The 57,671-nt window shown below is 70.0% G+C and carries 50 protein-coding genes, 1 tRNA gene and 1 pseudogene (1 of these 52 running past the window's edge); 18 read left to right on the plus strand and 34 right to left on the minus strand.

The genetic code is table 11. From position 1 onward, the window contains the following. The 3 genes and pseudogenes from ABD951_RS00325 to ABD951_RS00335 form a co-directional block, all read right to left on the minus strand. Positions 1 to 121, minus strand: a pseudogene (locus ABD951_RS00325) (NAD(P)(+) transhydrogenase (Re/Si-specific) subunit alpha); the annotation flags it as partial. 144 nt (positions 122 to 265) lie between these two features. Next, positions 266 to 1,270, minus strand: coding sequence for an NADP-dependent oxidoreductase (locus ABD951_RS00330; protein WP_345340897.1), 1,005 nt, complete (start codon positions 1,268 to 1,270; stop codon positions 266 to 268). Then, positions 1,267 to 2,199 carry an amidohydrolase family protein gene (locus tag ABD951_RS00335; protein WP_345340899.1) on the minus strand — a complete coding sequence of 311 codons (933 nt, stop codon included), beginning with the start codon at positions 2,197 to 2,199 and terminating at the stop codon, positions 1,267 to 1,269. The genes ABD951_RS00330 and ABD951_RS00335 overlap by 4 nt, the downstream gene beginning before the upstream one ends. Before the next feature lie 116 nt (positions 2,200 to 2,315). Between ABD951_RS00335 and ABD951_RS00340 the strand changes: the two genes are divergently transcribed. The 5 genes from ABD951_RS00340 to trhA all read left to right on the plus strand — a co-directional run bounded on the left by ABD951_RS00340 (position 2,316) and on the right by trhA (position 6,617). Next, entirely contained in the window at positions 2,316 to 3,311 is a 996-nt protein-coding gene (locus ABD951_RS00340; protein WP_345340902.1) for an NAD(P)H-quinone oxidoreductase, read from the plus strand. Next, complete coding sequence (locus ABD951_RS00345) at positions 3,308 to 3,778, plus strand: hypothetical protein (protein WP_345340904.1); 471 nt, start codon at positions 3,308 to 3,310, stop codon at positions 3,776 to 3,778. Before ABD951_RS00340 ends, ABD951_RS00345 begins: the two co-directional genes overlap by 4 nt. Then, positions 3,775 to 4,164 carry a hypothetical protein gene (locus ABD951_RS00350; protein ID WP_345340906.1) on the plus strand — a complete coding sequence of 130 codons (390 nt, stop codon included), beginning with the start codon at positions 3,775 to 3,777 and terminating at the stop codon, positions 4,162 to 4,164. Before ABD951_RS00345 ends, ABD951_RS00350 begins: the two co-directional genes overlap by 4 nt. Continuing rightward, the gene (locus ABD951_RS00355; RefSeq protein ID WP_345340908.1) at positions 4,161 to 5,813 is read left to right on the plus strand and encodes a 3-(methylthio)propionyl-CoA ligase; all 1,653 of its coding nucleotides are present in this window, start codon (positions 4,161 to 4,163) and stop codon (positions 5,811 to 5,813) included. Before ABD951_RS00350 ends, ABD951_RS00355 begins: the two co-directional genes overlap by 4 nt. Before the next feature lie 138 nt (positions 5,814 to 5,951). Next, on the plus strand, positions 5,952 to 6,617 hold the full coding sequence (gene trhA / locus ABD951_RS00360) for a PAQR family membrane homeostasis protein TrhA (RefSeq protein WP_345340910.1): 666 nt from the start codon (positions 5,952 to 5,954) through the stop codon (positions 6,615 to 6,617). Here the strand turns inward: trhA and ABD951_RS00365 are convergent. The 5 genes from ABD951_RS00365 to mca all read right to left on the minus strand — a co-directional run bounded on the left by ABD951_RS00365 (position 6,584) and on the right by mca (position 12,248). Next, entirely contained in the window at positions 6,584 to 7,348 is a 765-nt protein-coding gene (locus ABD951_RS00365; protein ID WP_345340912.1) for an ESX secretion-associated protein EspG, read from the minus strand. The genes trhA and ABD951_RS00365 overlap by 34 nt on opposite strands. Positions 7,349 to 7,423: 75 nt before the next feature. Further along, complete coding sequence (locus tag ABD951_RS00370) at positions 7,424 to 8,950, minus strand: phospholipase C (RefSeq protein ID WP_345340915.1); 1,527 nt, start codon at positions 8,948 to 8,950, stop codon at positions 7,424 to 7,426. Positions 8,951 to 8,998: 48 nt separating this feature from the next. Next, entirely contained in the window at positions 8,999 to 11,044 is a 2,046-nt protein-coding gene (locus ABD951_RS00375) for a thioredoxin domain-containing protein (protein WP_425569747.1), read from the minus strand. Between the two features lie 2 nt (positions 11,045 to 11,046). Then, positions 11,047 to 11,349, minus strand: coding sequence for a hypothetical protein (locus ABD951_RS00380; RefSeq protein WP_345340917.1), 303 nt, complete (start codon positions 11,347 to 11,349; stop codon positions 11,047 to 11,049). Continuing rightward, positions 11,346 to 12,248 (minus strand): mycothiol conjugate amidase Mca, encoded by a 903-nt coding sequence (mca, locus tag ABD951_RS00385; RefSeq protein ID WP_345340919.1) that lies wholly within the window; start codon positions 12,246 to 12,248, stop codon positions 11,346 to 11,348. The genes ABD951_RS00380 and mca overlap by 4 nt, the downstream gene beginning before the upstream one ends. A 241-nt stretch (positions 12,249 to 12,489) precedes the next feature. Here mca and ABD951_RS00390 point away from each other — a divergent pair, with 241 nt between their 5' ends. Continuing rightward, positions 12,490 to 12,915 (plus strand): DUF4307 domain-containing protein, encoded by a 426-nt coding sequence (locus tag ABD951_RS00390; RefSeq protein WP_345340921.1) that lies wholly within the window; start codon positions 12,490 to 12,492, stop codon positions 12,913 to 12,915. Between the two features lie 321 nt (positions 12,916 to 13,236). Further along, complete coding sequence (gene greA / locus ABD951_RS00395; RefSeq protein ID WP_345340923.1) at positions 13,237 to 13,731, plus strand: transcription elongation factor GreA; 495 nt, start codon at positions 13,237 to 13,239, stop codon at positions 13,729 to 13,731. A gap of 241 nt (positions 13,732 to 13,972) precedes the next feature. Here greA and ABD951_RS00400 read toward each other — a convergent pair whose 3' ends face one another. The 5 genes from ABD951_RS00400 to ABD951_RS00420 form a co-directional block, all read right to left on the minus strand. Beyond that, positions 13,973 to 16,012 carry an SEC-C metal-binding domain-containing protein gene (locus ABD951_RS00400; RefSeq protein WP_345340925.1) on the minus strand — a complete coding sequence of 680 codons (2,040 nt, stop codon included), beginning with the start codon at positions 16,010 to 16,012 and terminating at the stop codon, positions 13,973 to 13,975. A gap of 304 nt (positions 16,013 to 16,316) precedes the next feature. Beyond that, on the minus strand, positions 16,317 to 18,203 hold the full coding sequence (locus ABD951_RS00405) for an SEC-C metal-binding domain-containing protein (RefSeq protein WP_345340927.1): 1,887 nt from the start codon (positions 18,201 to 18,203) through the stop codon (positions 16,317 to 16,319). An 81-nt stretch (positions 18,204 to 18,284) separates the two neighbouring features. Further along, the gene (locus ABD951_RS00410) at positions 18,285 to 19,604 is read right to left on the minus strand and encodes a C40 family peptidase (RefSeq protein WP_345340929.1); all 1,320 of its coding nucleotides are present in this window, start codon (positions 19,602 to 19,604) and stop codon (positions 18,285 to 18,287) included. 247 nt (positions 19,605 to 19,851) lie between these two features. After that, on the minus strand, positions 19,852 to 20,994 hold the full coding sequence (locus ABD951_RS00415) for a cystathionine gamma-synthase (protein ID WP_345340931.1): 1,143 nt from the start codon (positions 20,992 to 20,994) through the stop codon (positions 19,852 to 19,854). Positions 20,995 to 21,018: 24 nt separating this feature from the next. Further along, on the minus strand, positions 21,019 to 22,404 hold the full coding sequence (locus tag ABD951_RS00420) for a cystathionine beta-synthase (protein WP_345340933.1): 1,386 nt from the start codon (positions 22,402 to 22,404) through the stop codon (positions 21,019 to 21,021). 113 nt (positions 22,405 to 22,517) lie between these two features. Here ABD951_RS00420 and ABD951_RS00425 point away from each other — a divergent pair, with 113 nt between their 5' ends. Both ABD951_RS00425 and ABD951_RS00430 read left to right on the plus strand, forming a co-directional pair. Beyond that, positions 22,518 to 23,483 (plus strand): SGNH/GDSL hydrolase family protein, encoded by a 966-nt coding sequence (locus tag ABD951_RS00425; protein ID WP_345340935.1) that lies wholly within the window; start codon positions 22,518 to 22,520, stop codon positions 23,481 to 23,483. A 50-nt stretch (positions 23,484 to 23,533) separates the two neighbouring features. Next, positions 23,534 to 24,751, plus strand: coding sequence for an acetyl-CoA C-acetyltransferase (locus ABD951_RS00430; RefSeq protein WP_345340937.1), 1,218 nt, complete (start codon positions 23,534 to 23,536; stop codon positions 24,749 to 24,751). 48 nt (positions 24,752 to 24,799) lie between these two features. Here the strand turns inward: ABD951_RS00430 and lhgO are convergent, their stop codons facing one another. The 13 genes from lhgO to ABD951_RS00495 form a co-directional block, all read right to left on the minus strand. After that, positions 24,800 to 25,987, minus strand: a complete 1,188-nt coding sequence (gene lhgO, locus ABD951_RS00435; RefSeq protein ID WP_345340939.1) for an L-2-hydroxyglutarate oxidase — start codon at positions 25,985 to 25,987, stop codon at positions 24,800 to 24,802. 249 nt (positions 25,988 to 26,236) lie between these two features. Further along, entirely contained in the window at positions 26,237 to 27,082 is an 846-nt protein-coding gene (locus ABD951_RS00440) for a Bax inhibitor-1/YccA family protein (protein WP_345340941.1), read from the minus strand. A gap of 160 nt (positions 27,083 to 27,242) precedes the next feature. Beyond that, positions 27,243 to 28,376 carry a class I SAM-dependent methyltransferase gene (locus ABD951_RS00445; protein ID WP_345340943.1) on the minus strand — a complete coding sequence of 378 codons (1,134 nt, stop codon included), beginning with the start codon at positions 28,374 to 28,376 and terminating at the stop codon, positions 27,243 to 27,245. Between the two features lie 29 nt (positions 28,377 to 28,405). Beyond that, positions 28,406 to 29,089, minus strand: coding sequence for a nitroreductase (locus tag ABD951_RS00450; RefSeq protein WP_345340945.1), 684 nt, complete (start codon positions 29,087 to 29,089; stop codon positions 28,406 to 28,408). 49 nt (positions 29,090 to 29,138) lie between these two features. After that, entirely contained in the window at positions 29,139 to 29,915 is a 777-nt protein-coding gene (locus tag ABD951_RS00455) for a M23 family metallopeptidase (protein ID WP_425569748.1), read from the minus strand. 149 nt (positions 29,916 to 30,064) lie between these two features. Continuing rightward, the gene (locus ABD951_RS00460) at positions 30,065 to 30,736 is read right to left on the minus strand and encodes a M23 family metallopeptidase (RefSeq protein WP_345340947.1); all 672 of its coding nucleotides are present in this window, start codon (positions 30,734 to 30,736) and stop codon (positions 30,065 to 30,067) included. Positions 30,737 to 31,333: 597 nt separating this feature from the next. After that, on the minus strand, positions 31,334 to 31,462 hold the full coding sequence (locus ABD951_RS00465; RefSeq protein ID WP_345340949.1) for a hypothetical protein: 129 nt from the start codon (positions 31,460 to 31,462) through the stop codon (positions 31,334 to 31,336). A 201-nt stretch (positions 31,463 to 31,663) separates the two neighbouring features. After that, positions 31,664 to 31,737 (minus strand) — tRNA-Leu (locus ABD951_RS00470). Positions 31,738 to 31,778: 41 nt separating this feature from the next. Further along, the gene (locus ABD951_RS00475) at positions 31,779 to 32,723 is read right to left on the minus strand and encodes a Ppx/GppA phosphatase family protein (protein ID WP_345340951.1); all 945 of its coding nucleotides are present in this window, start codon (positions 32,721 to 32,723) and stop codon (positions 31,779 to 31,781) included. Continuing rightward, positions 32,720 to 33,271, minus strand: a complete 552-nt coding sequence (locus ABD951_RS00480; RefSeq protein WP_345340953.1) for a DUF501 domain-containing protein — start codon at positions 33,269 to 33,271, stop codon at positions 32,720 to 32,722. The genes ABD951_RS00475 and ABD951_RS00480 overlap by 4 nt, the downstream gene beginning before the upstream one ends. Then, positions 33,268 to 33,714: an FtsB family cell division protein gene (locus tag ABD951_RS00485; RefSeq protein WP_345340955.1), complete on the minus strand. Its 447-nt coding sequence runs from the start codon at positions 33,712 to 33,714 to the stop codon at positions 33,268 to 33,270. Before ABD951_RS00485 ends, ABD951_RS00480 begins: the two co-directional genes overlap by 4 nt. 328 nt (positions 33,715 to 34,042) lie before the next feature. After that, complete coding sequence (gene eno / locus ABD951_RS00490) at positions 34,043 to 35,332, minus strand: phosphopyruvate hydratase (protein ID WP_345340957.1); 1,290 nt, start codon at positions 35,330 to 35,332, stop codon at positions 34,043 to 34,045. Between the two features lie 154 nt (positions 35,333 to 35,486). After that, complete coding sequence (locus ABD951_RS00495) at positions 35,487 to 36,227, minus strand: lytic transglycosylase domain-containing protein (protein ID WP_345341205.1); 741 nt, start codon at positions 36,225 to 36,227, stop codon at positions 35,487 to 35,489. Between the two features lie 160 nt (positions 36,228 to 36,387). Between ABD951_RS00495 and efeU the strand changes: the two genes are divergently transcribed. Genes efeU through efeB form a run of 3 tightly spaced genes read left to right on the plus strand, consistent with a single transcriptional unit; the run spans position 36,388 to position 39,743 of the window. Next, a complete protein-coding gene (efeU, locus tag ABD951_RS00500; RefSeq protein ID WP_345340959.1) occupies positions 36,388 to 37,290 on the plus strand; it encodes an iron uptake transporter permease EfeU in 903 nt (300 codons plus the stop codon). A gap of 16 nt (positions 37,291 to 37,306) precedes the next feature. After that, positions 37,307 to 38,443, plus strand: a complete 1,137-nt coding sequence (gene efeO / locus ABD951_RS00505) for an iron uptake system protein EfeO (RefSeq protein ID WP_345340961.1) — start codon at positions 37,307 to 37,309, stop codon at positions 38,441 to 38,443. Then, entirely contained in the window at positions 38,421 to 39,743 is a 1,323-nt protein-coding gene (gene efeB, locus ABD951_RS00510; protein ID WP_345340963.1) for an iron uptake transporter deferrochelatase/peroxidase subunit, read from the plus strand. The genes efeO and efeB overlap by 23 nt, the downstream gene beginning before the upstream one ends. A 4-nt stretch (positions 39,744 to 39,747) precedes the next feature. Here efeB and ABD951_RS00515 read toward each other — a convergent pair whose 3' ends face one another. The 6 genes from ABD951_RS00515 to ABD951_RS00540 form a co-directional block, all read right to left on the minus strand. Next, positions 39,748 to 41,127: a sugar transferase gene (locus ABD951_RS00515; RefSeq protein ID WP_345340965.1), complete on the minus strand. Its 1,380-nt coding sequence runs from the start codon at positions 41,125 to 41,127 to the stop codon at positions 39,748 to 39,750. 320 nt (positions 41,128 to 41,447) lie between these two features. Then, entirely contained in the window at positions 41,448 to 43,304 is a 1,857-nt protein-coding gene (locus tag ABD951_RS00520) for a putative bifunctional diguanylate cyclase/phosphodiesterase (protein WP_345340967.1), read from the minus strand. 5 nt (positions 43,305 to 43,309) lie between these two features. Continuing rightward, complete coding sequence (locus tag ABD951_RS00525; protein ID WP_345340969.1) at positions 43,310 to 45,457, minus strand: Rv1355c family protein; 2,148 nt, start codon at positions 45,455 to 45,457, stop codon at positions 43,310 to 43,312. Beyond that, positions 45,454 to 46,212 carry a hypothetical protein gene (locus tag ABD951_RS00530; RefSeq protein ID WP_345340971.1) on the minus strand — a complete coding sequence of 253 codons (759 nt, stop codon included), beginning with the start codon at positions 46,210 to 46,212 and terminating at the stop codon, positions 45,454 to 45,456. The genes ABD951_RS00525 and ABD951_RS00530 overlap by 4 nt, the downstream gene beginning before the upstream one ends. 72 nt (positions 46,213 to 46,284) lie before the next feature. Continuing rightward, on the minus strand, positions 46,285 to 46,710 hold the full coding sequence (locus ABD951_RS00535) for a hypothetical protein (protein ID WP_345340973.1): 426 nt from the start codon (positions 46,708 to 46,710) through the stop codon (positions 46,285 to 46,287). After that, positions 46,700 to 47,176, minus strand: a complete 477-nt coding sequence (locus tag ABD951_RS00540; RefSeq protein WP_345340975.1) for an effector binding domain-containing protein — start codon at positions 47,174 to 47,176, stop codon at positions 46,700 to 46,702. Before ABD951_RS00540 ends, ABD951_RS00535 begins: the two co-directional genes overlap by 11 nt. Positions 47,177 to 47,459: 283 nt before the next feature. On the opposite strand from ABD951_RS00540, the gene ABD951_RS00545 reads away from it, so the two are divergent. The 4 genes from ABD951_RS00545 to ABD951_RS00560 are packed head-to-tail and all read left to right on the plus strand — an operon-like array spanning position 47,460 to position 51,207. Next, positions 47,460 to 48,686, plus strand: a complete 1,227-nt coding sequence (locus ABD951_RS00545) for a methyltransferase domain-containing protein (RefSeq protein WP_345340977.1) — start codon at positions 47,460 to 47,462, stop codon at positions 48,684 to 48,686. A gap of 37 nt (positions 48,687 to 48,723) precedes the next feature. Further along, positions 48,724 to 49,518: a glycosyltransferase family protein gene (locus tag ABD951_RS00550; protein ID WP_345340979.1), complete on the plus strand. Its 795-nt coding sequence runs from the start codon at positions 48,724 to 48,726 to the stop codon at positions 49,516 to 49,518. After that, entirely contained in the window at positions 49,515 to 50,165 is a 651-nt protein-coding gene (locus tag ABD951_RS00555) for a PIG-L deacetylase family protein (protein ID WP_345340981.1), read from the plus strand. Before ABD951_RS00550 ends, ABD951_RS00555 begins: the two co-directional genes overlap by 4 nt. 1 nt (position 50,166) lies before the next feature. After that, complete coding sequence (locus ABD951_RS00560; RefSeq protein ID WP_345340983.1) at positions 50,167 to 51,207, plus strand: NAD-dependent epimerase/dehydratase family protein; 1,041 nt, start codon at positions 50,167 to 50,169, stop codon at positions 51,205 to 51,207. Positions 51,208 to 51,217: 10 nt separating this feature from the next. Here ABD951_RS00560 and rfbC read toward each other — a convergent pair whose 3' ends face one another. Beyond that, entirely contained in the window at positions 51,218 to 51,760 is a 543-nt protein-coding gene (gene rfbC, locus ABD951_RS00565; RefSeq protein ID WP_345340985.1) for a dTDP-4-dehydrorhamnose 3,5-epimerase, read from the minus strand. Positions 51,761 to 51,822: 62 nt separating this feature from the next. On the opposite strand from rfbC, the gene ABD951_RS28600 reads away from it, so the two are divergent. Continuing rightward, positions 51,823 to 55,584: a WecB/TagA/CpsF family glycosyltransferase gene (locus ABD951_RS28600; RefSeq protein WP_425569749.1), complete on the plus strand. Its 3,762-nt coding sequence runs from the start codon at positions 51,823 to 51,825 to the stop codon at positions 55,582 to 55,584. 98 nt (positions 55,585 to 55,682) lie between these two features. After that, positions 55,683 to 56,726 (plus strand): acyltransferase family protein, encoded by a 1,044-nt coding sequence (locus tag ABD951_RS00580; protein WP_345340987.1) that lies wholly within the window; start codon positions 55,683 to 55,685, stop codon positions 56,724 to 56,726. A 58-nt stretch (positions 56,727 to 56,784) separates the two neighbouring features. Here the strand turns inward: ABD951_RS00580 and ABD951_RS00585 are convergent, their stop codons facing one another. Continuing rightward, positions 56,785 to 57,671: the 3' end of a DUF4082 domain-containing protein gene (locus ABD951_RS00585; protein ID WP_345340989.1), read on the minus strand. Its footprint extends 904 nt past the window's final position; only the last 887 of its 1,791 coding nucleotides appear in the window; the start codon falls outside the window, past its right edge — the gene reads right to left on this strand; it ends in the stop codon at positions 56,785 to 56,787.

Consider the following 57,671-nt stretch of genomic DNA (forward strand, 5'->3'; position numbering starts at 1 on the left):
CCTTGCCGATCAGGGTGGTCACGACCTTCGGGACCAGCGCCACCCGCCGCTCGCCGTCGTTCGTCTCCCCGACAACACCGATCGTCGGCGCAGACGCCGACCCGCCGTGTGCTCTGTCCATGTGATTCCTGTCGTCGTCGAGTGGTCAGCCGTGCACGACGGCCAGATCGGAACATCCGATTCCGCGCACCCCCTGTGGGCGCGAAATCGGTCGAAGAATGCCCTCCTGCGCGGCCCCCACCGGGACGCGCAGGAGGGCGTGGCATCAGGCCCCGACGTTGACCAGTTGCTTGCCGAAGTTGCCACCGGCCAGCATGCTCCGGAACGCCTTCGGCGCGTTGTGAATACCGTCGGCGATGTCTTCCCGGTATGCGATCTTGCCCTCGCCGAGCCAGTCGGCGAGTTCCGCGATCGCGCCGGGCCAGTACTCCCGATGTTCGGCGATCACGAACGAGTACACCGTCACCCGCTGCATCAGCAGATGCCGCAGACCCTTGATCCCGTACGGTTCCTCGGCGTTGTACTGGCTGATGTTGCCGCACAGCGCGATACGCGCATGATCGTTGATTCGTGTGAGCACCGCGTCGAGGACGGGGCCACCGACGTTCTCGAACAGGACGTCGACGTAGTCCGGCGTCGCGGCGGCGAGGTCCTGCTCGAAGGTGTCCGACTTGTAGTCGATGCAGGCGTCGAAGCCCAGCTCGTCCACCACGTAGCGGCACTTCGCGGGTCCGCCGGCGATGCCGACGACCCGGCAACCCTTGATCTTGGCGATCTGTCCGACGACACCGCCCACCGCGCCGGACGCCGCCGTCACGACGACCGTGTCCCCGGGCTTGGGCTTCGCCAGTTCCAGCAGCCCGTAATGGGCGGTGGCACCGGTCATTCCGAGGACGCTGAGCGCGGCCGGGAGCGGCCCGGCGGAGGGGTCGACGATGCGGCACGTGTCCTTCGTGACGAGGCCGTGTGTCTGCCAGCCCATCGAGCACACCACGACGCTGCCCACCGGCAGTTCGGGGTCGGTCGTCTCGATGACCTCGGCGACGGTGGTCCCGGGCATCAGGTCACCGGGCTTCAGCGGCTCGATGTAGGAACGGAGCGGATCCATCATGGGCCGCATGTACGGGTCCAGGGAGAGGTAGAGCACCTTCACCAGGGCCTGGCCGGCCGCGGGCACGGGCAGAGCCGTTTCCTCGACGACGAAGTCGTCGTCGGTGAGGTCGCCGACCGGGTGGCGACGCATCTTCACCTGGGTGTTCACGTCGGTCATCGTGCACCAGCCCCCTTCAGCAGCGCCTCGGCGTTGCGGTACATGTACGCGTCCAGGGCCTCGTCGGTGATGTCGAGCTTCAGCGTCTCGTGCACGGATTCCTCGATGCCGCAGAACGAGTAGGCCGAGGCGTAGACGAAGCGCTCCGGCAGCCAGTTGACGGCCTTGGCGTACGCCTCGCCGCCCGGCGCGAACGCGTAGACGTCGGGCGAGATGAACACGTTGTGCACACCGGTCGCCTCGCTCTTGAACGCGAGGGCGATCGCCTCGTTGACGTACGGGAAGCAGCCGTGGCCGAGGACGACCGGCATCCCCGGGTGCCGCCTGGCGACCCGGTCGAAGCGGACCGGGTCGGTGTGGCTGATGTCCGGGCCGGCGAGCGGACCGGTCATGAAGAGCAGCGGAATCCCCAGGTCGGCGATCTTCTCGTAGATCGGGAAGATCCGCTCGTCGTCGGCGTACATGGGTTCGCGGGCGAGGCCCGGCTCCATGCACACACCCACCAGGCCGTGCTCCTTCACCGCGGTGTCGAGACCGGCGATGATCTCCTCGGTCGACTTGTCGAAGTCGATGCCCGCGATGCCGAGCACGCGGTTGTCGGTGCGCGCCGTCAGCTCGGCGAGGTCCGCGTCCTCGATGTGGACGGGAACCGGGCGGTTCACCGAGTGCCGACCGTTCATCACGCCGAGCCGGACACCGGCGCTGTCCATCTCGTTGATCATGGCCGCGAGCGCGCGATCCTCGGCGTTCGGGAAGGGGTCCGTGCTGATGGTGTACGACCGCGGAACGGGGTTCCCGAGGATCCGGTTGACAGCGCCGACGACGGTGGGGGTGAAGAAGTTGCGGTACGGGCCGGTCGGGGGGCGCAGACGGAAGTCGATGATCTTGCCCTCGAGGCGGGCGAGACGCTCAGCAGGCGAAACACTCATGGCTGTCTCCTGAAGTCGGATGCGGGAAGCGGGTCTGAAGGTGCCCGTCCCTCTAGCAGAATACGCATTTTCTGATTAATGTCGACAGTAATTCTCAACGAATCGAGGAGGACCACATGCGAGCAGCGCGAACAATCCCCCATCCCGACGGTGGCCGTGTCACGGTCGTCGAGATCCCCACGCCCACACCCGGACCCGGCGAGGTACTGGTGAAGGTGAAGGCCTCCGGACTCAACCGCGGGGAGATCCTGCAGGCCGGCCGGGTGCGGACCGGTGAGCCCCAGCCGATCGGTGTCGAGTTCGCCGGGGTGGTGGCCGCGGTCGGCTCCGACGTCGCCGACTGGCGGGAGGGCGACCGGGTGATGGGCCACGGCGGCGGCGGGCAGGCCGAGTACACGCTGGCATCCCCGCTCGCGCTGATGCGCGTACCGGACACCCTGTCCTGGGTGGAGGCCGCGGCGTTCCCGAACGTGTTCATCACCGCCCACGACGCGCTGATCACCAACGGCCAGTTGCGTTGCGGTGAGACGGTCCTCGTCAACGCCGCCTCCAGCGGCATCGGGCTCGCCGCGATCGAGATCGCGCGGGCGATGGGCGCGGGAAGCGTGATCGCGACCTCCCGCTCACCCGAAAAGGTTCGGCGCCTGAGGGAACTGGGTGTGGACTGCGCCGTCGACCTGTCCACCACGAGCCAGGTCGAGGCCGTCGCGACGTGCACCGGGGGGCGGGGAGTCGACGTCGTGATCGACTCCGTCGGGGGCACGGTGTTCGAGGCCAACCTCGAATCGCTGGCCGTGCAGGGTCGGCTGGTCAACATCGGACGGCTCGGATCGAGTACCGCGACAATCGATCTCACCGCGCTGTGGCGAAAGCGACTCAGGCTCATCGGCGTCACCTTCCAGACCCGCACCGAGGAGGAGCGGATCGCCTGCATCCAGGCCTGCGGCCGCGACCTGCTCGAACCGCTCGCCGCGGGCCGGGTGCGCCCGATCGTCGACCGGACGTTCGGCCTCGACGAGATCGCCGCGGCCCACGCCTACATGTCGACCGACCGGCACTTCGGCAAGATCGTGCTGCGCGTCGACGACCGGCTCGAGGAGGACGCCGCATGAGGACCGCATCGCATCTGGACAAGTTCGGCCGACTCTGCGACCTGCGCAGTCGGCTGGACCCGATCGACGACTTCGAGCTCTGGTACTGGACCACGCTCACCGCGAGCACCAACGCCTACAACGCCAGCCTGCACCTGGCCGGGCTCACCCGCGACGACCCGGTGTTCTCGACCATTCCGGGGGTCCACGTGGTGCCGCAACCCGACGGCGGTTACGCGCGTGAGCTGCGCGGCCTCGGTGACGTGAGCCACCTCGGGTGGCCTCCGGTCGACGGAGAGATTCCCGACGACATCCAGGATCTGGAGATCGCACTCGAGGTGATCGAGGAGCACCGGGATCCGTGCCTGCGGGGCGAGCGTCGCCCCACTCGACACATCGTCGACGAATGCGAGCGTCAATTCGCCCGCATCGCTTCGGTTCTCGCGACGAGGAGCGAGGGCCACCGAACCGAGGGGACGGTGTCGTGAAGGCCGATCGCCACCGCCACCTCGCCGAACGGATCACCCGCTCGGTCGCCCGCTGCGGCGACGGCGACTGGGAGATGACGATCGAGGCCGCGATGCTCGCAGGCACGCACTGGGCGAACCACGCCCTGCACTGCCGAGCGGTCAGCGACCCGGACGAGGACATCGTGCACACGTCGATGCTCGTGGTGAACACGCTGCGCAAGTACTCGATCGTCGAACCCGAACTCCTCCGCGCCCTCGGCGAGATCGAGGAACTGCGCCCGCTGTACGTCCGCGGCGACGTCGAGGGCGGGCCCGCGGCCGCGGAGCGGGCCCTGGCGCTGCTCGCGGAGATCGCCGCCCACGCCCGACAGGCCGAAACGTCGACCACCAGGAGGATCTCGTGAACGGACTGATGATGCAGCGCCAGCTGCTGATCTCCGACCTGCTGACCCACGCCGAACGCCATCACGGCGCACAGGAGATCGTCTCCCGCCGCACCGAAGGCGACATCCACCGCTACACGTTCCGCGACCTCGCGGCGCGCTCGCGACGGCTCGCCGCGGCGCTCGCGGAACTCGGCGTCGAACCCGGCACCCGCGTCGCGACGCTCGCCTGGAACGGGTACCGCCATCTCGAGCTGTACTACGCCGTCTCCGGATCCGGCGCCGTCCTGCACACCCTCAACCCCCGGCTCCACGCGGATCAACTCGAATGGATCGTCGCGGACGCCGACGACCGGGTCCTCTTCTTCGATCTGACGTTCCTGCCGCTGATCGAGGAACTGGCACCGCGCCTGCGCGGCGTGCGGCACCTGGTGCTGATGGCCGACCGCGAACACCTCCCGGATCGGCCGGGCCGGCTGCTGGCATACGAGGACCTCGTCGCCGCACACGACGACGGCCACCGGTGGCCCGAGTTCGACGAGTCGACCGCGTCGTCGCTGTGCTACACGAGCGGCACCACCGGCAACCCGAAGGGCGTCCTCTACAGCCACCGGTCCACGGTCCTGCACACCTATGCGGTCGCGCTGCCCGACTCGGTCGGACTGTCCGCACGCGACACCGTCCTGCCCATCGTGCCGATGTTCCACGTCAACGCCTGGGGGCTGCCCTATGCGGCGTGCATGGTCGGGGCGAAGGTGGTGTTCCCCGGTCCGGATCTCGACGGACGATCTCTGCACGAACTCCAGGAGGCGGAGGGCGTCACCGTGTCGGCCAGCGTGCCGACCGTGTGGCAGGGCCAACTCGAACACATGCGAGAGCACGGACTGACCTTCACCACGCTCGAGCGCGCCGTCATCGGCGGCGCGGCGTGCCCCCCGGCGATGCTCCGCGAGCTGGAAGAGACACACGGCGTCACCGTCGTGCACGGCTGGGGCATGACCGAGACGAGCCCGTTCGGCACCGCCTCGACCCTGAAGGGCAAGCATCTCGACGCGACCCCCGACGAACGTCACACGGTGCAGGGCAAGCAGGGCAGGTGCGTCTTCGGCATGGACCTCGAGATCGTCGACGACTCCGGGCGCGCGCTGCCCTGGGACGGCCGGACCGCCGGTCACCTGATGGCGCGGGGTCCGTGGGTCGTGTCGCGCTACTTCGGGCGCACCGACGAGGATCCGCTGCGCGACGGCTGGTTCCCGACCGGCGACATCGCGACCATCGACGCCGACGGCTACATGCAGATCACCGACCGCAGCAAGGACGTGATCAAGTCCGGGGGCGAGTGGATCAGCTCGATCGACCTCGAGAACATCGCGATGGGCCATCCCGACGTCTCGATGGCGGCCTGCATCGGCGCCCGGCATCCGAAGTGGGACGAACGCCCGCTGCTGATCGTGGTGCCCCGCCCCGGCGCCACGATGAGCCCGGCGGACCTGCTCGCCCTGTTCGACGGCAAGGTCGCCAAGTGGTGGACGCCGGACGACGTGGTGTTCGTGGACGCGATACCGATGGGTGCCACCGGGAAGATGTTGAAGGCCCCGCTGCGGGAGCGGTTCGGGGACCATCTGACCGAGGCCCGTACCACCCCCGCCCCGCCCCGCCCCGGTCCGTAGCCACCACCCGACGCCGGGCGGCGGCGCCCGGCGTCGGTGTGGCCGACCTCACCGACCGTCCGGCGGTCCACCTGCCTAGGCTGAACCGAACACCAACCTACGCAACCGTAGGTTGGTCGACGACAGCCTGGAGGCGACATGACGGTCCTGGAACACCCACCCGCACCGGTCAAACCCCGGCTGCGCGGCTGGATCCACCTGTGGGCGTTCGGTGTCGCCGTCGTCGCCGGCGCGGTGCTGGTCGCGTGTTCGGCCACGGTGTCCACCCAGGCGGCCGTGGCGACCGCGATCTACTCGGCGACGGTGTGCGGCGTCTTCGGCGTCAGCGCCGCCTACCACCGCGTGCACTGGCCGACGGCACGGGCGCGCACGTGGATGAAGCGGGCCGACCACTCGATGATCTTCCTGTTCATCGCCGGCAGCTATACCCCGTTCGCGCTGCTCGCGATGCCGGCGGGCACCGGCCGCCGCCTGCTCGCCGTCGTGTGGGCCGGGGCGCTGGCGGGGGTCGCGTTGAAGATGCTGTGGCCCACCGCTCCCCGCTGGGTGGGGGTACCGCTGTACCTGCTGCTGGGCTGGGCGATCGTGCCGGTCGCGGGCGACCTCGTGCAGCAGGTCGGGTGGGCGCCGCTGGTGCTGCTCGCGGTCGGCGGCGTGCTCTACAGCGTCGGCGGGGTCTTGTATGCGGCACGGTGGCCGGACCCGTGGCCCGCGACGTTCGGGCACCACGAGTTCTTCCACGCCGGGACCGTGGTCGCGGCGCTGTGCCACTACGTCGCGGTGTGGCTGGTCGTCTGGTCCTGACCGGCGGCGCCGATCCGGTCGATCAGCGTCCCGATCTCCGCCGCGAGTTCCTCCCGCGACACCGGAACCACCCCGGCGTCGTCGCCACGAACGAGGTACCGGCCGTCCGCGAAGTCCATCCAATGCGCCCCGACGCCGTCGCCGGCGGGCCGCCAGTCCGCCGACGGTCCACCGACGACGCCGATCTCGCCGATCCCGGTGCGCGGACGGGCGAAGAACGCCCGCGAGTCCTTCACCAGGTCCCGCCCGGCCGCCGGGTGCAGCACCGATCCGGTTCGGTGCCCGGGTGTCCGCGGACCCGGGCCGCGACCGGTGGCACGGGCGACGACGGGGAGCGCGTCGACGATCGACACGGCCACCCCGCTGCGCGGTGCCGTGCTGATCAGCACGTCGCCGCCGCGGTCGAGGTCGGCTCCGGGCAGTTGCCGCGCGACGGCGCCGCGTCCGGCCACGATCCCCGCGTGCACCCGGACCGGGGTGGACAGACCCGCGCCGTGGAATCCGCACACCTCGACCCGCACGGTCGGTGTGTGCAGCACCGACAGGGCGGCGTGCAGGTGGTCGTCGAGCAGCGGCGCGATCCGCCGGGCCGCGGCGCGGCGCGCCGCCCTGTGCTCGGCGGCGGTGGCCGCGTCACCACGGCACTGCAGCGGGTACGGCAACCGGTCCCGGCCGAGCAGCCGCCACAGCACGTCGAATTCCAGTGCACTGACACACCACTCGCGGCGCACCCGACTCCCCCACCTCGACGACCGGTTCCCTCACCGTGGTCAGACGCAGCGGCGGGCCGATCGGTTCCCGCCCGGTCAGATGCCGGACGGTGCGGCCCGGACGCCGGGCTCCTGCGTCGGCATCGCGTTGGGAGGCACCGGGAACGGGGCGCCGCGATTGAGGAATCCGGCGGCGGCGTTGACCTGGCACTGCGCGAGCGCGGCCTGCAGCGGCGGGCCGGGGTCGGGTACCGGCGGGCGCGCGGGATTCGGGGCCGCGGCGAGGTTCAGCGCCGACGTCATGTCACCGACCGTGGCGCGCCGCCACGGCGTCAGATTCGGCACCTCGACCCCGAACCGGCGTTCGAGCAGACGGAGCTGGGAGGTGTGGTCGAAGGTCTCGGACGCGACGAGTCCGCCGCGGCTGTACGGCGAGATCACCAGGCACGGCACCCGGAACCCCAGCCCGATCGGCCCGGCGATGCCGTCGGATTCGGCCACCCCACCGAGCGGCACTGTGAGGTACTCACCGGGGGTGCCGGGCGGCGGCACCGGGGGCGGGACGTGGTCGAAGAACCCGCCGTTCTCGTCGTAGCTGACGATCAAGGCCGTCTTCTCCCAGACGGCGGGGTTCGAGGTGAGGATGTCGAGCACCTCGACGATGCCGACCGCACCGGCCGCGGGCGGCAGGGCCGGGTGCTCGCAGGTGAACACCGACGGCACCACCCACGACACCGCAGGCAACGTCCCCGCGGCGACGTCGGCCCGGAAGTCGTTGGGGTACACCGGATCGATCCCTCGACGTGCGAGCACGGACTGCGGGTTCGAGGCCTGGGTGAAGCACCCGAGCATGCCGTCGAGCAGCACCCCCGACACCGCCCCGATGTCCTTGTTCTGGTAGATCTTCCAGCTCACCCCGGCCTCTTCGAGGTTCTCGGGGTAGGTGCGCCAGGAGTAGACGTTCTCCGGCAGCAGCGTCGGGGTCTCGACCAGCGGACCACCCGCCCGGCCGTCCGGGTCGATGGTGCCGCTGACCCAGTACAGCCGGTTCGGATCGGTGGGACCGAGCACCGAGCAGAAGTAGTGGTCGCACACCGTGAATGCGTCGGCGAGGGCGTAGTGGACGGGGATGTCGGCGCGGGTGTAGTAGCCCATCGTGGCGGGCCCGTTGCCCGGACCCTCGTGGGCGAGGTGCACGTCCACCCACCGGTCCATCGCGCCGCCGTTCCACGCCTCGTGCTGCGGACCCCAGCTGTGGGTCGGGTCGTTGACGCACTGCCCGTCGAGGCTCGGCCCGCGCGTCGAGTCCAACCGGAACGGATTCAGGTAGCCGGACGGCGTGGGCCCGACGCCGGGCTCGAACCCGTACTGGCGCCACGCCGGGGACGGGTCGTCGAATCCGCGGACACCGGACAGCGTCCCGAAGTAGTGGTCGAAGGAACGGTTCTCCTGCATCAGCAGGACGAAGTGCTCGATGTCGTTCAACGACCCGCCGCCGCCGGGATCCACGGCGTGCGCGCGGTCGATGATCGGACCGGCCCAGGATCCGAGCATCGCGACACCGCCCAGTGCGGCGGCGCGACCCAGGAAACCCCGGCGGGAATAGCTCGAGCTGTCGTCCATCGTGGCCCCGTCCCGTCGGCGACATGACCGTCCGATCGTAGGACGCCGCTACCGGGTCAGCGACTCGAGCAGATCCTGCACGGTGGTGACGGGCAGGTCGCAGACCGAGCCCCGGCACACGTACGCGGCGTCGTGTCCGTCGATGCGTGGCCGATCCGCGAGCAGCGGAACCGAATCCGGCCTGCCCCCGACCACGGCCACACCGCCGGGCGCGTGCCGGCGGGCCGCGTCGAGCAGCGCCGACCCGCCACCGTCGGTGGCGACCGCCACCTGGACGGGGCCGCGGACGGCGGACTCCGCGACCGCGAGCCAGTGCCCGGCCGAACGGATCGCCCGCTGCAGCAGGGGCACGCCGCGGTCGAGGGTGGCGGATGCGGCGGCGCCGTACCGCTGCGCCCGGTCCGGCGCCGAGAGCGCGGCCGCGAGCTGCAGCGCCTCCGCCATCGACGACGCGCCGGACGGGGTCGCACCGTCGAACGGGTCCCGCGGCCGGGTGATCAGGGTTTCGGCGTCGTCGGCGGTGTCGAACCAGCAGCCGGGTTCGTCCGGGTCGGCGAAGTGGTCGAGCGCGAGGTCGACGAGATGGTGCGCCCGGACCAGCCAGGCGGGGTCGCCGGTCGCCTGGTGCAGGGTCAGCAGTCCGGTCGCCAGCGCGGCGTGGTCGTCGAGGACCGCGGCCGCGTCCCCGACCACACCGCCGAGGGAGGCTCGGCGCAGCCGGCCGTCGACGAGGTGCCGGTCGAGCAGCTCCCGGGCACAGTCCGCCGCGGCCTCCACCCAGTCCGCGCGGCCGTGGCCGACCCCGGCCTCGGCGAGGGCGGTGATCGCGAGACCGTTCCAGGCCGTGACCACCTTGTCGTCGCGGGCCGGCTGCGGACGCCGCGATCGGGCCTGGAAGAGCTTGTGACGCACGGACTCCCAGCGCGGCTGGTCGTCGGGGTCGGCCGGCAGCTGCAGCACCGACGTGCCCGCCTCGAAGGTGCCTGCCGAACTCACCGCGAGCAGTCCGGCCGCCCACACGCCGTCCTCGAACCCGAGCGCGTCGATCAGCTGCTCGGGCGTCCACGCGTACGTCAACCCCTCGACGCCGTCGGTGTCGGCGTCCAGCGCGGACGCGAAACAGCCACTGTCGGTGCGCAGGTCGCGGAGCAGGAACTCGGCGGTCTGCTCCGCGACCCGCAGCGCGAGCGCGGACCCGCTGTGGCGAGCGAGGTGCGCGTACACCCGCAGCAACTGGGCGTTGTCGTAGAGCATCTTCTCGAAGTGCGGCACCACCCAGTCGGCGTCGACGGCGTAGCGGGCGAATCCGCCGGCGAGCTGGTCGTGGATGCCGCCGCGGGCCATCGCCTCCGCGGTGCGCGTGACCGATTCGAGCACCGTCGCCGAGCCGGTGCGCTCGACGGTGCGCAGCATCCCCTCGAGCAGCGCGGACGGCGGGAACTTCGGCGCCCCACCGAATCCGCCGCGGTCGACGTCCTCGTCGACCCGGGCCGCGGCGACCGCCCGGTCCAGCAGCGTGGCGTCGAGCGGCGCCGCGCCGGACGGCAGTGCCCCGCCCGCGGTACGCAGCTGCTCCGTGATCGACCCGGAGGCCCGCAGCACGTCGTCCCGGCGGGTACGCCAGGTGTCGGTGATCGCCTCGAGCAGCTGCGTGAACGACGGCATGCCGCCGCGCGCGGTGCGCGGGTAGTAGGTGCCGCAGTAGAAGGGCTCCGCGTCCGGGGTCAGGAAGCACGTCATCGGCCAGCCGCCCTGCCCCGTCGTCGCGACGGTCGCGTTCATGTAGACCGCGTCCAGGTCGGGCCGTTCCTCGCGGTCGACCTTGATGCACACGAAGTGCTCGTTCATCAGCGCGGCGGTGGCGGCGTCCTCGAAGGACTCGTGCGCCATCACGTGGCACCAGTGACACGCCGCGTACCCGATCGACAGCAGCACCGGCACGTCCCGTTCGCGCGCCCAGGCGAGGGCCTCGGGTCCCCACTGCTGCCAGTGCACCGGGTTGTCGGCGTGCTGACGCAGGTACGGGCTCGTCGCACCACCGAGGGTGTTGCGGCCCCGTGCCGCACCACCCTCGCCGGGAATCGGATCGGTCACGCTCAGCCCGGGGACTGGGTCGGCGGCTCGGCCTTCTTCTCCGCCGTCTTCTCGGCCGCAGGCGGGATGGCGGCGCCGCGGTCGGTGCCGTCGTCGGCCGCCTGGTCCGCCTCCGGGTGCTCCGGCTCGAACGTGTCGGGCAGCCGGCGCAACTGCTTGTTCATCGACCGGATGAGCAGCACGGTGCCGACCAGCAGCGCGATGATGATGACCAGCCCGAGCGGCGACGCCTTGCCGAACTCGGGACCGGTCGGGGTCCCGGGGGTCTGCGCCAGCCACACGACCGTCGAGCTTGCCAGGTTCACTTCTTCTCCTCGTGCCGTCCCGGCGCCACGCCCACGTGATCGATCCCGGCGAACAGGTCGGTCTCCGGAATCGCGGTGCGGACCCGGGTCTTGGCCAACTCGAACTCCTCGGTCGGCCAGATCTTCTGCTGGATCTCGAGTGGCACGGCGAAGAACGACCCGTTCGGGTCGATCTGGGTCGCGTGTGCCCGCAGGGCGTCGTCACGCTGCGGGAAGTAGTCACCGCAGGTGATCTGCGTGGTGACCCGGCCCATGATGTCGCCCTGCTCGGTCCGCCACTTCTTGAGCCACTCCGCCATCGGGAACTCCTCGCCCCGACGCTCGTACTCCTCCTGGAACAGCTCCAGCCGCCGCCGGATGAACCCGTGCGAGTAGTACACCTTCTGCACCTCCCACGGCTGACCGGCATCCGGGAACCGGTCGGGATCACCGGCCGCCTCGTAGGCGGCCATCGAGACCTCGTGGCAGCGGATGTGGTCTGGGTGCGGGTAGCCGCCGTTCTCGTCGTAGGTGGTCATCACGTGCGGGCGGAACTCGCGCACCACCCGCACCAGCGCCTCGGTGGACTCCTCGAGCGGCACCAGCGCGAACGATCCGTCCGGCAACGGCGGCTTCGGGTCGCCCTCCGGCAGGCCGGAGTCGACGAAGCCGAGCCAGGTCTGCTGGACGCCGAGGATGCGGGCGGCCTCCGCCATCTCCTCCTTGCGGACGTCGCTGATCCGGTCCCGGACACCGGGGACGTCCATCGCCGGGTTGAGGATGTCCCCGCGCTCGCCACCGGTGAGGGTCACCACCAGCACTTCGACGCCTTCGGCGGCGTAGCGTGCCGTCGTCGCGGCACCCTTGCTGGACTCGTCGTCGGGATGGGCGTGCACGGCCATGAGGCGCAATCCGCTCACAGTTCTTCCTTCACCTCAGCTTCGCCTGGAACCTACCGTGTGGTAGCCGTCCGCGTCGGCGCGGGCGGCCTGCTCGGCACGGGCTGCCGTCGACGCCGACCGCGCGGGCGGCGGCCCGTTGTCCTTCCCCTATAGTTCCACCCGACACCTCCAGCGTCACCGTGACCCTGTCCGGATCGTGACGCGGGGGCGCCCAGCCGGGCGGGGCAACCACCCGGACCGCTGCACGAGAGCCGAGCACATGACCGACACGATCCCGTCCGACCGCTACCCCACGCCGCAGGGCAGTGTGCGGGGTTCCCGGATCACCGCGATCGTGCTGACCATCGGTGTCGTCCTGCTCGGGGTGGCGCTCGCCTGGTTCGCGTACAACAAGTTCGCGTCCAAGGACATCGAGGCCGAGACGCTGCGGTACACGATCGTCGACGACTCGCAGGTCGACATCAGCTTCAAGGTCACCCGGGAGGACCCGTCCGAACCGGCGCTGTGCATCGTGCGATCCCGGTCGCGGGACGGCTCCGAGACCGGCCGCCGCGAGGTCGTGGTGCAGCCGTCCGAGCACGGCACCGTCGAGGTCGCCACCGAGATCACGACGTCGCAGCCGCCCGCGGTCGCCGACGTCTACGGCTGCGGCTCGGACATTCCCGCCTACCTGACCACGAACTGACTCCGCGCGCCGCACGGCGGCACCTGCGCCGAACTTGATCGTCGTGGGAAAATCCCAGCTCGTGCTAAAATACGGCAATACACGGTTCCACGTCGGAGCCGTGTATTGCTGCATTTGCATCCGGATGTGCCTGCCCGTGCGCACCCGGACGCGGAAGCTGCCAGCTGTACAGGCGGCAGGCACGCGCTCACCTGACCCGTGAGCCGATCGGGGGATGAGTTTCGTCGTCCGGGGGAACGTGCAGGGCCGCCGCCGACCACCGGATTTCGGTGGTCTGTCCAGGGGACCCGCCAGGGTTCCGACTACGAGGAGTGATCGAGCATGACCGAGACCCAGGTGACCTGGCTGACCCAGGAGTCACACGACCGGCTCAAGAGCGAACTCGACCAGCTCATTGCCAACCGTCCGGTCATCGCGGCCGAGATCAACGAGCGGCGCGAGGAGGGCGACCTCAAGGAGAACGGTGGCTACCACGCGGCCCGCGAGGAGCAGGGTCAGCAGGAAGCCCGGATCCGTCAGCTGCAGGAGCTGCTGAACAGCGCCAAGGTCGGCGAGGCCCCCACCCAGTCCGGTGTCGCCCTTCCCGGATCGGTCGTGAAGGTGTACTACGACGGTGACGAGACCGACACCGAGACCTTCCTGATCGCGACCCGCGAAGAGGGTGCCCGCAACGAGAAGCTCGAGGTCTACTCCCCGAACTCCCCCCTCGGTGGCGCGCTCCTGAACGCGGCCGTCGGCGACACCCGCGAGTACACGCTGCCGAACGGCAAGACCATGAAGGTCACGCTGCTCAGCGCCGAGCCGTACCACGCCTGAGTCGCCCCCCGGACAACGAACACCGGGCACGCCGAACCCCGGACCGCGCAACCACGCGGCCGGGGTTCGTTCGTTTCCGGTGGGGCAGTCTCCCCCGACAGGGCTGCCCCACCGGACGTGGAGCCGTGTCGAGGACCGGGTCTTCCCCCCGGCTCGGCGTGCTTCGGCTCACACCAGATCAGACGCGGCGAACCACCGATCGGTTCCGCACGGGCGTCACCGGAATCATCCGACGCCGGAGTCAGGGCGCCATGAACGCGAGGCCGAGCACGTCCACCAGCTCGTCCGGCTCGGTCTCCGCGGACCCGCACAACTCCACCAGCTCGCCCCGGTACCGCGGGTCGATCGGTTCGATGCCGCCGAACGCGCGGATCGATTCACCGGTCGGTAGCAGCCGGGCGCAGACCAGCGACCCGACGGCGAAGTTGTGGCCCGCCACGGCGTCGACCACCTCCACCGTCTCGGCGCCGGTCACCTCGCGGAGGGTCAGCGACCGGCCGGGCGCCACCGCCGTCACCTCGTACACGCCCCGCCTGCCGGCCAGCCACTGCCGCCCGAGTTCGAGTTCCGCCGCGGGCAGCACCTGGGCGCGGCGGGCCAGGAACTGTTCGAGAACGCCGCCCTCGAACAGCGCGGCATCGATGACGAGGCCGCCCTCGAGCGCGGTGATGGTGGCGTCCTCACCGACGTCGGCGTGCGCGGCCCGGATCTCGGCGAGCTCGTAAACCTGATCGAACAGTTCGGGTGTCCGCGCGAACATCAGCGCCTTCGTGTACAGCCAGGATGCGCGCGCGTCGGCGCCGAGATCGGACCGGCCGAGGTGGCAGGTCTTGTACTTGCGTCCGGACCCGCACCAGCAGCGGTCGTTGCGGCCCAGCCCGGGGCGTTCGGCCGGCTGGTAACGCACCAGCACCTCCTGCAGGGTCTCCGCGTCCCCGCCCTCGATGCGGGCGAGCAACGACTGTGCGCGGGTCACGTCGCCGGCGTCGGCAGCGAGCAACGCCAGGTCGAAGACGGCGAGCATCCAGTCCGGATCCCGGTCCAGGGCACATTCGTAGTGCGTGACGGCGACGAGGACCTCCCCGAGCTGGTCGGCGGCCTTCCCCGCCAGCCAGTGCGCGGCCGGCTTCACCCGGCGCGGCGCATGCTCGATCAGCGCTGCCGCGGTGGCATGGAGTGCCTCGGCGCGGTCGCCGCCGGTGGTGGCGAGGTCGAGCGCGACCGCCGCGGCCGACGGGTCCTCGAGCCCGGCGAAGGCACCCGGGTCGGCGGCCACACGGGCGGCGGCGACGGCGCCCGGCTCCTCGCCCCGCGCGGCCGCCCCGCCGACCTCGTGGACGAGGTCGGTGAAGTCGACGACGGCGCCGGCCTCGGCCACGCGCAGCCGGTTCTCACGTGCAATCGACTCGACGAGTGTGGCGCGGTGAAACGCATCGAAGTCGAAGCCGCGCGGTGCCAGATAGTTGCGTTCGCAGACATACCCGGCGTCGTCGAGCAGCTCCGCCAGTGGCAGTGTCGGCGCGGTGAACACGTCACGGCGGTCGGCGACGAGCTGCCACACGACGGGGTCGGTGTGCTCGGCGGTGCCGTCGGCGATGATCCCGCGCACCGACTCGGCGAGATCCGGGGCCGCGACGGTGCGGTCGACGCGGACCAACCGCAGTTTCCCGCCCGCGAGGCCGAGACCGATCATGTCCCCCGCCGTGTAGCCGAGGAGCGTGTCGGGATCGAGCAGCAGCCGCTCGATCTCCGGGGCGGCGATCCCGGTGCGGCCGCGTTCGGCCAGAACCCCCGCGTCCGAGGCGGGAAAGAGGACGTCGACCTCGCATTCGCCGCCGAGGGCGCGGGACCCGACCAGGACCGTCAGCGCGGACAGGTCCGGATCGATGTCGACCACACCCGAGGCGATCTCCTCCGCGGAGAGCCGATGCGTGAACACCCGACCCTCGAGCAGGCTGTCGATGGCGGCGATGCGGCCGTCGGCGAGCACGCCGAGCGCGGGGTCCTCGAAAGTGCGCACCAACGCGGCCATCTCGGCCGAGGTGCCGAGCCCCCGCTCGACCAGCGCAGCGACCCAGTCGTCGGCGGTGAGCGGCCCGCGTCGACGCAGCACCGCGATCGCCGTCTCGGCGACGTCGGCCGTGTCGAGATCGGGGTCGGGCACGGCATCGGGGTCGGGCACGGCATCGGGATCGGGCCGGGGATCGGCGTGAAGCGCGGCGTCGCCGCGACCCACGATCTCGAGGTGCCGGCCACCGCGGGATTCGGTCGGGGCGATCACCCTGTGATCGTAGGCGACCGGCGTCGGGCCGCCGCCAGCCGCTCGGAGTCACCGGAGCCGAACCGTTGGAATCGCCTCCACCCCAACGCCGGAGTCCGCCGGTGTCCGCCGATTCCGGTGGGGCAGTCTCCCCCTGCACGACTGCCCCACCGGAGGTGGAACCGTCCGAAGGCCGGTCCTCCCCCGGCCCGGCCTTCTTCGGCTCACATCAAGTCAGACGCGACACCGGACCGATCGGTTCCCCGGAAGTTCCGGGGAATTTCCCACCGGGCCGCGGCGGGCACCGGAGCGCGGCGCCGTGTCGTCAGACGAACCGATCGCTCAACAGCTCGACCAGGTCCTCCGGCTCCACCTCGTCGTCGGAGAGCAGGTCGACGAGCTCGTCCCGCCGCTCGGCGGGCACGGGTTCGACACCGCCGAGGATCTGCATCCGGGTGCCGGTCGACACGACCCGCGCGCAGATCAGTGCCCCGACAGCGGGCGCCTCGTCGATCACGACCTCGGCCTGCTCGCCGGTGCGCACGTCGCGCAGCGTCACCACCCCGCCCTCGCCCGCGACGACCTCGTGTACCGACCGCCGCGCGAGCAGCCAGCGGCCGGCGAGTTCGAGTTCGTCGGCGGGCAGCAGGACGCCGCGGCGGGCGACGAACAGTTCGAACAGCCGGCCCTCGAACAGGGCGACGTCCATCACCAGCGGTTCGTCGAACGCCCGCGCGACGGCGTCCTCGTCGTCCCAGCGCCGGGCCCGCACCTGCGCCAACCCCAGCACCAGGTCGAACAGGGACGTCGACTGCGCGTACAGCGTGGCCTTCTCGTACAGCCAGTGCGCGCGATCGTCGAGGGTGGCGTCGGACTTGCCGAGGTGGCAGACCTTGAACTTGCGTCCCGACCCGCACCAGCACTTGTCGTTGCGCCCGAGCTCGGGATGCTCGGCGGGCGCGAAGCGCTGCAGCACGCCGTGCAGGCGTTCGTCCTCACCGCCGTCGATGCGGCTGAGCAGCGCCAGCCCCCGCGGGGCGTCACCGCGGTCCGACGCGATCTGCGCCAGCTCGAACAGCGCAGGCGTCCACGACTCGTCCATCGCCGCGGCATCCTCGAAATGGCGTTCCGCCTCCTGGACGTCGCCGAGCGAGTCGGCCGCCATCCCGGACAACCAGTGGGCGGACGCCTTCACCCGGCGCGGTCCCCGGTCCACGACCGCCAGCGCCGCCGTGTACAGCGCGGGCATGTGATCGTCCTCGACCCCGGACACCACGTCCAACGCCGCCGCGGCGGCGGCCGGATCCTCCAGCCCGGCAAACACACTCGCGCCAGCATCGACCCGCTCGCGGGCGGCGTCGACGTCGAGTTCCTCCTCGGACACGGCCGCGACCAGCTGGACGAACGAGATCACCCCCTCGACCTCGTCGGGGTGCAGGTCGTGCTCCCGCGCGACCATCGCGATGTGCGTCGCGAGATGGTGTGCGGCGAAATCGAATCCGCGCGCCGCGATGTAGTCGCCTTCGCGGTCGTATCCGGCGGACTCGATGAGCGCCCCGAGCGGCGCGGTCGGAGCGGTGAACAGGCCCGCGTCGTCCGCGAGCAGTTGCCAGGCAACGGTTTCCAGGTTGTCGGCGTTGTCCGCACCGATCACGCGGTCGAACTCGGCGGACAGGTCCGGCGCCGCGGCGAGCTCGCCGTCCACCGGACGCAACTGCACGTCGCCGCCGCGGACCGCGACCGCCACCAGGTCGCCTTCCGAGAACCCTTGCAGTGCATCGGTTCCGAACAGCAGCGCGGAGCCCTCCGGGAAGTCCTCGTCCGCGAGCCCGAGCGCCTCGATCTCGTCGGCGTCGTAGTCGGCGAACAGCGCACGTACCGGCCGGGTGTCGTCCGCCATCACCAGCAGGACCAGCGGAGCCAGGTCCGGTTCGGCGTCGATCAGCCCCGACGTCACCTCGGACGCGGTCAGGCGGTGGGTGAACACCCGGCCCTCGAGCAGGGTGTCGAGTGCGGCGCTGCGTCCGTCCGCCAGATACGCGACGAGTGGATGGTCCAGCAGCTCCACGAGTTCGGTCATCGCGTCGGAGGTTCCGTGACCGGCGTCGACGAGCAGGCGGGTCCATTCCTCGGCGGTCAGGGGTCCGCGCTCACGCAGCACTGCCAGCGCTGCGTCGACGATCGGGTCACTGGGCTCGGTCTGCACGCTCACTCTGTGATCGTAGGCGCCCGCACGCCGCGATGGCGCCACCGACGGACGGGCGTTCCGGGCCCGCCCGCCGGCGGCCGGCGCTCACAGGATCCGGCGCACCTTCATGCCGTCGAAGACCTTGCTGACCTTGACGACGTCACCGGTCTGCGGTGCGTGCACCATCTGGCCGTTGCCGATGTAGATCGCGACGTGACCCGGACCGCCGGACTGCCAGTTGCCGAACAGCAGGTCGCCGGGCCGGGCCTCCGACATCGGGATCTCGGTGCCGATGTTCCACTGCGTCTCCGAGGTCCGCGGCAGGGCGAGGGTGTCGCCGGTCGCGGAGTACACCGCGTACGACGTCAGGCCGGAGCAGTCGAAGCCGCCGTTCGAGGGGCCGTTGATGTTGCCGCCGCCCCAGACGTACGGCAGTCCGAGGTACCGCAGGGCCGCCTCGACGACCCTGCCGCCGACACTGCCGTCCGTGCCGCTCAGCGGCGCCAGGATCGCCGCGAACACCGGCTCCGACTCCCGGATCCGCTTCACGTACGGCTTGGTCTGGTGCTCGTAGTCCGGCGCCCCGTTCGGCATGCCGCCTGCCCGCCGCACGGCCTCGACGCCGGCGTTGTACCCGGCCAGGGTGAGATCGAGGGTGTCACCCTTGACAACCCCCTGCTTCTTCCACTCGTCGATCTGCGCGTACATGTCGCACAGCAGGTGCCCGGAGGCCATCACCGGGTCCGCGACACCGAGGATGTCGGCCTTGCCGTCGCCGTCGGCGTCCTTGCCGTACTTGGCCCACGTCCCGGGCATGAACTGGCCGGGACCGCGCGCGCCGTCGCGGGACACCGGCGCGGTCGGGCCGTACCGGAAGCCGTTCTCGGCGTTGTAGAGCGCCGCGATGATCGGCGCCTTGATGCCGTCGCACAGCGCACCGGCCTTGTTGAACCACGGCACGAACACCGCGATCGAGCCGATCGGAGCGAGGTTGGCGCCGGGGAAGGCCGCGTCCAGGGAGGACACGGTCCGCGAGAGGTCCCCGACGAACGGCACGTCGGCGATGTCCCGCCCCTCGGTGGCCGTGCGGGCGACCGGTGGCGCCGCGACGGGTGGTGGCGGCGGGGTCTCGACCGGCGTCGGCGCCGGCGCGGGCGGCGGAGGCGGTGGCAGATACGGGTCCACGGCGCTCTGCACGGCGTTCGCGGCGTCCTGGACGACCTGCCGGGCGGGTGACTGCATCTGCTGCGGCAGCATCCCGATGACGCTGTCGACCTGCTGGTTCGCCGCGGGCGACGTCGCCTGGAACGAGTGGATGGCTTGTGTTGCTTGGTCTTTGACCTGAGCGGGTAGGTCTGCCCCCTGAACCAGACCGCCGAGTGCCGTGGCAACGGCAACAACGACCGCGGACGGGTCAACTGCCATTCGCATCCTCCCTACGTCGGCCGAGGTACATCAGCATCCTCGGCCGCCCCCTAGTGTGACTCGCATCACCGTATGCCGCAGGACTTACGAACCGAGGGATTTCCAGCGAACTCTTAAGGTGCCTTCAGGATCGACGACCCGTGCCCCGTATCGGGCTCCGCGACGGCCGTGTTCGCCGAGCGAACACAGCAGGGGCCGGGGTTCGGTGACACCCGAACCCCGGCCCCGCAAACATCCAGCGTCCGGGCTACCCGAGGGCCTGCTCGATGTCGGCCAGCAGATCGGCCGCGTCCTCGATGCCGACGGACAGCCGCACCAGGTCCTCGGGCACCTCCAGCTCGGAGCCGGCGGTCGAGGCGTGGGTCATCGCACCCGGGTGCTCGATCAGGGACTCGACGCCGCCCAGCGACTCCGCGAGGGTGAAGATCCTTGTGCGCGAGCAGAAGTCGAGCGCCGCCTGCTTGCCGCCCTTGAGCCGCACCGACACCATGCCGCCGAACCGCCGCATCTGGCGGGCCGCGACCGCATGTCCCGGGTGCGACGCCAGGCCGGGGTAGATCACCCGTTCGACCGCGGGGTGGCCGGTGAGCAGGTCCACGACCTTCTCCGCGTTGTCGCTGTGCCGCTCCATCCGCAGCGCGAGGGTCTTGATGCCGCGCATCGTCAGGTAGGCGTCGAACGGTCCGGGCACCGCGCCGGCACCGTTCTGCAGGAACGCGAACGCGGTGTCGAGCTCCTCGTCGTTCGTGACCAGCGCGCCGCCGACGACGTCGGAGTGTCCGCCGAGGTACTTGGTGGTCGAGTGCAGCACGACGTCGGCACCGAGGGACAGCGGCTGCTGCAGGTACGGCGAGGCGAACGTGTTGTCCACGACGATCCGCGCGCCGGACTCGTGCGCCATCGCCGACAGGGCCTCGATGTCGCCGATGTTCAGCAGCGGGTTGGTCGGGGTTTCGACCCACACCAGCCTGGTGTTCGGACGGATCGCCGCCCGGACCGCGGCGACGTCGCCCATCGGTGCCGGCGTGTGCTCGATGCCCCACTGCGTGAACACCTTGTCGATCAGCCGGAAGGTGCCGCCGTAGGCGTCGTTCGGGATCACCAGGTGGTCGCCGGGCCGCAGCACCGACCGCAGGAGGCAGTCGGTCGCGGCCATGCCCGACGAGAACGCGCGACCGAACGTCCCGCCCTCGATCGCGGCGAGGTTCGCCTCGAGCGGCCGGCGCGTCGGATTGCCGGTGCGTGCGTACTCGAAACCGCCCCGCATGCCCCCGACACCGTCCTGCGCGAACGTCGAGCTCGCGTAGATCGGCACGTTCACCGCACCCGTCTGCGGATCGGGTTCGTATCCGGCGTGAATGGCTCTGGTCGAGAATCCCTGCTCGCTCATGCGGTCAGCCTAGCGAGCCGGAGCTCACGCGCCCGCGCTGAGGAACCCGAGCAGGTCCTGTCGGGTGAGCACGCCGACCGGCTTGCCGTCCTCGACGACCATCAGCGCGTCGGTGTCGCCGAGCGCCTTCGTCGCGGCGCTGACCGGTTCGCCGGAACCGATCAGCGGGAACGCCGGGCTCATGTGCTTGGACACCGGGTCCGCCAGATGGGCACGGCCCTCGAACACCGCCGACAGCAGTTCACGTTCGGTGACACTGCCCGCCACCTCGCCGGCCATGACCGGCGGCTCGGCGCCGACGACCGGCATCTGCGACACCCCGTACTCGCGGAGGATCTCGATCGCGTCGCGCAGCGTCTCGGTCGGGTGGGTGTGCACCAGGTCCGGCAACGCCCCCGACTTGCCGCGCAGCACGTCGCCGACCGTCGGCTCGGCGGGCCTGCTGCCGTCGAGCGGGGTCCGCAGGAAGCCGTACGAGGCCATCCACTTGTCGTTGAAGATCTTGGACAGGTAGCCGCGGCCGCCGTCGGGCAGCAGCACCACGACCACCGCGTCGGGGTCGCGCTCGGCGACCCGGAGCGCCGCGACCACGGCCATCCCGCAGGAACCGCCGACCAGCAGACCCTCCTCGCGGGCGAGGCGGCGGGTCATGTCGAAGGAGTCGGCGTCCGAGACCGCGATGATCTCGTCCGGGATCGTCGGGTCGTAGGCGGTGGGCCAGAAGTCCTCGCCGACACCCTCGACCAGGTACGGCCGGCCCGTGCCACCCGAGTACACCGAGCCCTCGGGGTCCGCGCCGACGACCTTCACCCGGCCGCCGGAGACCTCCTTGAGGTAACGGCCGGTGCCGGTGATCGTGCCGCCGGTGCCGACACCGGCGACGAAGTGCGTGACCTTGCCGTCGGTGTCGCGCCAGATCTCGGGGCCGGTGGTCTCGTAGTGGCTGGCCGGGCCGCCCGGGTTGGAGTACTGGTCCGGCTTCCAGGCGCCGGGGATCTCCTTGACCAGCCGGTCGGAGACGTTGTAGTAGCTGTCCGGGTGCTCCGGCGGCACCGCGGTCGGGCACACCACGACCTCCGCGCCGTACGCCTTGAGCACGTTGCGCTTGTCCTCGCTGACCTTGTCCGGGCAGACGAACACGCACTTGTAGCCGCGCTGCTGGGCCACCAGGGCCAGGCCGATTCCGGTGTTGCCGGACGTCGGCTCGACGATCGTCCCGCCCGGCTTCAGCGCCCCGGACTCCTCCGCCGCGTCGACCATCTTGACGGCGATCCGGTCCTTGGAGCTGCCACCGGGGTTGAGGTACTCGATCTTGGCCGCCACGAGCCCCGACCCGGGCGGGACCACCGAATTCAGCCTGACCAGCGGGGTGTTTCCGATGAGGTCCACGACGTGATCCGCGATGCGCATACCCCCATCGTCCCAGAGCCCGCGGCCACGGCAACACGAGGACCGGCGGGGCACCCCGGCAGGCGTTAGATTCGGGTGGTGTCAGCGGCCACCTCGACCGGAAGGCGCGTGCGGTGCCCACGAACGGATGGCGAACTGCGGCGAAGGCGGGAGCGGCGGCGGCGATCGCCGGGTCCTCGGCAGGCACCGCGTCGTGGGCGCTCTACAACTACCTGATGGGCCAGGCCGGCGCCGCCCGCGGCGTGATCGGGCGCAACGTCGCCAAACCACCCGAGGCGGACGGCGTCTACACCGCCGGTGGCGCCGCCCCGACCCGCTGGCACCCGGGGGTCCCGTTCGACCTGCACCTGATGATCTTCGGGGACTCGACGGCCGCCGGCGTCGGATGCTCCGTCGCCGACGAGGTCCCCGGGGTCCGCCTCGCCCGCGGTCTCGCCGAGGAGACCGGCAAGCGAATCCGGCTGAGCACCAAGGCGATCGCCGGCGCCACGTCGAAGGGCCTCTCGGGTCAGGTGGACGCGATGTTCGTCGCCGGCCCACCACCCGATGCCGCGGTCATCCTGATCGGCGCCAACGACGTCACCGCCAAGAACGGCGTGTACGCGTCCGCGCACCGCCTCGGTTCCGCGGTCGCCCGCCTCCGCGCCGGCGGCAGCGTCGTCGTCGTCGGCACCTGCCCCGACCTGGGTGTCGTCACCGCGATCCCCCAGCCGCTGCGGACCGTGGTGCGCCGGTGGGGTCAGCTGTTGGCGCGGTTGCAGACGTCGGCGGTGCTCGAGGCCGGCGGGCATCCGGTCCCGCTCGCGGACCTGCTCGCACCGGAGTTCCTCGCCGCCCCGGACACGATGTTCTCCGCCGACCGCTTCCACCCGTCCGCCGCAGGCTACGAGCTCGCCGCCCGCCAGTTGCTGCCGGTCCTCGCCGCCGCCCTCGGCGAGTGGGACGGCGGCCCGCTGCCCGCGTTGCCGACGGTGTCCGAGGCCGCCGAGTCGCGCCGGCTCGGCGCCCGGATCGTCGCCGCGTCCCACTCGATGGCCGACTACGTGACCAGTGCCCGACACCAACAACGTAAGTTCTGAGGAACAGACCCGAATCGGATTCATCCTCGAACGACAAACAAGGAGTACTCATGCCCGAGGCAGTCATTGTCTCCGCCGTGCGCTCGCCGATCGGCCGCGCCGGCAAGGGATCGCTGAAGGACGTCCGTCCCGACGATCTCGCCGCCCAGATGGTCGCCGCCGCGCTGGCGAAGGTCCCGGAGCTCGATCCCACCGAGGTCGACGACCTGATCATGGGCTGTGGCCAGCCCGGCGGTCAGTCCGGCTTCAACATCGCGAAGGTCGTCGCCACCACCCTCGGCTACGACTTCATGCCGGGTGTCACCGTCAACCGCTACTGCTCGTCGTCGCTGCAGACCACCCGGATGGCGATGCACGCGATCCGCGCCGGTGAGGGCGACGTCTACATCTCCGCCGGCGTCGAGTCGGTGTCCAGCTTCGCGACCGGCAACGCCGACGGCTGGCCGAACACGAAGAACGCCCGGTACGCCGACGCCCAGGCCCGCACCGCCAAGCTCGCCGAGGGCGGCACCCCGTGGTCCGACCCGCGCGAAGAGGGCCTGCTGCCCGACATCTACGTCGCGATGGGCCAGACCGCCGAGAACGTCGCGTCGCTGACCGGCATCACCCGCGAGGAGCAGGACCGCTGGGGCGTCCGCTCGCAGAACCGCGCCGAGGAGGCCATCAAGCGCGGCTTCTTCGCCAACGAGATCACCCCGGTCACGCTGGCCGACGGCACCGTCGTCTCCACCGACGACGGCCCGCGCCCCGGCACCACCCTCGAGGGCATCTCCGGCCTGAAGCCGGTCTTCCGCCCGGACGGCACCGTGACCGCCGGTAACGCCTGCCCGCTCAACGACGGCGCGGCCGCCCTGGTCATCATGTCCGACACCAAGGCCAAGGCCCTCGGCCTGACCCCGCTCGCGCGCATCGTCGCCACCGCCGCGACCGGCCTGTCCCCCGAGATCATGGGCCTGGGCCCGATCGAGGCCGTCAAGAAGGCCCTCGGCTACGCGAAGATGTCCACCTCGGACATCGACCTGTACGAGATCAACGAGGCCTTCGCGGTGCAGGTGCTGGGTTCGGCCCGCGCCCTGGAGCTCGACGAGGACAAGATCAACGTCTCCGGCGGTGCCATCGCGATCGGCCACCCGTTCGGCATGACCGGTGCCCGCATCACCAACACCCTGCTCAACAACCTGCGTGAGCAGGACAAGACCTTCGGCGTCGAGACCATGTGCGTCGGCGGCGGCCAGGGCATGGCGATGGTGCTCGAGCGCCTGAGCTGATCGTCTCCCCCGAACGGGCGGTTACCGGGCGGGCCACACGGCCGACGCTCAGGTGACCGCCCGTTCGGCTATCAACTCCCCGATCGGCAGCGCCGACGTCGCGGCGGGCGAGGGCGCGTTGACGACGTGCACCATCCGGTCCGTGGAGCGGATCAGAAAGTCGTGCACGAACGTGCCGTCGGCGAGGACGGCCTGCGCCCTGATCCCGGCATGCCGGTCCCGCAGGTCGTCGAGTTCGAGTGAGGGGCAGTACTTCCGGCACTCGGCGAGGTAGCCGCGCTTGAAGACCGCGTTGCGCAGCTCCCGGATTCCGGTACGCACGTTGGCGGCCGCGACCCGTCGCAGTCCGGGGAAGCGCAGCAACTCGACGGCGTCGCGGCGGTCGACGCCGAACGGCCGGTACTTCTCCCGAGCGAAGCCGAGGACCGCGTTGGGTCCGACGGTGATGTCGCCACCGATGGTCGGGCTCAGGTGCACACCCAGGAACGGCAGGTCGGGGTCGGGGATCGGATAGATCAGGTGCCGCACGATCGACGACTTCTCCGGCCGCAGCCGGTAGTACTCGCCGCGGAACGGCATGATCTGGAAGTCCGTGTGCAGGCCCGCCAGCCGGGCCACCCGGTCGGCCTGCAACCCGGCGCAGGCGATCAGGTGCCGGGCGGTCACCGTGCCGTCGGCGGTGGAGACGGTCACGGCGTCGGATCGCTCGGCGATCTCGACGACGGCGTGTCCGGTCCGGACCTCCCCGCCCGCGGCCAGGACCTCGTCCACGAGCGCCCGGCAGATCCGGCGGAAGTCGATGACACCGGTGGCCTTGACGAGCAGCGCCCCGATGCCGGACACCAGCGGTTCGCGCTCACGCAGCTCGTCGGCGCCGAGGCGCTCGTGGTCGATGCCGTTGATCCGGGCGCGCTCGACCAGCTTCTCCATGCGCACGAGCTCGGTCGTGTCGGTCGCGACCAGAAGCTTCCCGGTGACCCGGTACTCGATGCCGTGGTCGTCGGCGAACCGTTTCGTCGCTGCCGCACCCCGCTTGCACAGGTCGGCCTTCAGACTGCCCGGCTCGTAGTAGATGCCTGCGTGGATGACGCCGCTGTTGTGCCCGGTCTGGTGGGCCGCGACCTCGGGCTCCTTCTCGAGCACGAGCACCGACGCGCCCGGCTTCCGCTGCAGAACCGCCCGCGCGGTCGCCAGCCCGACGATGCCGGCACCGATGATGCAGTAGTCGAAGGTCACCGAACGATGATGCGCCCTCGAAGGCACGGAACGGGAGCACCCGCCTCCCGAAGCACCGGCACGCGCTCGAGGATGTGGACGTCGCGGTACGGGCGGACGAAGTCGTGTCGCAACTGGTGCTCGGTGAGCTGTACCGCCGCGCGCAGCGGGTGTGCACAACCCGCGACGTTGTCCACAGACACCGAACGGGCGGTTACCTGAGCGTCGGCCGAGAGGCCTGCCCGGTAACCGCCCGTTCGGCGGAGACCGCTAGTCGTTGTTGAAGTAGCTCAGCAGTCGCAGGATCTCGACGTACAGCCAGACGAGCGTCACGGTCAGACCGAGGGCGACGCCCCACGCGGCCTTCTCCGGCGCCTGCGCGCGGATCAGCTGGTCGGCGGCGTCGAAGTCCAGCAGGAAGCTGAACGCGGCGATGCCGATGCACACGAGGCTGAAGATGATCGCGAAGCCGCCACCGGCACGGAGGCCGAGGCCGCCGTCGATGAAGAAGCTGGCGATCAGGTTGCCGAGCGAGAGCACGACGACACCGATCAGGGCACCGATGATCATCCGGGTCAGCCGCGGGGTCACGCGGATCGCGCCGGTCTTGTAGACGACGAGCATGCCGAAGAACACACCGAAGGTGCCGAGGACGGCCTGCGCGATCAGGGTCTCGGCACTGACGCCCTGGATGTCGAACGTCATCAGCAACGACAGTGCACCGAGGAACAGGCCCTCGCAGACCGCGTAGGCGAGCACGATCGCCGGGTTGTCCATCTTGTTGCCGAAGCTGGCGACCATGACCAGGACCAGGCCGACCAGGCCGCCGCCGATCACGAACGCCGATGCCAGGCCGGGGTTCCCGTGCGAGAGGGTGTACGAGATGATCGCGGCGATCGTCAGCACACCGAGCGTGATGCCGGTCTTGGTGACGACGTCGTCGATCGTCATGGCCCGCTGGGCGGGTCCGGTCGTGTAGGGCTCGGCCTGCGGGTACTGCTGCTGACCGAACTGCTGGGTCATCTGCCCGGCGCCTGCCGTGGCAGAACCGAACGAGGCGTATCCGCCCTCCTGCTTGGGGAGGTTGCGGAACACCGGGTTGCTGGTGGTGCGCACCGTGCGTGTCCCTTCTTTCGTGTGGCCGGTGGGGCCATGCAGGGTCATTGTGACCCGGCGCAGCGGGGATGTCCCGCTTCCTTGATGGTGAAACGACCGAGACGTGCCGGGAAGTTCCCGGGCCCGGACAATTCGGACTCTACCGCCCAGGCGTCCGAAGTCACCGTGCCACGGACCGGGTCACGGTGAACTTGGGGTTGCGCCCCATTTGCTCGGTGTCGCCGACCGCGGCACGCAGCGCGGGCCGGTAGCGCAGGTGGGAGTTGTACACCGTCCACATCTCACCGCCGGGGCGCAGCACCCGGCCGGCCGCCCGGAACATCGCGAGCGCGGCGCCGGTGTGGACCGCGGCCCCGACGTGGAACGGTGGATTGCACACGATCAGGTCGACGCCGCCGTCGGCGAGGGTCGACATGGCGTCGTCCCGCAGCACCGTCACCCGCTCCCCGACGCCGTTGGCCGCGGCGGTGGCGGCCGCCGACGCGACCGCGGCCGCGGACTGGTCGGTGGCGATCACCCGCAACTCCGGATGCTGCCGCGCGAGCGCGACCGCGAGGATGCCGGTGCCGCAGCCGAGGTCCACGGCCGTCCGCGCGCCCGCGTCGGTGCGCGGCAGGAAGTCGAGCAGGAAGCGGGTGCCGATGTCGAGCGTGTGCCCGGCGAACGCGGCCCCGTGCGCGACGACGTCGAGCCCCAGATCGGTGAGGCGTTCGCGACGCGGGAACGTGGGCGGCTCCGGCGGCACGGTGGGACCGGACGCGACCAGGACCCTGGACTTCTGCCTGCCGCGGGTGGCGTGGACGCGTCCGAAGCAGGTCGCGAGCACGTCGTTGAACGCATGGGTGAGGTGTTTGTCGCGACCTCCGGCGTACACGATCACCGACGGATCGGCGTATCGCGCAACGGTTTCCGCGATCTCGGTGAGCGCGGCCAGGCTGCGCGGCAATTGCAGCAGGACGACCGTCGCGTCGGTGAGCAGCTCTTCCCCCAACGGGCACGACCGGAACGTGCCCGCCAGTCCGGCCCGCTCCGCGTTGCCGGCCAGCGCACGTTCCCCGGTGACCGGATCCTGGTGCACCCGAACGCCACTCGCACCGAATCCGGCCACGGCCCCGAGGGTGAGCGCGCCGTAGTGGTCGCCGATCACCGCGACCCGGCCGGGCCCGGCCTCGGCCAGCGCGTCGGCGGCCTCGTCGAGGATCAGCCGGTCGGCGCCGTCGACGGCGTACAGGTTGGGCGCCTCGACGTCGGGGTGGCGACGCAGCGCAGCGAAGAGTTCCTCGGGGACCGGCACCGCCCCAGTCTCTCAGGCTGCCGCGAACCTCAGTTCGAGACCCAGGTGACGACCGAGTCGAGGTCGGCCCGGCTGGTGCGGAACGCGTTGGCGGGATTCGTGAGGTCGGGGTAGCCGAACGAGATGGCGCACAGCACGTTGCGGTCGTCCGGGATCTCGAAGAAGTCCCGCACGTAGGGGGCGCATCCGGCCAGCGCCGCCTGCGGCACGGTCGCGACCCCGAAACTCTGCGCCGCCAGCAGGAAGGTGTTGACGTACAGGCCGCAGTCGACGGCGCCGTAGGTCCCGAGCGTCGCGTCGGTGGTGACGATCGCCACGTGCGGGGCGCCGAACAGGTCGAAGTTCTTCAACGTCTGTTCCGCCGAGGCCTGCCGGTCCCCGGCGATGCCCAGGCTCGAGTACAGCTGCAGCGCGCACTCCTTGCGCCGGTCCCGGTACACGCCGGGATAGCCGGCCGGGAACGCGATGTCCGGCGCCTGCGCGACCGTCCGCACGGCCTCGGCGAGCCCGCGCCGGAACCGGTCGGTGGCGGCGCCGTCGGTGACCGCGACCTGCCACGGCTGCGTGTTGCACCACGACGGCGTCCGCTGCGCCATCGTCAGGATCTCGACGATCACGTCCTCGGGGACGGGGTCGGGCAGGAACGCCCGGCAGCTGAAGCGGGAGGCGAGCAGCGTCGCGAGCGTCGACGGCTCCACGGTGGTCTCGGTCACGAGTTCGGATCCTAGGGAATCGGGTTCACGACGGTCCGGGCCGGTCCCGTCAGGCGTTGCGACCGTTCGCGCCCCAGGTCACCCGGACACCGTTGTCACGCAGCCAGGCCGACGGGTCGAGCTTGTTGCCCTGCGGATCCCACACCTCGAAGTGCAGGTGCGGGCCGGTGGACTGGCCGCGGTTGCCGACGGTCGCGATCTGCTGCCCGGCCGCGACCTCCTGGCCGACCGTCACCTGGTAGTCGTTGACGTGCCCGTACACGGTGATGCTGCGGTCGGGGTGCATCACCCGCACCCACAGGCCGAAGCCGGAGGCCGGTCCGGCGGAGATGACGGTGCCCTGCTCGGCCGCCAGGACGGGCGTGCCGATCGGGGCGGCGATGTCGATACCGCCGTGGTGCGCACCCCACCGGCTGCCGAAGTCGGACGTGAGGGTGCCGTTGACCGGCTGCACGGTGCGCGCGGGCAACGGATTGGCGGAACCGACGTTCTGGTTCTCGACCCACTGCTTCGCGGTCGCGAACCCGGGGATCGAGTCGGCGGCCAGGTCCGGCACCTCGACCGTCGCGGGTACCTCGACACCGACCGACCGCAGACCCGCGGTGACGTCGGAGGGCAGCGACGGGACCTGGACGGTGGCCGCGGCGGCGGTGGTGCCGCCGAGCTGGGCGCCGCCGACGATGATCGCGCCGGTGGCCGCGGCCACGGTGGCCGCCTTGACACCCGTTCCGTGACCTTGCGCCGGGGCACGGTGCCGGCCGCGGATCGCGTCGGGATCGACGACGAACGCCACCGGATGCGCCCCTGAACTGCGATGATCTGCCACTTCGGGTACCTCGTCCGTTCGGTTGGTCGGCGGCACACAGGTCGCCTGCGCACCGTTTGTCCGCTCCGAAGATAACAAGACGGTCTCGGAAACGTCGACTTTTGGCGAACGCCCGTGCGCGGACGAGGTCCCGAGCAGAGCGGACCGGGTCAGGAACCCCAGGTCGGTGCGACGCCCCGGTCGCCGAGCCACGCGTTCGGGTTCATCCGGTTGCCCGCGGCGTCCCACGCCTCGAAGTGCAGGTGCGGACCGGTGGACTGGCCGCGGTTGCCGACGGTCGCGATCTGCTGTCCGGCCGCGACCCGCTGTCCGACGCCGACGAGGTAGGTGTCGACGTGGCCGTACACGGTCATCGTTCCGTCGTCGTGACGGATCCGGACCCACTGCCCGAATCCGGAGGCCGGACCGGCCGAGATGACCTCGCCGTCGGCGGCGGCCCGGATCGGAGTGCCGAGCGGGGCGGCGATGTCGATGCCGCCGTGCTGGGTCCCCCAGCGGGCGCCGTACCCGGAGCTCAGCGTGCCGGACACCGGCTGGACCGTCCGCGCCCGGAACGGCGCGGCGCTGCCCGGGTTGAGGGGGGCGAGCAGTCCGGCGGCCCAGTCGGAGGCCGGCCCGGCCGGCACGTCGAGGACGGGGGCGGCCACCCCGGCGGGCAGGATGCCGGCCGGAATCTGGAGCGGCTGTGCCGATGCGGAGCCGGCTCCGATCGTGACGCCGGTGAGGGCGATCGCGCCGGTCACGGTGGCGGTGGCGGTGGCGGTGGCAAGCCGGCGGGTGAGCGAGTGAGAACGATTTACCGTCCTGTGGTGAATGGCCACAGTTGCTTCCTTCAATCTTCGTCGACTCGGTCGCACTCCGGTGACTCGTGCGACCCGGGTCCCCCCGAATGAAAACGAAGGTAACGAAACGATCTCGACACGTCGATCGTGACCAAATATTTATCAAAACTTGATCTTGATGTGACCCGCGGCGTCGGACCCGAATCCTGCACGTTTGCGGCTTTCGTACGGCGCATACGTGATCCCGCTCACAGTTGCCCGATCCACCTGCGGATATGCCCCCGAAACGACACGACGCCCGCCACACCGATGACGGTGTGGCGGGCGTCGATCGCCGCATCCGGGCGCGAACACCCCTCGCAGGGCCGGGCGAACCGCGGCCACCGCGAAGGCGAGGCCTACCTACGAGCCGAGCGCATCCTTGAGCACGTTGGTCAGAACCTGCGAGAGAACGCCGATGAGAATGGTTTCCGCACTGCCGCCCATGAGATCTCCTTTGGTGCGTCTTTGAACTGTCGGCAGGGACAGTACGCGACCGGAGTCACCGACTGGGGCGTTTCTTCTGAACAAACGTCCAAGATGGTACGAACAGTGGACACCGGCGGTTCGATCGCGGGAGCCGGCCCGGCGAGCCTGCTACGCGGAGAGCTGGCCGCCCAACGCCGACGACCCGGCGAACAGGGACGACACGAGGTCGACGTGGCTGTCCGTGCCGAGGCTGGTCGAGCCGGTCGCCATCGCGTTGATCAGGTCGACGAGATTCATGGGGTCCCCTTCCAGGACTGTGACTGACGGTGTCCCGAGCACCCTTCACCGGCAACGTTTCCGAAAGGTGGCGAGCCGGTGAATTGACGTGACGGTCCGTCACACGCCCGGCACGACGAGCTCCTACCGGAGGCGGAAGGAAGGCGGACTCGGTGAACGCGTTGTCCGTCTCGATCGACCCCGAACAGCCCCGCCCACACGTGCCCCCAGTCGGATTCGAACCGACACTTTGCGGATTTTAAGTCCGATGCCTCTGCCAATTGGGCTATGGGGGCGGCCCGTGCCCGGTGGGCACCGGGGACGACTGTAGTGCTCGTCAGAGGATCGACAGGGCGATCCCGTCGAGGATGTCGTGTTCGCTGACGACGAGTTCGTCGATGCCGGCGCGGCGCGCGAGCTCCTGGCCCAGCACGTCGGCGACGATCGCGCCGCCGCCGATGACGTCGACGCGGCCGGGGTGGATCGTGGTGATCGCGGCGCGCTGCTCGTGCGTCATGTGCAGCAGGTTGTCGTTGACCTCGTGCAGTCGCTGCAGCGACATCCGGGACAGGTGCACCCGCTCGGCGTCGTACTGCGGCAGTTCGAGCGACACCGCGGCGAGGGTGGTCATGGTGCCGGCCACGCCGACCCAGGTGTGGGCCTGCTCGACGGGCACCCGCGCGAACGCCTCGCCGAGCTTCTCGGCGGCGAACGCGCGGGCCGCGGCGACCTGCTCGGCGGTCGGCGGGTCGTCGTGCAGACAGCGCTCGGTCAGTCGCACGCACCCGATGTCGGTGGAGTAGGCGGCATGCACCCCTCCCCCGTCGCCGAGCACGACCTCGGTGGATCCGCCGCCGAGATCGACCACGACGAAAGGTCCTGCGGCCGGGTCGAGTTCGCCGACGGCACCGGCGAACGACAGGCGCGCCTCCTCGTCACCGGTGATCACCTCGGCCTCGGCGCCGGGGATGACCGCACCGAGCACCTCGCGGGTCATCGAGAAGAAGTCCTCGCGGTTCGCGGCGTCTCGGGTCGCGGAGGTCGCGACCATCCGGACCGCGGTCGCACCGGTCTCCCGGATCATCGCGGCGTACTCCTCGAGCGCCACCCGGGTCCGTTCGATCGCCTCGGGCGCGAACCGGCCGGTGGCGTCGACGCCCTGCCCGAGGCGGTTGACCCGCATCTCCCGGACGACGTCGGTGAGCCGGCCCTCCGAGTCCGCGTCCGCGACGAGGAGGCGGATCGAGTTGGTGCCGCAGTCGACCGCGGCGACGCGGGTCATTCGGCGTCCCCCGTACCGGTGGCCGCCGGCGGGACGTACCGCGGCCAGTCCGCCGGGATCGCGGTCCCGCGCAGACCGGAGTCGGCGGCCAGCGCCACCGACTCGTCGCCGAGCGGGTTCACGCCCGGGCCCTTGGCCAACGAGTGCGCCATCAGCACGTGCAGGCACTTGACCCGGTCCGGCATGCCCCCGCCGGTGAAATCCGTTCCGAGCGAGTCGATTTCGTTACGCTCCGCGAGGTACGACTCGTGTGCGCGGCGGTACGCGGCCGCGAGCTCGGGGTCACGGGTCAGACGCTCGGTCATCTCGCGCATCACGCCCGACGACTCCTGACGGCTGGCCTCCGCGGTCAGCCGCGGGTCGGTCAGGTAGTAGAGCGTCGGGAAGGGGGTGCCGTCGGGCAGGCGCGGCGCGGTCTTCACGACTCCGGGCGTCCCGTCCGGTGCGCGGTACGCGATCGCGAGCACCCCGCGCGGCTCCCGGCCCAACTGCGCGGCGACGGCGTCCAGATCCTGCTGCGGAACCTCGTTGTCGGTCGGCTCGGTCACCCGGTGGGCCCTCCTTGATCGTGTGGGATGGTCATCGACCCGGCGGCGCCCCCGCCCGGCGGAGCCGGTGGCGGTGGGGGCGTGGGTGCGGCGGTCGGGGTCGGCTGCGGTTCGACGACCGGGCGCCACAGCCCGGTGTACCAGGGGTCGTTGTCGTGCTTCGGCTTGGTCAGGTCCTCGACCGGCGGCGCCGTCGCGCCCGGCAACTGCACCTGGTAGGGCGTCTCCCCCGGCATCACGTACTGGAGCCGGTCGCGGGCCTGGGCGCGCACGTAGGCGGGATCGTCGGCCTGCTGATTGTCCCGGGTCAGCCGCGCGACATCGGCCTCGAGCTGCTCCCGCTGCTCGGCGACGTGCTCGGCCTCGCTGCGCTGGGCGAGGTAGGTGCGCAGCGGCACCGCCAGCGTCAGGGCCAGCGCACACACGACCATCGCGAGAACCACGGTCCGCGCCGTGGACAGTCCGAGAAAGGTGCGCTCGCCGGGCGGTGCCGACGCGGCGGTCCGCCGCCCGGGGCGCGCCGCCGCACCGTCCCGGCCGGCCCGACCGGTACGGACGGGCTTCTCGGTCGGCGACGGCGGTGTCGATGCCGGATCCGGGTCGCCGGCGGCGCCCCGGTTGCCGTGGCCGGACGCGGCAGGCCCCGCCGGGCGGGACCGCGACGGACGTCGTGTCCCGGCCCCGTCGCGGACGCGACGGGGATCCCGGCCGCCCGGGCTGCTGCCCGGACGGGACCTGCCGCGCTGGCTCACAGCTGTGCTGCCGTTCCGGTCAGTTCGCGTCGAACGAGAAGCGCGGGAACGCGAGCTCGCCGGCGTACCGGGCGGCGTCGCCGAGCGACTCCTCGATGCGGAGCAGCTGGTTGTACTTCGCGACACGCTCGGAGCGGGCCGGGGCACCGGTCTTGATCTGGCCGCTGCCGACGGCGACGGCGAGGTCGGCGATCGTGGTGTCCTCGGTCTCGCCGGACCGGTGGCTCATCATCGTCTTGTAGCCGTTGCGGTGCGCGAGGTCGACGGCGTCGAGGGTCTCGGTCAGCGTGCCGATCTGGTTGACCTTGACCAGCAGCGCGTTCGCGGCGCCCTTGACGATGCCGTCCTCGAGACGCTCCGGGTTCGTGACGAACAGGTCGTCACCGACGAGCTGGATCTTGTCGCCGATCGCCTCGGTCAGCGCGACCCAGCCGGTCCAGTCGTCCTCGCTGAGCGGGTCCTCGATCGAGACCAGCGGGTACTGGCCGAGCAGCTCGGCGTAGAACGCGCCCATCTCCTCGGCGGAACGGACCCGACCCTCGAACTTGTATCCGGAGCCCTCGGTGTAGAACTCGGTCGCCGCGACGTCCAGGGCGAGCGCGACGTCGCTGCCCAGCTTCAGACCGGTCTTGGAGATGGCCTCGCTGATCAGGTCGAGCGCGGCCTTCGTGCCTGCGACGTCGGGGGCGAAACCGCCCTCGTCACCGAGGCCGGTGGACAGCCCCTTGGCCTTGAGCACGGACTTGAGCGAGTGGTAGACCTCGGTACCCCAGCGCAGCGACTCCTTGAACGTGGTGGCACCGATCGGCGCGACCATGAACTCCTGGACGTCGACGCCGGTGTCGGCGTGGGCACCGCCGTTGAGGATGTTCATCATCGGGACGGGCAGCACGTGCGCGTTCGGCCCGCCGACGTAACGGAACAGCTCCAGACCGGCGGAATCGGCCGCGGCGCGGGCGACGGCCAGCGACGCACCGAGCAGCGCGTTGGCACCGAGGCGCGACTTGTCCGGCGTGCCGTCCTCGTCGAGGAGGGCCTGGTCGACGGCCCGCTGCTCGGAGGCGTCCAGGCCGATGATGGCCGGCGCGATCTCGCCGAGCACCGACTCGACGGCCTTCTGCACACCCTTGCCGTTGTAGCGGTCGCCACCGTCCCGCAGCTCGACCGCCTCGTGCTCGCCGGTCGACGCGCCCGAGGGCACCGCCGCGCGCGCAAAGGTGCCGTCGTCGAGCAGCACCTCGACCTCGACCGTGGGGTTTCCTCGGGAATCGAGGATCTCGCGGGCTCCGACCTGCTCAATGATGGCCACGGATGGTTCTCCTTATTGGCGGCTTGCGTTGTCTGGGCACGCCAACGCGGTCGACGACGTGCCGGGCGTTGACGATTTCGCTACATGGTGCCAGGTCCGAGCCTAGCGGCGGCAATCGGCCGCGCGGGGTGACGGCACGCTCTCCCGCGCGTGTTCACGGCACGCTCTCGACCGCGTACCGGTTCGCCCGGTCACGGACGTCGGCCAGGTAGCGGCCCGACAGGTTGTACGCCATCAACGCCCGTCGCCACCCGTCCTCGCCGGTGAGGTCGCCGCCGCGGGCGCACAGGTACCGCGCCGCGGTCAGGGCCGCGTCGTCGAGGTTGTCGGGATCGGCGACGCCGTCGCCGTTGGCGTCGACGCCCCACCGCCGCCACGTCTCGGGGATGAACTGCATCGGCCCCATCGCCCGGTCGTGAACGGGGTCGCCGTCCATCGCGCCGCCGTCGGTGTCGGGGATCTCGGCGACGCCCGGTCCGCCGTCGAGCGGGATCCCCCGGATCGGCGGGGTGACCGTGCCGTCGGCCGCCAGGTGTGCACCCCGGTGGGTGCCGTGCCTGCTCTCGACGCCGCCGATACCGGCGACGGTGGTCCAGGCGATGCCGCAGTCGGGGCGGGATTGCGCCATCACGGCGGCCGCGTGGCCGTATGCCTCGAGCGCGGTCGCGGAGATCCCGGTCGCGTCGGAGATCCCGGACGCCCAGTCGGCGAGCCGGCCGGCGGTGCGACCGGGCGAGTCGACGTCGATCGGCGGCACCGGTGCACCGGGCAGGGGCGGCGTGTTCTGCGGAATCGGAGCCGGCGGCTGGTGCGCGCAGCTGGCGAGGACTCCCGCGAGCACGGCTGCGGCGATTCCCGTCCACACGGTCCCGGTTCGGCTGCTCACCGCGTCCATCATCCATGTCGCGGAAGGCGAACCGTCGAAACGGTCAATTCGGGCACCCTGCGACCGACTCCGAGCAGCGCCGTGGTAAGTGCTACCTTAGCCGGGAGGGAACCAAGGTTCGCCTTGCCTGACCCAGGTCGGGGTGTCACGGACAGAAACGAGGGCCGACGTGGTCGTACTCGCCGCCGGCTCGAGCGCGCCGGGGATCGCGACACAGCTGGTCGGCAGTGGCCTCATCGGGCTCCGCGAGGGTCTCGAGACCGGGATCGTGGTGATGATCCTCGTCGCCTTCCTGGTCAAGTCCGATCGCCGTGACGCCCTCAAGTGGGTGTGGCTCGGGGTCGGCGCGGCCGTCGCGATGGTGGCCGTCATCTTCGTCGCCATCCACTTCGGCACCTCCACCGTCACCGGCACGGCGGCCGAACTGATCAGCGGCATCGCCTCGCTCGTGGCGGTCTGCATCGTCACCGCGATGGTGCTGTGGATGCGCACCGCAGCGGCGTCCATCTCCGGGCACCTCCGCGACAGCCTCGGCAAGGCGCTCGCCGTCGGCCCGTTCGCGGTCACGGCGATGGCGTTCCTCGCGGTGGGCCGCGAGGGCGTGGAGACCGCGCTGCTCCTCGTCGGGTACGCCGAGAACGCAGGCGGCAGCGTCTGGCCGCTGGTCGGTCTGCTGCTCGGCATCGGCGTCGCGGCGATCGTGACCGTGCTCCTCTATTTCGGCGCCGTGCGCGTCAACTTCGCGCAGTTCTTCCGTTACACCGGCGTGTTCCTGGTGTTCGTCGCCGCCGGCATCCTCGCGTACGGCGTCCGGGCCCTGCAGATCGCCGGCTGGCTGCCCGGCGGGTCGAACCTCGCGTTCGACGCGTCCGCGAGCTTCGACACCTCCAGCTGGTACGGCACCGTGCTGCAGGGCATCTTCAACTTCCGGCCCGACCCGACCGTGGCGCAGTTCGTCGCGTGGGTCCTCTATGTCGCGATCGTGCTGCCGCTGTTCCTGCGCCCGGTCGCGAAGAAGCAGCCCGCCGACCGCAGGCCGCCCGCCACCGAGACCTCCGACCTTCCCGCGTAACCGAAAGGCTCCACCCGTGCGTCGATCCACCCCGGCACTCGCCCTGCTCGCGCTGACTCCGCTCGCGCTGGCGGCGTGCACCTCCAAGTCCGAGTCCAACTCGGACGCGATCGCGGTCACCGCGACGGACACCACCTGCGACGTGGCCTCGAACACCGCCGCCACCGGCACCACGACCTTCTCGATCACCAACAACGGGTCGAAGGTCACCGAGTTCTACGTGTTCGGCGAGGGTGACCGCGTGATGGGCGAGGTCGAGAACGTCGGACCGGGTCTGACGCGACAGCTGATCGTGAGCCTGCCCGAACCCGGCACCTACCACACCGCCTGCAAGCCGGGCATGGTCGGCGACGGGATCCGCGCCGACTTCACCGTGACCGGTGACTCGAAGTCGGGTACCGACGAGTCCGGCCGGCTCGCCGAGGCCGCCGCCGGTTACAGGCGGTACGTCACCAGCCAGGTCGCCGCGCTGCAGGAGACGGCCGCGAACTTCGTCACCGCGATCAAGGCCGGGGACGTCGCTGCCGCGAAGGCCCAGTACCCGACCACCCGCACGTACTACGAGCGGATCGAGCCGATCGCCGAGTCGTTCCCCGACGATCTCGACCCCCGCCTGGACCTGCGCGAGGTGGACGTGGAGCCGGGCCGGGCGTGGACCGGCTTCCACCGGCTGGAGAAGGACCTGTGGGTGACCGGCCCGCAGCCCGACACGAACGCGATGGCCGACCAGCTGATCGCGGACCTGCGGGAGCTGTCCGAGGGCATCGGCGCCGACGGTTTCACCGTCGACCCGATCCAGGTGGCCGGTGGCGCGCAGACGCTGCTCGACGAGATCTCGCGCACCAAGATCACCGGTGAGGAGGACATCTTCAGCCACACCGACCTGTACGACTTCCAGGCCAACGTCGACGGCTCGCAGGCCGCGATCGCGTCGGTCCGCCCGATCATCGACGAGCGCAACCCGGAGCTGGGCACGCGCATCGACCAGCGGTTCGCCGACCTCGACGCGGCGCTCGCCCAGTTCCGTGTCGGCGACGGGTTCGTCTCCTACGACACGGTGACCGAGGCACAGCGCCAGGAACTGTCCCAGAAGATCGACGCGCTGTCCGTCGAGGTGAGCCAGGTGCAGGGTGTCGTCGCCGAACAGCAGTGATCAGTCCGCCGATCAGCGACCCGGCCGCGGGATCTCCCGGCGGGCACTGTTCGGCGCGGTCGGCGTCGGGGTCGTCGCGGCCGGCGCCGGCGCGGCGGCCGGGCGCCTGACCGCTCCCGACACGGCCTCGTCGCACGCGGACGTCGTCGAGTTCCGCGGTGCGCACCAGGCGGGCATCGTCACGCCCGCTCAGGACCGGATGCACTTCGTCGCGTTCGACGTGACCACCGACTCCCGGGACGAGTTGGTCGCGTTGCTGCAGAAGTGGACGGAGATGGCCGCGCGGATGACCGCCGGCCAGGAGGCCGCCGCGGACGGCGCCCTCGGCGCCGGGCAGTACAAGCCGCCCTCCGACACCGGCGAGGCGCTCGACCTCGACGCCTGCCAGTTGACGCTGACGATCGGTTTCGGCCCGTCACTGTTCGTCAAGGACGGCAAGGACCGTTTCGGCATCGCCGACAAACGACCGGCCGTACTCGTGGACCTGCCGAAGTTCACCGGTGACGCACTCGACCCGGCCCGCAGCGGCGGTGACATCTGCATCCAGGCGTGCGCGAACGATCCCCAGGTCGCCGTGCACGCAGTGCGGAACCTGGCCCGAGTCGGGTTCGGCACCGTCGCGGTCCGGTGGTCGCAGCTCGGGTTCGGCCGCACCTCGTCGACGTCCACGAGTCAGACGACTCCGCGAAACCTGTTCGGATTCAAGGACGGGACCCGCAACATCAAGGCGGAGGAGGACACCGCTGTCGACCGGTTCGTGTGGGTCGACCCGGCCGACGACCAGGCCTGGATGGGCGGCGGCTCCTACCTGGTGGCCCGGCGCATCCGGATGCTGATCGAGTCATGGGACCGCACGGTCCTGCACGAGCAGGAGCGGGTGATCGGCCGCGCCAAGGGCACCGGTGCACCGCTCGGCCAGCGGGACGAGTTCGACGAACTCGACCTCGACTCGCGGGGCCCGCACGGTCCCCTCGTCGACCGGGACGCGCACGTGCGCCTGGCGTCGAAGGAGGAGCTGGGCGGCATCGAGATCCTGCGGCGCGGCTACAACTTCACCGACGGCTCCGACGGTTTCGGCCACCTCGACGCCGGCCTGTTCTTCATCGCGTACTGCCGGGACCCGCAACGCCAGTTCGTCCCGATGCAGCAGACCCTGGCCCATGGCGATGCGATGAACGAGTACATCAAGCATGTGGGATCCGCGGTGTTCGCGGTGCCACCGGGCGTCGAGGGCGACGCGTTCTGGGGCTCGACCCTGTTCGGCGGTTCCCTCGCGCTGCGCGACGAGGCGGAGAAGTAGGCGGTCAGTACGCGCCTTCGGCACGGAACACGGCGGCGGCGGTCTTCCACAGGATCATCACGTCGAGCGCGATCGACCAGTTCTCGACGTACCGCAGGTCCATCCGGACCGACTCCTCCCAGGACAGGTCGCTGCGCCCGCTGACCTGCCACAGGCCCGTCAGGCCGGGTTTGACGAGCATGCGCCGACGGACGCCGCCGTCGTCGTACTTCTCGACCTCGGAGATCAGCGGCGGCCGGGGCCCGACCAGCGACATGTGACCGGCGACGACGTTGAGCAGCTGAGGCAGTTCGTCGATCGAGTACCGCCGGATGAAGTGGCCCACCGGGGTCACGCGCGGGTCGTCCTTGATCTTGAACAGGACACCCGATCCCTCGTTCTCGGCGGACAACTCCGCCAGCCGGGCATCCGCGTCGCGGACCATGCTGCGGAACTTGATCATCTCGAATGTCGTCCCGGCGCGGCCGACCCGTGTCTGCCGGTAGAACGCCGGACCGGGGCTGGTGAGGCGGACCGCACAGCCGACCGTGATCAGCAGCGGCGACATCGCGATCAGCAACATCAGCGCGAGGACGCGGTCCAGCACGGACTTGACCACCCAGGCGGGGCCGGTGAAGCGTGGCGCGCTCAGTTGCAGCAACGGCATGCCGGCCACCGGACTGATGTGCAGCCGTGGGCCGACGATGTCCATCAGCGCGGGCGCGATGAGCAGGTCCGCTCCGGTGCCCTCGAGATCCCAGGCGAGCCGCTGGGTACGCGATTGCGACCACCCGACCGACGGGAGGATGGCGACGGCGGCGAACTCCCGCAGCGTCACGATCCCGACGACGTCGCGTTCGGTGCCGACCACGGGAACCCCCTCGATGTCGAGGGGCAGTTCGCCGGGAGGTCCGGCGTGCGCGAGGCAGACCGCCTCCACGGTCCAACCGGTGTAGGCGGCTCCCCTGGTTCGCTGGATCAGCTCGCGCACCGACACCTCGTCGCCGGCCGCGACCACCGAACGCAGGTACGACCCCGAGCTGCGGCGACGGTGGAGCCATTTGCGCAACAGGAAACGACCGGACAGCGACCACATCAGGGCCAGGGGCAGGGCGCCGAACACCCACGAATGTCCGCCGGCCGTCTCGACCGCGTACCCGACCACCGCCATCACGGCGATCACGGTCACGTAGGCCGAGGTGACCCGACGGAACTCCTCGGGACCACAGCCGAGAATCCGGGGGTCCCAGGCGTGGTTGAGCGCGAGCGCCAGCAGCGTCAGCATCGGAACAGCCAGTGCCACAACGAGATTGGCGGGTATGTTGAGCACGGACACGTCGTGGTAGATGACCGAGACGACCACGTCCGCCGTGAGCAGGCTCAACACGTCGACACCGAAGGTCACCCGGCCGTAGCGTGATTCCCAGCTCGGGCGGGGAGGCGCCGGCATCGGCACCGGAACACCCCAGGGCCCTCGCAGGTCCGCGGGGGCGTCGATCGGCCGCCCGCAGACCGGACAGATGACCCGTTCCGGGTCCTGCGGGATGGCCGCCTTGATCCCCGTAACACCAGCGTTTTTGCAGTCGCACATCTGGAATATCCAACCAATTGGTCTTCCACCGCCCCGACGATTAGAGAGAAACATACCTCAAGTTGGTTATTTGGCTCAAGGCAGTCCCCAGGTCTTGACGCGCCGTGCGTCCGGACGTGGGCGGCCGGACGAGTTCAGGAGGCGCGCGGCGTCCACACGGGGATGCGCCCCTCCCGGAGCAGTTCGCCGCAGCGCTCCGCCGACACGGGCCTGCTGAACAGGAAGCCCTGCGCCCGGTGACATCCCAGTTCGAGCAGCGCCCGGGCCGCGACCTCGGTCTCCACGCCCTCGGCGACCAGGTCGAGGTCGAACGATTTCGCGAGTTCCACAATTGATTTGACGATCGCGTGATCGCCGGGACTGTGCCCGAGGTCCTGCACGAACTCCCGATCGATCTTGAGCACGTCGAACCGCAACTGCTTGAGTTGGGCCAACGAGCTGTACCCGGTCCCGAAATCGTCGATCGCCACCCGCACACCGAGGCCGGCGAGACCCTGCAGGACCTCGCGGGTTCGCTGGAGATCGCCGACGACCGCGTTCTCGGTGATCTCCAGGCACACGCGGCCGCCGTCGACCTCGTACTCCTCGAGTATCCGCGCGACGACGTCGAGGAACTCGAGACCGACCAGTTGGGCCGGAGAGACGTTCACGCGCAGGGTCACGTCGAGTCCGGGGATCTGCGCGCGCCACTTCGCGTACTCCCGGCACGCCCGGCGCAACACCCACGCCCCCAGCTCACCCGCGAGGTTCGTCGCCTCGGCGACCGAGATGAACGACTGGGGCAGCAGCAGCCCCAGCACGGGGTGGTCCCACCGCACCAGCGCCTCCACCGCGAGGATCTCCCCGGTGCGCAGCTCGACCTCCGGTTGGTAGACGAGGTGGAGCCAGTCGTCGTTGATCGACGACTTGAGGCTGAGTTCGATGATGTTCCGGATCTCGATCTCTTCCCGCATGTCCTCGGTGAACGCGACGATCGTGTTGCCACCCTGCGCCTTCGCCGCGATCACGGCCTGATCCGCCTGCCACAACAGGTCGGAGGCGGTGCAGTCACCCGGCATCCCCACCGCGATCCCGATGCTCGCGCTGCGGCTGAAGGACACGTTCCCGAGCATCACCCATTCGTTGACGAACGCACTGATCCGCTCGGCCTCGCGGCGTGCCCCGTCCGCGTCGACGCCGTCAGCGAGCACGACCACGAACTCGTCGCCACCCAGGCGCGCCACCAGGGCGTCGGCCGGACATCGGTTCGTCAGGCGCGAACCGATCTCGACGATGAACCGGTCGCCCGCCGTGTGGCCGAGGAAGTCGTTCAGGGACTTGAGGCGGTCCAGGTCGAGGAACAGCATCGCCACCGGCCCCGGGCACCCGGGCGCCATCCGGCGGTTGAGCTGTTCGAGCAGCGAATGCCGGTTGGCCAGCCCGGTCAGCTCGTCGTGGTGCGCCCAGTAGCGCAGGCTCTCCTCCGCGCGGACGCGTTCCTGCACCTGGGTGAGCAGCGCGGCGATCGCCTTGAGCACGTTGATCTCCGCCGTGCTCCAGTCCTTGGCCCCGAACTTGACGAACCCCAGCGTCCCGGTCGTCACCTCGCCCGACAGCAGCGGCACCGCGGCGAGGGTCACCCGGGGGACCCCGCTCCCCTCGGCCACCCGGTTCTGGTATCCGTCGCCGTCCTCCCCGGGGTGGACGAACCCGACCTCCTTGAGGTGCTCGGCACGGGCGAACTCGGGGTCCGCATTCGCGAAGTAGACGATCCCGAGCGGATCCGGATCCGGAATGAAGGGCCGCGGTGGCCATTCGGCGACGAGGATGGTCGCCCGGATGTCATGGTCGTTCCGGCGCAGGAAGCACACGTCGAGTTCGAAGTAGTCGACGAGGTCGTGCAGGACCTGCTGCGCGGCGTCGGTCCAGGTACCGGCATGCGCTGCGGTCAGTCGCGATGCGATCGAGGTGACCAACTCCTCGAGGCTGTGCAGCGGCTCCTGTTCCACCATCACCCTCAACCTTTCGAATCCCCGCCCGCCGGATCGTCGCAGGGGCGACGACGACTGCGCACCGAGGCGGGCCGGGCGTGACTCAGCCTCAACACCAGTGCGAACGACTCGCCGGCGGTCAGCCCGAACAGATCGGTCAGCCCTCGACGGCCCGCGGCCAACTCTCGGTCGTGATCCGGCGCCAACTCGGTGAGCTCCGCCGCGTCCCGCCCGTAGAGGAAGACCGGCGACACCGGCTGCACCGCGAGGCCGTGCTCCTCCGCGGCAACCCATACGCTCTCGACCGCGGAACCGCCGCGCACGAAGTCCGGGGGCCCGGCACCGTCGACGGTCACCGCCGCGACCGCCGAGCTGGACCTGACCCGGTCGCGGGTGAGCGTGCCGAGTGCCCGGCCGAGCCCCCACTGCGCCAGCATCGCCATCGCGTCGGGCCTGCCGAGCACCCGCAACGTCGCGAGATCGGCGTCGTCCAGTTCGAGCGACCGGACATCGATCCCGGTTTCGAGAGAGTCCGTGCCGGGCCAGCGCAGCTCGCCGATCATCTCGCGGTGCAGGATCGGCTCGAGGAATCGGATCCGCTCGGCCGCCGCCAGCAGGTCCGCGACCGCCGCGACCGCGGACCGATCCGTCAGCAGGGACAACCTGGCGCCCTCGCTCCGCGCGGCGTCGGTGAGGGCACGGCGCGTGTCCCGATCGATCCGAGCCGGCACCCCGGCGCGACGGTTGGTACCTCGCCGGAGCACCGCGGGGTACCTCCGTGCCAGGCTCGGATCGGACTCGGCGCCGAAGGACATCGTCGCGACCAGGGTCGACGCGGCGTCGTCGAGGAACGTGCCCTCGCCGAACAGCTTCACGGGACCGAGTCGGCCGTGCGCCGCGGCGGCCACCCGGGCGTTGAAGAGCGCTGCGCCGAGCGCGACACAGCTGCCGCGAAACCGGACATCCATCGCGGTGGTCCGGTCCGGTTCGAGGTGCAGGCGCAGTTCGGTCGCGTCGCACTCGATCCGCCAGGGCTGCGCATTGCCGCCCGACGGAGCCGAGGCAGCGGCGTGCACGATCGCGGTGACGCCGTCCTCGGGCATGCCGACCTCACCGCCATCGGGCCCGTGCCAGGTCTCCGCAGCGACGGCGGGCGGACGGACCTCCGTGAGCCGCTCGTCCAGGTCGACGCGCACCCGCCCGGACGGGAGCGGTTGTCCGAGCCCGAGTCTGCGTACCGCAGCCGCGACGGTGGCCGCACCGAGCAGGACGTCGCCCCCCAGCTGTGGCCAGGTGGAGACGGTCTCGCCGACCTCGACCAGCGAGGCGGCCATCCGGGACGACAGCTCGGCGGCACCCAGCAACCGCAGTACACGCGGCACCTTCTCCCGGGTCGAGAGCGCAGCCAGGGACGCGCTGTCGACGTCCCCGAGGAGTCCGTGGAACAGCGGCCGACGCGGTTCGACGTCGAAACGCTCGACGTCGAGCAGTCCGCGATCGCTGGTCTCCATCAGCACGGGCAGGCGGCGGGCACGCGCCTGTTCGCGCACCGTGACCTTCATGTCGAGCGAGTCGCACTCCTCGACCACCAGGTCGAGCCCGTCGAGGAAGGGTCCGATCGTCTCGGCCGTGACGCCCCGGCTCTCCACCGAGACCCGGAAGTAGGGGTCGATCTCGGCGATCCGGCGGGCGGCGACGACTCCCTTGTTGAGGCCGAGGTCGAAGACGGTGGCGGGGACGCGGTTGAGATTGGACAGGTCCACGGTGTCGAAGTCCGCGAGCCGCAACGCACCGCAGCTGCCCTCGAGGGCAAGCGCCAGCGCGACTGCGTGACCGACGCTGAGACCCACGATCCCGACCTCGAGCGCCGCGAGTCGCTGCTGTTCGCGGCCGGTGAGCTTGTTGCGGTTCCGATCGAGTCGCAGCCGCCGGTAGGCGGTCGGTCCGAGGATCCGGACCGCAGTGCGCCGCCACGGGTAGTACGCCCAGACCGGCGGTTCGTCGAGGCTGTGCGGGTCGGGCCGCGGAAGCAGCGCGCGCAGGCTCTCCCGCTGCGACTCGATGCGGTCCACGAACACCGTCCCGGAGTTCGCCCGGAGCCGTGCCAGCTGCTCGGCATCCTCGGGCCTGTGCTCGTCGAACAGCGTCGCGGCGTACTCGTCCGCTGGGGTCACGACACGCTCCGCGCGCGCATTCCGATCGCCCGGTCGACGCCGTCGCCGCCCGACTCCGCCCGCGGCCGCAGCCGCGCGAATCGGCCACCGTCCGTGCTGCGGCCGTCGAGGCCGCCCTGATGGTTCCGGCGGTCCCACCACATCATGCGGGTGCGGTACCGCTCGTCCGGATACGGGGTCGGCGGGATCCGCTCCGCCACCTCACCTCCGGAGGACTTCCACAGTTCCAGGACGTGCTCCGCCGCTGTGGCCAGGAGGAACTGCACGTCGAGGAGTTCGAGTGTGCAGCAGCCGTACCGGCCGAGCGACCGGGTGAGTTCGCCCCGGTTGGGAGCACCGACAGCCACCCAGGCCGCCTTCATCTCGACGACACCGAACGGAATTCGGTCCGCGATCATGGTGCGGACCTGCGCCTCACCTCGCTGTCCGGACCACTCGACGACCGCATGCGCCTGATCCACGTTCTCGTACGGCCCCTGCGCGCGAAGGCCCCCGACCACGGACCCGTCGGGTGCGATGGCCGCGAAGAACAGCGACGTCGAGCTGCCGTCGCGAGTGCGGTCGAATTCGAGGGCCTTGTCTGCGCCGTATCGGTGATAGCCCTCGCGCGCACCGTCGAGATACGCAGACCACAGTTCGGGCTCCTCCTCCGGCCGTGCCGCGACAAATCGGCATTCCGACCGCGGATCCCACACGCTGGTCTTCTCGAATTTCTCCTCGACCCCCCCGATCACACCTGAAAGTGCACGGGTCATCACTGCCTCCAATTCGGAGTGTTCGAGTTCGGAATTGCACCGGAAACCCGACCATCCGTGGAGAGTGCGCCGTCAGGTCAGCGAGATGAAGAGTTCGACCGCGTTCGGCGCTCGGGTGATCTCGATTTCCTCGGCGAAGGCGCGATCGATCCTCCCTTCCTTGGCCGCGTCCTCCGCCTGTTTCCACACATCGGCGATCGGATCGTCAACCTGCCCGTCCGGAACGAACTTGGCGAAGTACCCGGCCGGTACCCGCACCATCACGTCCCCCTCCGCGAGGCGCTCCGGACTGTCGCACCGGCACCCGACGACCGCGATCGAGTCCCCCTCCGTGTTCGGGGCGAACACCGTGACGACCTCGTCGACGCCCCGTGCGAGGATCCGTTCGCGGGTGTACTCGAGCAACCCGCCCGATCGCTCGGGCGACTGCGGATCCACGTTCGGCAGGACCAGTCCTCCGACGTCGACAGTGGCACACTTGACGACTTCAAAACCCATGACGGATGCTCCGTGACATGGCGTCGACCGCGACGTAGAGGTCGATGCGGTACGCGTGTGGATAGCACTCGTAGGCGCCGGCGAACGCGCGATCGATCTGACCCGCGTCCTCCGCCTCCCGCACCTGCTGCCACAGATTGCTCACGACGTCGGGGAATTCGCCGGTCGACACGAACCGTGCGTATCGCCCGCTCGGAATCCTGGCCATGACGTGGCCACGCATCAGGTCCCCGATCGACTCGCACCGGTACCCCACGACCTGCGTGTAGAACGACCCGGCGTCCGCGGAGTAGTCGGTGTAGATGGAGGCCAGTGGACCCGAAGGGTTCTGCCGAAGCACCGCCGACCAGGCTCGCTCGAGATTCGGATCCCGCAGAACCCCCAACGGGCGCTTGGGACTTCGCACCGGCAGGCCCCCGACGAAGACTTCTGCGAGTTCGACGAACTCGATATCCCCTGACCGCACCTCGACCACGCTCCCTCCCCGGAACGAGCTCCCCGAAAACTCGCGACGGCACCCGACCCGGTCACAGCAGATCCACCATAACCATGAATTCACGGCATTGGGGAGACATGCAGGGGCGGATAAATCCCCATTTCAGCCAGGCCATTCAAGTACCGACTCTCCGAATTGAAAATGGCAAATAAACATACTCTGAGTACCTTATTGCCCTTGAAAGCAGGGGCAGAGTGTGGTTAGTTGGACGAAGTCCACCAGTCGAAGGTCCGGACGAGGGGAAGACAGACCAATGCGGTGCAGACTGTGTGACTCGGACCGCCTCCTGAGTGTTCTCGACCTCGGGGCGACACCACCGTGCGAGCGATTCCTCACTGCCGAGCAGTTGGACTCCCCCGAGCCCACCTACCCTCTGCACCTGCGCCTGTGCGAGGACTGTCTGCTGCTGCAGATCCCCGCGCTGATCAGCCCGGAGGACACGTTCACCGAGTACGCGTACTTCGCGTCCTACTCCGACAGTTGGGTCGAGCACGCCCGCCGATTCGTCGAGGAGTCGATTCGTCGCCTCGGGCTCGGCGCGCACTCCCGTGTGGTGGAGGTCGCGAGCAACGACGGCTACCTGCTCCAGCACGTCGCCCGGGCCGGCATTCCGTGCCTCGGGATCGAGCCGTCGGTCAACGTCGGCGCCGCCGCGCGCGAGCGCGGAGTGCCCACACTGTCGGCATTCCTCGACCGCACCAGCGCGGCCGCCGTTCGTCGCGACTTCGGACCCGCCGATCTGGTCGTCGCGAACAACGTCTACGCCCACGTTCCGGATCTGCTCGGGTTCACCCAGTCGCTGCGCACGCTGATGGCGGAGACGGGGTGGCTGAGCATCGAGGTCCATCACGCCTTGAATCTCGTGGGTCTCGGCCAGTTCGACACGGTGTACCACGAGCACTTCCAGTACTACACGGTGCTGTCCGCGGCCCGCGCCCTCGCCACCGCCGGCCTCGCCGTCGTCGACGTCGAGGTGCTCACGACGCACGGCGGGTCCATTCGCATCTGGGCACAACCCGAATCCGTCGCGTCGTCGGCGAGCAGCCGGGTTCGCGACGTGCTCGCGGCCGAGGAGCGGGCGGGTCTGCACGGGGTGGACGGATACCGCCACCTCGCCGAGCAGGCGAGGTCCGCCCGCCATCAGCTGCTGCACTTCCTGCTCGACTGCCGGGACGAGGGTCGCTCCGTCGTCGGCTACGGGGCCCCGGGCAAAGGCAACACCCTGCTCAACTACTGCGGCATCCGCCCCGACCTCCTCGAGTACACCGTGGACCGGAACCCCTACAAACACGGACGATTCACGCCGGGGACCCGAATCCCGATCCTGGAACCGGCGCAGATCGCCAAGGACCGTCCGGACGTGGTGCTCGCACTGCCGTGGAACCTCGAGCCGGAGCTCACCGAGCAACTCGGATACATCAAGGAATGGGGCGGCGAGCTCGTGTTTCCGCTCCCCCGTCTGCACCCGGCCGTGGGTTGACCGGCCGAGTCGACAGCAGGAAGGGTGGACGGACACCATGAAAGTCGTCTTGTTCTGCGGCGGTTACGGGATGCGCATGAGAAACACCCGTGACGACGGGCTTCCCAAACCGATGCAGATGGTCGGTCCGAGACCGCTGCTGTGGCACATCATGCGGTACTACGCGCACTTCGGCCACACGGAGTTCATCCTCTGCCTGGGGTACGGCGCCGCCAAGATCAAGGACTACTTCCTCGACTACCACGAGGAACAGTCGAACGACTTCGTCCTCCACGGCAATCGGGTGGAACTGCTCCACACCGACATCAGCGACTGGTCGATCACGTTCGCCGACACCGGGCTCGAGTCCCCGATCGGTGAGCGACTGCGCCGCGTTCGGCGGTATCTGAACGGGGATCGATGCTTCCTCGCCAACTACGCGGACGTGCTGACCGACGCTCCACTCGACCGCGTGATCGAACGGTTCCACCAGTCGGGCGCGGTCGCGTCGCTGCTCGTCGTCCCGCCCCAGTCGTCGTTCCACTGCGTCGACGTGGCCGAGAACGGCGAGATCAAGCAGTTGACGCCGATCAGCCGGTTCCCGATCTGGGAGAACGGCGGCTACTTCGTCCTCACCCAGGAGATCTTCGATCTCCTCCCCCCCGGGGGTGACCTGGTCGACGACGTCTGCGGCACCCTCGCCGGCGAGGGCCGCCTGTTCGGCTACCGGTACGAGGGATTCTGGAAGCCCGCCGACACCTTCAAGGAGCGGGCCGAGCTGGATGCGGGCTACGCCCGGGGCGACCACCCGTGGATGCTCTGGGCCGACACGGAAGCGACAGCGAGCTCATGATCAGCCTCCACGCGACCGACGTCCACGAAGTGGCCGTCCTCGGCGCGCACTGTGACGACATCGCGATCGGGGCGGGCGGGACCCTGCTCACCCTGGCGACCAGGTGTCGCGGGCTGCGGGTTCGTGCCCTGACCCTGTCCGGAACCGATTCGGGTCGCGAGATCGAGGAACGGCACGCGCTGGCGGCGCTGTGCCCGGACGCGGACCTCGAGGTGACCGTGCTCGACGTCCCCGACGGACACGCCCCCGCGTACTGGGATCCGATCAAGAACGCCCTGGAATCGTTCCGCGGCTGCGTCGACCCCGACGTGGTGTTCGCCCCGCACCGCGCTGACGCGCACCAGGATCACCGGCTGCTCGCCGAGCTGGTTCCCACGGTGTTCCGCGATCACCTCGTGCTCGGCTACGAGATTCTCAAGTGGGAGACGGATGCGCCGCGGCCGACGGTGTTCCACCCCCTCGCGAGCAAGATCGCCGAGGAGAAGGCCCGCATCCTGCTCAAGTACTACCCGTCCCAGGTCGATCACGACTGGTTCGACGAGCGCGCGTTCCTCGGGTTGTCCCGGCTGCGGGGGGTGCAGTGCCACCACCCGTACGCGGAGGGATTCGTCGTGGAGAAGGCGACGCTGACGTTCGGGGGGAAGTGACATGCGAGTACTCGTGACGGGCCATCAGGGCTACCTCGGGACGGTCATGGTTCCCGTGCTCCGGGCCGCCGGGCACGACGTCGTCGGACTCGATTCCGGGCTCTTCGCCGACTGCCTGCTCGGTCCGGCTCCGGTCGACCCCCCGACGCTCGAGGTCGACGTCCGCGACGTCACCACGGAGCACCTGACCGGATTCGACGCGGTGATCCACCTGGCGGCGCTGTCGAACGATCCACTCGGCGCCCTCGCACCCCAGATCACCTACGACATCAACCATCACGCCTCGGTGCGACTGGCCAGACTGGCGAAGGACGCCGGGGTGCGGCGCTTCCTCTATGCGTCCACCTGTTCGGTGTACGGATCGGGAGGAGCGGACCTGGTCACCGAGCGCGCGCCGCTTCGGCCCCTGACCCCCTACGCGGAGAGCAAGGTCCGCGTCGAGGACGATGTCGCGGCGATGGCGGATTCGGGCTTCTCCCCGTGTTTCCTGCGCAACGCGACGGCATTCGGGTTCTCACCCCGGCTTCGGGCCGACATCGTCCTGAACAACCTGGTCGGACTCGCAGTGCTGACCGGCGAGGTGCGGGTGCTCTCCGACGGGACGCCGTGGCGACCGCTCGTCCACGCTCGTGACATCGCGGCGGCGTTCGCGCAGGCGCTCGTCGCGCCGACCGATCGAATCCACTGTGCCGCCTTCAATGTCGGTACCGAGCTGAACAACCTGACGGTGGCCGAGATCGCCGCCACCGTCGCCGATGCCGTGCCGGGTGCGGCCGTCGTCATCACCGGGGAGTACGGCGCCGACGCCCGGTCCTACCGGGTGGACTTCTCCGCGATCAGGGCCGCTCTCGACGGCTACGAGGCCCGGTGGAGCGTCGCGGACGGCGCGGCGGAACTGTGCCGGCGCTACACCCGGTGGGGGCTGACGGAATCCGACTTCACCGGCCGGTTCACCCGGCTGGCGCGCCTCGAAACCCTCCAGGCCGCCGGCGCGCTCGACGACACACTCCGGACTCAGCCGATCGGCGTGCGCAATGGCTGACGGGTCCGCGTCAGAGCGAGTCGACCAACGCCGCCCAGGTCCCGGCGGCGGCGTCCCGGGCACTGATCACGGTGACCGGCAGCGGCCACGCGATCGCCAGGTCCGGGTCGTCGTAGGCGACCGCGATGTCCTCCGCCGGGTCGTGCTCGCGATCGATCCGGTAGCAGACGTCCGCGACCGCGGTCAACGCCTGGAAGCCGTGCAGGAACCCCGGCGGGACGTACAGGTGCGCGAAGTCGACGTCGTCGAGTGTGAACGCCTGCTGCGCACCGAAGGTCGGAGACTCCTTCCTGATGTCGACGAGCACGTCGTGCACCGCACCGTGCGCGCAGCGCACGAGCTTCGCCTCACCGCGGCCCGCGCGTCCGTGCATGCCGCGGATCACGCCGAACACGGACCGGGACTGCGAATCCTGGACGAAGTCCGCCGATCGGACCCCCACGCGCTCGCCCACCCGGACGTCGAAGGTTCGGGTGAACACGCCACGGTCGTCCCGGAACGGTTCGGGCCGGAACACCAGGACGTCCTCGAGGTCGGTGGTGTCGACGCGCATGACGCCATCCTGCTCCGTCGCGGCACCGGAATCCACCGGTTCGACCCCGCCGGGGGTGTGTGATGGAGTGCCGCGGGTGCGGCAGCACCGCCACCGACCGGGTTCTCGATCTCGGTCGAGTGCCTGCCGCGGATTGGTTCCCGCTCGCGTCGACGCCGGTGTCACCGGACGAGATCTCCCACCCCCTGGCGATGGAACTGTGCCGCGTCTGCGGGCTGGCGCAGCTCGCCGAGGACGACACCACCACGCAGGAGCCGCGCGGTGTCGAACCGCAGGCTCTGAAAGACCAAGCAGCCGACGCCGTTCGCCTCCTCGACAACGCCGGGTGGCTGCGCGGTGACACGGCGATCGAGTACGGCAGCCCCCACGGGGGCAGCTGGCTCCCGCTCCTCGCCGACCGCGGTTACCGGGTACCGCGCCCCGGCACTCGGGCATCGTTGGTCCTGGACTGCTTCGGCATCATGCACGAGCGGGACCAACGCGTCGCCTTCCAGGAGCGGGCGCGGTCCACGGCCGGCGACGGTGTGCTGCTGCTCCAGTTCCACTCGCTGATGACCATCGTCGGGCACGGCCAATGGAACGCACTGCGCCACGGCCACTTCGCGTACTACTCACTGACCGCGCTGACGCGGTTGCTCGCCGAGTCCGGGATGGGCGTCGCCGACGCGTGGGAGTTCCCGCTGTACGGCGGCACCGTCCTCGTCGCGGCGAGCGCTGACCGTGCCACGGTCGGCTCCGCCACCGTGCACCGGATCCTGCGGCAGGAGAACGCCTTCGGAGTGACGGACCCGACCGCGGTCCGGCGACTCCAGGATGCGGCGGATCGGCACGCCGAGACCCTGCGCGGCCGGCTCGAGGCGATGGCCGCCGACGGCAGACACCTCTACGCGTACGGTGCCGCGTCCCGCGCGGTGGCCCTGTTCGCCCGCGCCGGGATCGACCGCCGGCTCGTCGCCGCCGTCGCCGACGCGTCGACTGCCAAGTGGGGTCGACGCATGCCCGGCACCGACATCCCCATCGTCCCTCCCCGACAACTCGTCGAAGCCGACCCCGATCGAGTACTGGTCACCGTGCCCGACCTGCTCCCGGAGCTCCGGCGCCAGTACCCCGAGAGACCCGACTGGTGGGTCGTCGACCTCCCGGGGGCGTCACCGTGCGCGAGCCGACGGATGCCGCACACCGACACCTCGAGTCCGCACCGACCACCCTGGCCCCGAATGGTCGTCGACCAGGTTCCGGTGGATCTGCTGGATCGCGAGTCGGCGATCGAGCTCATCTTCGATGCACTCACCGCCGCCGGATCGCTGGCGGTGGCATCCGCGAACCTGGATCACATTCACCATTTCGGCGCGGACGCCTCATGGGCGAATCGCCCGCCTGCGGTGTCCCGGGACGGTCCGATCGCCGACATGAGATGGCTGACCCTGCTCGACGGAGTCCCGTTGGTCCGCAAGGCGAAGGCCGAGACCGGCCGTGCCTGGCCGAAGCTGTCCGGAAGCGACCTCCTCGACCCGATCCTCGCGCGCTCGGCAGCCGACGGCGTCCGCGTCGGGTTCCTCGGCGGGTCCGCTGCCGCGCATCGTCGTCTGCACACCGCGCTCGCGGAGCGATACCCGACGCTGGAGACGGTCGGCGCCTGGGCCCCCGAGCGCTCCGAACTGACCGATTCGGCGGCCTCCGTGCGCCTCGCGCACGAGATCCGTGGAACGCGCGTCGAGATCCTCGTGGTTTCGCTGGGAAAACCCCTTCAGGAGAACTGGATTGCCTGGTACGGGTTGGAAACCGGAGCACGGGTGTTCCTGGCATTCGGCGCTGCGGTGGACTTCCTCGCCGGACGTGTCCGCCGGGCACCGCAGTGGGTGGCGGACGCCGGACTCGAATGGGCGTGGCGCCTGAGCCGAGAACCGCGGAGGCTCGCGCACCGATATCTGGTGGAAGCGCCACCCGCGCTGGTACGCCTCGAACGGCGGTCGCGGGCGATCGCCGCAGCCCCACCGGAATCCGACCGAGCCACCACCGCACACGGAAGATTCGTCCCGCCCGGTCGTCAGGCCGAGGTGGCGGTCGTCGTGGTGACGTACAACAGCGAGCCCGACCTCCCGGGACTGATCGCGGGCTTGCGCGTGACCGCTGCCGACCATGCGATACGGGTGATCGTCGCGGACAACCGGTCATCCGATGGCACGGTCAGGTTCATCGAGAACCAACCGGACATCGAACTGGTCGGAACCGGCGGGAACCTCGGCTACGCCGGCGGGATCAATGCGGCCCTGCCATTGGCGGGACCGAGCACGGCGGTCCTGATCCTCAACCCGGACATCCGGTTGCACCGCGGCGCGGTCACTCGTCTCCTCGCAGCGCTGGGCGATCCGCGGGTCGGTGCGGTGGTGCCGCTGATCCTCGACAGCGACGGTACGGTCTACCCCTCCGTCCGTCGCGAACCCTCGCTCACCAGGACCGTCGGCGATGCACTGTTCGGCGGCAGGATACGCAGGCGCCCCGCAGCCCTCTCCGAGATCGACCACGTCTCCTCGCACTACCTGCGTTCCCACGACATCGACTGGGCCACCGGGGCGGCCATTCTCGTCCGGTCGTCACTGGTCCGACAGGTGGGCGACTGGAACGAGGAGTTCTTCCTGTATTCGGAGGAGACCGACTACTTCCGCCGGATCAGGGATGCGGGACACCGAGTCAGGTTCGAGCCCGCTGCCGTGGTGACACATCGTGGCGGTGGATCCGGCACCTCGTCCGACCTGGCGACACTGATGTCGGTGAATCGAGTCCGCTATGCGGAGCGATTCCACGGTGCCCCGTATTCGGCCCTGTTCCGAGGGAGCGTCGCACTGGCCGAGATGCTGCGTTCGTACGACGCCGACCATCGCCGGACACTCGCCGTTCTGCTGCGTCGAAATCGGTGGTCGGATCTACCCACGGCATCGAAATCTGCACTTGACGGCCACGATTCGGCAAGGAGAGACAGAGGCGCAGTCATCGTGCCCGCATACAACGAGGCGGACGTGATCGAACGCACCCTCGCTCCACTGAGCGGCGCGGCGGCCGGGGGCGTCATCGAACTGGTGGTCGTGTGCAACGGCTGCCACGACAGAACGGCCGAGATCGCCCGTGCCGTCCCGGGAACGACCGTGCTCGAACTGGACCGCGGGTCGAAACCCGCCGCATTGGATGCAGGCGACGAGGCCGCAACGTTGTGGCCGCGCGTCTATCTGGATGCCGACATCCAGATCTCGTCCGCAGCGGTACTGCAGGTGCTGGACCGACTTTCCGACGGGGACGTGCTCGCGGCCCGTCCGGCGTCCCGCTACGACCACCGGCACGCCAGCACACTCGTGCGCAGCTACTTCCGCGCGCGGGAGCGTATTCCGGACTTCCGGGCGACGATGTGGGGCGCCGGCGTGTACGGACTCACCGAGTCGGGTCACCAACGCGTGGGCCTGTTCAGCGACCACGTCGCCGACGACCTGTTCGTCGATGCCCAGTTCGAGGCGGACGAGAAGACCGTGGTGTCGACCTTGCCATCGGTGGTCACCACACCCACCGATGCCAAGAGCCTGCTCCTGATCCTGCGCCGCTGGCACCGCGGGACCCTTCACGAGGCCCGAGCGCTGGACCGGACGGGCCAGGGCACCGCCCGCGCACTGCTTCACACGATTCGTGGACCTGGATCCGCCGCGGATGCGGTGGTGTACGCCGGAATGGCACTCGCAGCACGCTGGAATCCTGGCACCTCGGGACCCCCGGCCTGGGAACGGGATGCGAGCAGCCGGTCAGGCCTGATTCGCCCGAGGAGGGATTCGCAGCCATGAGTGCCGACCCGAGGGTGGCCGCGCGACCGGCCACACATCGACCACATCCAGCACACGGTGCCACCGCCGGAGGATCTCGCTATCGCCATGTCGACGCGATGCGTGCGTTGGCTGTGATGCTCGTCGTGGTCGGGCACGCCGGATTGGGCGGGATCGTCCCCGGCGGCAGCGGAGTCACCATCTTCTTCGGTATATCGGGTTTCCTGATCACGTATCTCCTGCTCCGCGAGCGAGACAGGACCGGCACGTTCGGCATCGGCAAGTTCTACTCCCGCCGACTGTTGAAGATCGGGCCGCCGTTGGTCGCGATCATCGTCGTCCCCACACTGGTGTGGGCGATCTGGAACGAGGTCGACTGGTCCGCGTTCTCGGCCCAGGCGTTCTTCTACTACAACTGGTTCAAGGCCGACGGACAGATGGCCGGAGTCCTTCCGGGCAGTGGCGTCGTGTGGAGCCTGTCGATCGAGGAACAGTTCTACGTCGTCGTCGCGGTCGTCTGGTTGCTCGTCGCCGGCATGAGAACGGCCCTGAAATGGCTGACGGTGCTGGCCGTCACGATGATCCTGGTCAGCACGGCGGCCCGGGTCGTGATCGCGACGTCCGCCTCCGTCGCGGAAGCGGATCGCATCTACTACGGATCCGACACCCGGTTCGACGCCATCGGGTGGGGGGTCCTCACCGCCGTGGTCTACTTCTCGTGGGGACACGGACGACTGCAGTCCCTGCAACGTCAGTTCGGTCGGACCTGGATTCCGTTGACAGCGCTCGCGGCCTACCTCGCCTCGCTCGTCATCCGAGATCCGTGGTTCCGAGACACCTTCCGGTTCAGCATTCAGAGCATCGCGACGTGCGCGGTCATCCTCTACGGATTCGCCGCCACCCAAACCACTTTCAAGAACGCTTTCGACTCCGTGGTGGGCGTCCGGCTCGTTCAGGTTGTCGGACTGGCGAGCTACAGCATCTACCTCGTGCACTACGGGATGGACGAACTGGTCGACCTGGGCGTCGGGGGATGGACCGGCGCGGGAGCGGCCTCCGCAGCGGTGATTGCGGTCAAGGTACTCGTGTCGGTCCTGGCCGGCGTCGTCCTGTACTACCTGATCGAGAAGCCCTTCGAGAAGGTGCGAGCCAGGCTTCGGTGACCGCGCTCGCCCACTGCTTCGCGCTCACCAACCGGATTCGTGCCCTGACCGGACTCGCCTACCCCAAGCCGCAGGTGTCGCCGCCACGGACCCGGTAGAGGTGAACCGCGTTGCCGTCGGCGAAGTCGTCGCGAAACGCCCCGTCCGAGACCGGGATCGTCCTGTTCTCGTCGACCACCTCGACGCTCGTCGCCCCACCGCACGAGAGGGTGACAACGGCATCGGTGTCCTCTGCCCGTTTCGACCCGGCCAGTAGATAGAAGCTGCCGTCGAACAACTTGGCGGCCAGGTCGATCGGCGCATCGGAACGCGCCAACCCGTCGACGAACGGAGAATTGAGCATCGGCGCAAGTCGGCGAATCTGGGCGTTCACCGAGGTGACATCTCCTCGAACCGCGTCCCCGCACGCATCTCGCAGCACGTTGTACGAGCGGCACGGTCCGCCGAAATTGTGGTTGAAGTACACGATTCCCCGCGCACCGTTGATGATGCTGCTCCACACAGCAGCGCGAATCTGGGGTCCCGTCACGACGCGATCGGTGCCCTCGGTGAACGGGTGCCCCACCTCCACGAAGTTCCACACCGGGAGAGCAGCCCTCGGCTGAACCAGGGAGCGGACGTACCTCGTGGTGACGCCGTAGTTCGCAGCGAGACGGCATTCCGGGTCCGACAGCGGCCGTTCGCCGTTCGCCAGCAGCGCGCCTCCCTCGTCGGCATGGCAGATGCTGGGGTCGGTGAACCAATAGTTGTCGGCCGACACGACATTCTGGAAGTCGTTCACGAACTGCGCGGCGGCGTCCCTGGGCTCCCAGAACGTGACGCCCTTGCCGTAGTTCGCGTAGACCATCACTCCGGGCGGCACCGTCCGACGCAGCGTCGACATCACGGTGTACCCGCACCCTGCTTCGGCCGGGACACAGATGGGACTGTCGGGCGGACCGCGTC

Origin of the sequence: Rhodococcus olei (assembly GCF_039540555.1) — a bacterium.
Lineage (GTDB): Bacteria > Actinomycetota > Actinomycetes > Mycobacteriales > Mycobacteriaceae > Rhodococcus_G > Rhodococcus_G olei.

Coding starts and splice junctions, on each gene's coding strand:
- ABD951_RS00330 (WP_345340897.1), bottom strand. CDS start 1,270: ATGACCGACGTGAACACCCAGGTGAAGATGCGTCGCCACCCGGTCGGC.
- ABD951_RS00335 (WP_345340899.1), bottom strand. CDS start 2,199: ATGAGTGTTTCGCCTGCTGAGCGTCTCGCCCGCCTCGAGGGCAAGATC.
- ABD951_RS00340 (WP_345340902.1), top strand. CDS start 2,316: ATGCGAGCAGCGCGAACAATCCCCCATCCCGACGGTGGCCGTGTCACG.
- ABD951_RS00345 (WP_345340904.1), top strand. CDS start 3,308: ATGAGGACCGCATCGCATCTGGACAAGTTCGGCCGACTCTGCGACCTG.
- trhA (WP_345340910.1), top strand. CDS start 5,952: ATGACGGTCCTGGAACACCCACCCGCACCGGTCAAACCCCGGCTGCGC.
- ABD951_RS00370 (WP_345340915.1), bottom strand. CDS start 8,950: ATGGACGACAGCTCGAGCTATTCCCGCCGGGGTTTCCTGGGTCGCGCC.
- ABD951_RS00390 (WP_345340921.1), top strand. CDS start 12,490: ATGACCGACACGATCCCGTCCGACCGCTACCCCACGCCGCAGGGCAGT.
- greA (WP_345340923.1), top strand. CDS start 13,237: ATGACCGAGACCCAGGTGACCTGGCTGACCCAGGAGTCACACGACCGG.
- ABD951_RS00410 (WP_345340929.1), bottom strand. CDS start 19,604: ATGGCAGTTGACCCGTCCGCGGTCGTTGTTGCCGTTGCCACGGCACTC.
- ABD951_RS00415 (WP_345340931.1), bottom strand. CDS start 20,994: ATGAGCGAGCAGGGATTCTCGACCAGAGCCATTCACGCCGGATACGAA.
- ABD951_RS00420 (WP_345340933.1), bottom strand. CDS start 22,404: ATGCGCATCGCGGATCACGTCGTGGACCTCATCGGAAACACCCCGCTG.
- ABD951_RS00430 (WP_345340937.1), top strand. CDS start 23,534: ATGCCCGAGGCAGTCATTGTCTCCGCCGTGCGCTCGCCGATCGGCCGC.
- ABD951_RS00465 (WP_345340949.1), bottom strand. CDS start 31,462: ATGAATCTCGTCGACCTGATCAACGCGATGGCGACCGGCTCGACCAGC.
- ABD951_RS00475 (WP_345340951.1), bottom strand. CDS start 32,723: ATGACCCGCGTCGCCGCGGTCGACTGCGGCACCAACTCGATCCGCCTC.
- ABD951_RS00495 (WP_345341205.1), bottom strand. CDS start 36,227: ATGGACGCGGTGAGCAGCCGAACCGGGACCGTGTGGACGGGAATCGCC.
- ABD951_RS00520 (WP_345340967.1), bottom strand. CDS start 43,304: ATGGTGGAACAGGAGCCGCTGCACAGCCTCGAGGAGTTGGTCACCTCG.
- ABD951_RS00530 (WP_345340971.1), bottom strand. CDS start 46,212: ATGACCCGTGCACTTTCAGGTGTGATCGGGGGGGTCGAGGAGAAATTC.
- ABD951_RS00535 (WP_345340973.1), bottom strand. CDS start 46,710: ATGGGTTTTGAAGTCGTCAAGTGTGCCACTGTCGACGTCGGAGGACTG.
- ABD951_RS00545 (WP_345340977.1), top strand. CDS start 47,460: ATGCGGTGCAGACTGTGTGACTCGGACCGCCTCCTGAGTGTTCTCGAC.
- ABD951_RS00550 (WP_345340979.1), top strand. CDS start 48,724: ATGAAAGTCGTCTTGTTCTGCGGCGGTTACGGGATGCGCATGAGAAAC.
- ABD951_RS00555 (WP_345340981.1), top strand. CDS start 49,515: ATGATCAGCCTCCACGCGACCGACGTCCACGAAGTGGCCGTCCTCGGC.
- ABD951_RS00560 (WP_345340983.1), top strand. CDS start 50,167: ATGCGAGTACTCGTGACGGGCCATCAGGGCTACCTCGGGACGGTCATG.
- rfbC (WP_345340985.1), bottom strand. CDS start 51,760: ATGCGCGTCGACACCACCGACCTCGAGGACGTCCTGGTGTTCCGGCCC.
- ABD951_RS28600 (WP_425569749.1), top strand. CDS start 51,823: ATGGAGTGCCGCGGGTGCGGCAGCACCGCCACCGACCGGGTTCTCGAT.
- ABD951_RS00580 (WP_345340987.1), top strand. CDS start 55,683: ATGCGTGCGTTGGCTGTGATGCTCGTCGTGGTCGGGCACGCCGGATTG.